The sequence below is a fragment of the Streptomyces sp. NPDC042102 genome (assembly GCF_055582305.1).
Genome location: NZ_JBVJDL010000001.1, coordinates 1,747,535 through 1,803,545, shown reverse-complemented (window position 1 = coordinate 1,803,545; position 56,011 = coordinate 1,747,535). Strand labels below are relative to the sequence as shown.

The following is a 56,011-nucleotide window of genomic DNA, read 5'->3' as shown; positions in this document are numbered from 1 at the left end:
GGGCGGCCGGCGGCGGGGGGGCCCCGGCCGGCCGGGGGGGGGGGGGGGGGGGTGGGGGGGTGTGTGGGGGGGGGGGGGGGGGCGCGGCGGGGCGGGGGGGGGCGCGGCCCCCCGGCGGCGGCCAGGACGGCCAGCGCCGTACCGGCCACCTGGCGGGTGCTGGTGGCGGGGCCGATCCGGGGGACGACCATCGCCGCGTCGACCGCTTCCAGCAGGGTGTCGCGGGCCGCGCCGGGATCGTGCCCGGCCAGCACGCGGGCGGCGTCGTGCAGGAGGCGGACCGCGCCCTCCCGGCCGAGCATCAGGTGGATCAGGCCGCGCAGGCGGTCGGCGTGGGCGCCCAGGACGGGCAGCCCGGGACCGGGGGCCAGCAGGGCGAGGAGTTCCTCGCCGCGTCGCGGCGCGCCGCCCATGAGGGCCGCCGCGCAGGCCTCCAGCAGTCGGCCGGCCCGGTCGGCCGGGTCCGGGGTGAGTTCGGCGGCGCGTTGCAGGAAGGCGGCCTGGGCGAGGTATCCGCCGTGCTCCCGGGCCCGTTCGGCGCAGGCGTGCAGCTCCGCGGCCACGTGTTCGTCGGGGCCGTCGACGGCCGCGGCGCGGTGCCAGGCCCGGCGGTCGGCGTCCGTCAGCGGATCGGTGACGGCGGCCAGGGCCGCGTGGACGGCCCGTCGGTCGGCCCGGGAGGCGCCCGCGTACACGGCGGAGCGGATGAGCGGGTGCCGGAAGGGGGAGGTGCCGGGCGCCGTGCGCAGGACGAGCAGTTCCTCGCGCTCGGCCTGTTCGAACGCGGCGGCGACCTCCTCGTGGGTGACGGGCAGCCGGTGGGTGAGGGCCTGCCGTACGAGACGCAGGTCGCCGGTGGCATCGGCCGCGGCGGCGAGCAGCACCGTCCGCGTCAGGCCGGGCAGGGCGCCGGTGCGCCGGAGGAACCGGTCCTCCAGACGCCGGCCGATGGGCAGCGGCCCGCCGAAGGCGATGTCGCCCGGGGCGGTGCTCCGCGCGAGTTCGCGGATGGCCAGCGGGTTGCCCGCGGCCTCGGCGAGGATGCGCGCCGCGACGACGTGGTCGACGGCGTCGTCGGTGTGGTCGGCGAGCAGGGCGCGCGCGTCGTCCGCCGGCAGCGCGGTGACGTGGAGCTCGGGCAGGCCGGGCGGTACGCGTCGGCCCTCGGCGTCGTCGCGCAGGGCGAACAGCATCACGATGCCGTCGGCGTGCAGGCGCCGTGCGACGAAGGCCAGGACGTCGAGGGACTCCTGGTCGATCCACTGGGCGTCGTCGCAGACCACGAGCAGGGGCTGCGCCCTGGCCGCGGTGGAGAGCAGGGTGAGTACGGCGAGGCCCACCAGGAACCGGTCGGGAGCCGTGCCCGAGATCATCCCGAACGCGGTTTCCAGTGCGGCGCGCTGGGGGTCGGGCAGTTCCCGGCGCCGGTCGAGGAACGGCAGCAGCACGCGGTGGACGGCCGCGAAACCCAGCTCCTGCTCGGCGTCGATCCCGGCGAGGCGGGCCACGCGCATACCGGAGGCGGCGGTGACGGCGTGGTCCAGGAGCGTCGTCTTCCCGATGCCGGCGTCGCCGTGCAGGACCAGGACGCCGCTCATCCCGGCGCGTGCGTCGTCGAGCAGCCGGTCGATCCGGGCGCGTTCGGCCTCCCGGCCCTTCAAGATCATGCAGGGACGATACCCGTTGCGCCGACCGACGGCGTGGGGTGCGTCCGGGCAGGTCCGACCGGCCCCGCGTGGGGACCGCCGCACGGTCCCCTGTGGATTCCACCGCACGGGACTGGGGGTTTTCCGGGATTCGAACGCGCCCGGGTGCCGGGCAGGCTGCGGCCATGGCACGAAAGACAGCAGACGAGCTCGGCGGGCCGTGCCGGGTCCGCCCGGCCCACAGCAGCGACGGGCCCGCCGCGGCCGCGCTCCCGCACCCCTCCGCCGCCGCGGAGCCCGACCCGGTGTCGTTCTGGGCCGACCGGGTCGGCAGCACGCTGGGGCCGGTGGTGGTACTGCCCCACGACACCGCGTCGTTCCGGGGGGCCATCTCGGTCGGCGACTGCGCGTACGTACGGGTGGCGACCCTCGACACCGCTCCGCACCGGATCCGCCGCACTCCCCCGCCCGCCGAGCGCGGCCACGCCTCGTACGTGGTGGCCGTCGTGCAGGCCGCGGGAACGGTCGTGGTGGCCCAGGAGGGCAGGACGGCCGAACTCGCCGAGGCGGACATGGGAGTGTTCGTGACGGGCCGTCCGGTCACCCTGGACTTTCCCGACCGCGGCCGGACACACATGATCCGGCTGCCCCGGTCGGCCCTCGCCGTTCCCGAACGGCACCTCAGCTCCGTGCTGGCCACGGCCATCCGGCCCGGGGACGGGGTGGGCGCTCTGGTGTCGCCCTTCCTCGCCGGCTTCACCGGGGCCGTGGCGGCGGGGCGCACCACGCTGGGGCACCGCGTGGCCGGTCACGTCACGGACCTGATGACCACCCTCGTCGCGGAAGCGGCCTCGGGAACGGCGGCCGGGGACGGACGCCCCGGCCACCTGCTGGCGCGGATCCGCGCGTACGTGGAGGGCAACCTGGGCGATCCGGAGCTCTCGCCCGCCTCGATCGCCGCCGCCCACCACATCTCGGTCCGCTACCTGTACCGGCTCTTCGCCGAGGAGGAACCGACCCTCGGCCGCTGGATCCAGCAGCGCCGGCTGGAGGAGGCGCGGCGGGAGCTCGCCCGGGCCGGCCGGGACGTTCCCACGGTCTCCTTCGTCGCGCACCGCTGGGGGTTCGCCAGCGCGAGCCACTTCAGCACGGTGTTCCGCAGAACGTACGGGATGACGCCCCGGAGCTGGGTCAACTGCCGCCGCCGGATGGACTCCGGACCACCGGCGCCGCCGCTCCGGTCCGCCACCCGTTCCCCCTCCGCCTGATCCCCCCTCACCCGGTCCACCGCCACCTGATCCCCCATCACCTTCGAGGAGCAACCCGTGTCGTCACCCGGAACCACCCCCTCCTACGCCCGTGACCTCGCGCAGGTCGAGGCGGCGAACGCCTGCGATCGCGTCCCCGTCGTGTTCATCCACGGTCTGTGGCTGCTGCCCACCAGCTGGGACCGCTGGGCGGCCGTCTTCGACGAGGCCGGCTTCGCGCCCGTCCTCGCCGGCTGGCCCGACGACCCCGAGACCGTCGAGGAGGCCCACGCCCACCCCGAGGTCTTCGCGGGAAAGAGCGTGGGACAGGTCGCCGACCACTTCTGCGACCTGATCGGCAGGCTCGACCGCGAGCCCGTCGTCATCGGCCACTCCTTCGGGGGCCTGATCACCCAGATCACCGCCGGCCGGGGCCTTTCCCGGGCTTCCGTCGCCATCGACCCGGCCCCCTTCCGCGGGGTGCTGCCACTCCCCCTGTCCTCCCTGCGCGCCGCGAGCGCGGTCCTCGGCAACCCGGCCAACTACCACCGGGCGGTGCCCCTGACGTACGAGCAGTTCCGCTACGCGTTCGCCAACGCGGTCGGCGAGGAGGAAGCACGCGAGCTGTACGGCACCTTCGCCGTCCCGGCCCCCGGCGAGCCGCTCTTCCAGGCGGCCGTGGCGAACCTCAACCCGTGGACCGAGGCCAAGGTCGACACCACGGCGGCCGGCCGCGGACCACTGCTGATCATTTCCGGGCAGCAGGACCACACCGTTCCCTGGGCCATCGCCCACGCCTCCTACAAGAAGCAGGCGCACAACGAGCACGCGGTCACCGAGATCACCGAGATCCCCGGCCGCGGCCACTCGCTGACCATCGATCACGGCTGGCGCGAGGTCGCCGACACCGCCCTCACCTTCGTACGCCGCTTCGTCGATCCCGCCGTGCGCTCCACGGCGTGACCGTCGCCCCGCCCGTCCTCGAGCGGCCGGGAGGCCGCCCGAGGACACGCCCGGCTCAGTCCCGCCGGGCGGTGGCGGGCGGGACGGCGGCCCTGCGCGCGTGCAGGACGTGCGCGTCCAGGGGCAGGGGGCTGTGGCCGACGAGTTCGAGGCCCGCGTCGGCGAGCAGGCGCGCGTAATGGCCGGTGCGGCGTTCGCGGCCTCCGACGTTGCACAGCATGTGCAGGTCCCAGGCGGTGGCCAGGGAGGGGGAACCGTCGGCGGGCAGCAGCCGTTCCACGACCAGCAGGTCCGCGTGGGCGGGCATCGCGCGGGCGCAATGACGCAGGATCTCCCGGCAGCGGTCGTCGTCCCAGTCGTGCAGGACGCGGGAGAGGACGTACACGTCGCCGCCGGGCGGCACGTCGGCGAAGTCGCCCGCGCGGTAGTCGCAGCGCGCGCCGCAGCCCGCGGCGTCGAGCAGGCGGCGGGCGGCCTCGACGGCGTGCGGGCGTTCGAGGAGGATCCCGCGCAGGCGCGGGTGCGCGGTGAGGAGACGGCCGAGGAGCTCTCCCGTCCCGCCGGCCACGTCGACGACGGTCGCGGGCGCGGACGCCCGGGCCGCGGCGGTGATGACCGGGTGGGCGGGCAGCGGCTGGAACATCCGTGAGCTCGCGGCCATGGACCGGTCGAAGAGGTCGGCGAGGTCGGGGTCGCGGGCGAAGTGGTCGAAGTGGTTCTCGCCGAAGAGGTGGTCGAACGCCGGCTCTCCGGTCCGCACGGCGTGGTCGAGGCCGCCGAAGGAACGGTAGAACGGGCCGCCGTACAGCAGGGCCAGCGGTCGCATCGACCCCGGCTCGTCCGTGCGCAGCAGGGCACCGAGTCCGGTCAGCCGGAAGCCGCCCGGCTCCTGGCCCTGGGTGACGGCGCCGAGCATGGCGAGGTAGCGCAGGAGCGTGGCGAGGGCCCGGGGGTGGGTGCCGGTCAGCCGCGCGAGGTCCTCGGCGCGGTACGTGGTGCGGGGGTCCATCGCGTCCGGCAGGCCCAGCCGGGCGAAGGCGGCGAGTGCCTGCGTCGTCCACGCGCCGGTCAGGAGGCGAAGGAGCGTTTCGGCGGGCGGCCGTGTGCCATCGCCGGGATGGTGCCGGTCGGGGTGGTCCAGGTGCGCGGCGAGGGCGTCGCGGTGGTCCCCGCGTACGTAGAGTTCCAGCCTCCGGTATCCGCAGGCCGGATCGGCGGGGGCGGTGAAGTACAGGACCGTGCCGTCCTCGTGCGGGTTGTAGCCGCCGCCGTCGGGGCGCGCGCCGTGGCGGACGAGGATCGCGCACAGGCCGCGCAGGGCCAGCTGGTCCGGGTGCTCGACCTCGAAGGCGAGGTGCGCCTCGTGGCGGCGGGCGCGTTCGTGGGCGGCGATCCGTTCCAGGCCGGAGTGCGGGGGCACGGTCAGGGCGAACACCTCGACCGCGCGGCGTTCCCCGGCGGATCCGTGGACCTGCGGGCGCAGGATGCGTACGTCCAGCTCCGCCGGATCGAGCCGGTGGCGCCGGGCGAGGCGGTCACGGACCACCACGCTGGGGTGGGAAGGGGTGTCCGGGGCCAGCCCGCACTCGGCGAGCCGGGCCCGCAGGCCCTCCTCGTCCGGCGGGAAGAGCAGCAGCCCGGCGTGGGCGAACCGGCAGTGCCCGGCCAGCGCCCTCAGGTCCGGGCCGTCGAGGCCGGGCAGGAGGAGGGGGAACAGGGCGGCGCTGTCGTGCCCGCGGACGAACTCGGCCGCCGCGCGCAGGCGTGCCGTGTCGTCCAGAAGCATCGTTTCGTCGGAGAGCGTCGTCGTCATCGTGGGGGGTGTCCTCGGGCAAGTACGGGTCTGGGCTGGGGTGGGGGCAGGGTGGCGGCCCCGCGGGCAGGGACGGGAGGCCGGGTGAGCGGTACGGGGCGGGGGCCGCCTCGGCCGTCACACGCCGACGTAGTTCTCGGCGAACCAGTCCTGTTGGACGCGCGAGGTGCGCAGCGAGTCGAGCCGGGAGCGCCGCAGAGCGGCGTGGAAGAGCGATTCGGGACCCTCGTCCCGGTCGGGAACCGCGTGCAGCAGCCGGGTCAGCCACCCGGTGAACTCCTGCGCCCGCCAGATGTGCGCGAGGCACTGGTCGGAGTACCGGTCGAGGGCCCTCATGTCGCCCCGGGCGAGGGCGTCGACGAGGGCTTCCGCCAGGAGCTCGGCCTCCAGCACCGCCAGGTTGGCGCCCTTCGCGGCGGCCGGGGCCGACAGGCTCGCCGCATCGCCCGCCAGGAAGAGCGAACCGTGCCGCAGCGGTTCGATGACGTCGCAGGTCAGGTCGACGATGCCGCGTTCCAGGAAGGTGCCCCGGCGCAGCGGGCCGTAGTCCGCGGCGCGCATCCGGACGTCGAGCTCGTCCCAGATCCGCTGCTCGGGCCAGGCGTCGGCCGGGACACCGCGCGGCCACTGGAGGTAGTAGCGGGTGATCTCCGCGGTACGCGCCATGTGTCCGGCGAAACCGCGGTCGTGGAGGGCGTAGCCGACGGCGTCGAGGCTCGGCGGTGTCCCGGCGAGCAGGCCGAGCCAGGTCACGCCGTGGTCGTGGTGGTGGCGTACGGCACCCGGCGGCAGGGAGCGGCGGGCCGCTCCGTGCCGTCCGTCGCAGCCGGCGACGTAGCGGGCGGCCCACCGGGCGGGGCGGCCGTCGGGCTCGCGCGTCGTGACGGACGGCCGGGGGGTGTCGGCGTCGTGCACGGCGAGCGCCTCGGTGTGGAAGCGGATGCGTCCACCGCGGTCGAGGTAGCGCGTCAGGAGGTCGGTGACCAGGTTCTGCTGCGGGTAGACGTGGTGCTGCTCGCCGTGGCCGCGGGTGCCGTAGTCGAGGCGGAACCGGCCGTCGGCCGTCCGGAACTCGCACGTGCCGTGGCGGCGGCCGTGCCGGTGCAGGCCGTCCGCGAGGCCGTGACGGTCCAGGATCCGCACGGTGTTCGGCACGAGGAACCCGGCCCGGGCCCGGGTCTGGACATGGGCGCGGGAGGCGCGTTCCAGGACGACGCAGTCGATCCCGGCGGCGTGCAGGAGGTTTGCGAGAACGAGCCCGGCGGGACCGGCGCCGAGGACGACCACGTCGGCTGCTTCGCATAAGGAGGGGGAGTTCTGACTTTCCGTCATAGCGGGTGAAGCATAAGCGCGCGAAGAACCGTGAAACCACGCAAGTCATCCCCAGGCGGGAATAGAGTGACAATCGACCTGGCCGTTCCCGGCCCATGACGGCGGGGCCGGGAGGGCCGCCCGCGGCGGGCCGGTCGTGCGCGCCGGGCGCGCGGAGCCGGACACACGCTCCCACAACGCTCCGCCGCGGACCGTCGTCGGTCAGAGGGGCTGGAGCCGGGTGCGCAGGAGGCAGAACTCGTTGCCTTCGGGGTCGGCCAGGACGTACCAGCTCTCGGTCCCGGTCTGTCCGATGTCGGCGGGCCTGGCACCGAGCGCGAGCAGCCGCTCCCGTTCGGCGTCCTGGTCGCGGTCGGTGGGGTTGACGTCGATGTGCAGGGGAAGCTTGCCCGACCGCGGGTCGGTGCTCGGGTTGAGGATGAGCGTGGGCTGCAGGCCGCCGAAGCCGGCGCCGGGCGGCCCGATCTCGATGCTTCCGTCGTCCTCCCGGCCGAGTTCGACGTAGCCCAGGACCTCGCTCCAGAACGCGGCGAGCCCCTCGGGGTCCGCGCAGTCGATGACCAGCTCACTGATACGGCATGCCATGCGCGTCAGTGTACGGAGACGGTGGCGAATTCTATGTCCTGCGCCGCGAGTCCGATCGCGCTACGGCGGGACCGTCCGCGCTCATGACACGGTCCTCGTCAGCGCCGCCGGGGGTGCCGGGGACGGGGACGGGGCCGAGGCCGCCAGGGACTGCCACTCGGTGGGGGACATGCCGTACGCGCCGCGGAAGGAGCGGCTGAAGTGCGAGGGGCTGGTGAAGCCCCAGCGGCGGGCCACCGCGGCCACGGTGAACCGGCGCCGGGACCGGCCCAGTTCGATCCGGCAGGACTCCAGCCTGCGCCGGCGCACCCACTGGCTCACCGTCATGCTGTCGTTCTGGAAGAGCCGGTGGAGGTAGCGGACGGAGATGTGGTGGGCGCGTGCGATCGATTCCGGGGAGAGGTCCGGGTCCCGTAGGTGCTCCTCGATGAAGGACCGGATCCGGGACAGCGTTTCGTCGCCTGCCCTCGGCGGGCCGGCCGGGGCCGACTCGCCGGCCGCGACCGGCTCCAGGAGCTCCATGACCAGCACGGACAGGAGGTGAACGGCCGTTCGGGCCGGCCCGTCCCCGATCGTGGACCGGCGGAACTCCGACTTCGCGGCGAAGGCCGTGAGGAAGTCCGACACCAGGGCGCCCAGGCCCTCGCCGCCGCGCACGGGGACGCCCACCACCCGCCGCAGCTCGGGCTCCGTGACGCCCACGTAGCAGCGCGGGATCCGGAAGAAGATCATCTGGCAGTCGTCGCCGAAGCGCAGCAGGTGGCGACGGGCCGGGTCGCAGAAGACGAGGTCGCCCGGCCGCAGAGGGCTCGTCGCCCCGTCGCGGACGACCGTGACCGGTCCGTGGACGTGCATGCCGAGGTAGAGGAACGTTCCGTCGCCGCCGCCGGGCATCGTGGAAAGGACCTGCACGAGCCGCGAGGGGGTCGGGGTCAGCGTCTGTTTCATGGGTACTCCCACCGAACGGTACGTGGCGGTGGCCGGGTCAGGACCGGGCGTCCGGGGACTCCTCGGCCAGGAACTCCTCCAGGAACTCCTCCACCACCGCGTTGAAGGCGGCCGGGTTCTCCAGGAAGGGGAAGTGCGAGTTCGCCTCGCCGGACGTGAAGACGTGCAGCCGCGCGCCGGGGATCCGCCGGGCGATGTAGCGCTGTGCGTCGGGGTGCACGTGGCTGCCCTCGCAGCCGATCACCAGGGTGGGTACGTCGATCCGGGGCAGGACGTCGCGCCAGTCCTGGGCACAGTGGTCGAAGAGCAGCGGTACGCCGGCGTACGCGGGGGTCGAGGTGATCTCCCGTGCGACGAAGGCGAGCAGCTCCGGGTCGGGATCGCCGGAGAACATGCCGCGCACGAAGTCGGCGCGCACCGTGTCGCCCTGCGGCCCGGCGAGCGCGGCGCACAGGGCGAGGAGTTCGGGCACGTCGAAGATGGCACCGGACTCCTGCTGCTCCTGCCGGGTCAGCCAGGGAGCGGCGGCGACGGCCGCCGGCTGGTCGACGGCGACGAAGCGCCGGATCCGGCCGGTGCCGTACTGGTCGATGAAGCTCCACCAGACCGATACGCCCATGGACCAGCCGAGCGCGTCGAAGCGCTCCAGCCGGAGGTGGTCGACGACTTCCCGTACGTCCGCGGCCAGGCGGGCGATGCGGTAGCCGTACCGCGGCTTGCCGGACAGACCGTGCCCGCGCAGGTCCAGGGTGACGATGCGACGGCCGGGGGCGAGGCCCGCGGTCTGGTGTCGGAACATCTCCTGCGTCTGGCCCCAGCCGTGCAGCAGGAGCAGGGGGACGCCCTCGCCGCCGGTGTCCCGGTAGGCGATCCGCGTGCCGTCGGTCGTGATCACTTCGTTCATCGTGTCTTTCCTGTTCACGGGCGGGCCGGCGGGCCCGCCCCGTCCCGGCCATCCTCGAACGCGGCGCGGCGCCGCCACCACCGCGTGCTGTAGGAATCGGGGCGTGGATCATTCTCGTTCTGTCGAAGCGGGGCGGGCCGGGGCGGTTCGGGTCGGGTCCGGGGCCGTTCCGTGACTGGTCCGGGGCCGGTCACGTGCGCGCGGGGGCGGCCGCGGTGAGGAGTTCCTCGGTCCTGAGGCCCAGGTGCAGGGTGAGCCGGTGGACGCCGTCGTCCAGGTCGAGTCCGGTGATCTCCTGGATCTGGCGCAGCCGGTAGTAGAGCGAGGTGCGGTGCAGGCCCAGCGCGTCCGCGGTCCTCGGGATCGACCCGGCGTTCTCGAGGAAACACCGCAGCGTGTCCCGCAGCCGGTCGCCGCCGTGGGCCCGGTCGAGCATCCGCAGCGGCTCCGGCACGAGGGACGGGTTCAGGATGTGCTCGGGGAGCTGAAGGAGCACCGCGAGCGCGCCGAGCCGTTCCCAGTCGCCCACGCCCTCCAGCGAGGGCAGCCGGCGGGCCGCGCGGGCCGCCACCAGCGACTGCTCGTACGAGGTCCAGGCGTGGGCCAGGCCCTGCTGCCGTCCGCCGACGCCGATGACGGGAACCGCCGACGGGTCCAGGAACGTGCGCAGCTCCTCCAGGATGCGCGCGCACTGGGCGGCGATCTCCTCCGGCGCGGGCGGCCGGTCGCGCAACTGGAGCAGGACCGCCCGCTCCTGGTAGACCGCCACGAGACCCTGTGCGGTACGCGTCCGGCGCAGACCTTCCAGCGCCGCCCACAGGGCCGTGTCGGCCTGCCGCCCGGGCTCGGTGCCGCGGCACAGCTGGACGGTGGTGACCAGGACGTGGCCCGACTCGCCGATCAGCCCGAGTTCCAGGGCCCGTCGGCGGGCGGCGGTGCGCGTGGCGAGGTCGGTGTCCAGCAGTTCCAGCACCATGGTGCGTTCGTCGGCCCTGCGGGTGTCGGAGGCCAGCTGTTCCCCGTACATCTGGGCGGCCATCGTCTCGGCGGCCCGCGCCACGGCGGCGGTCTCGTGTTCCGCGAGGGCCCGGTCCGGCGCGACGATCATCAGCAGCCCGAGGAGGTGCCCGCGCGCCCGGAGCGGCACGACGTAGCGGGGCAGCAGTCCGAGGTCCGGGCGGCCGTCGACGAATCCGGGGCGCGTCCACCGGGCCACGCCCACGGAGAGGACGTACCGGACCGCGGCGCTGTCGGCGCGGCCCTGCAGCAGGGTGCCGACGCGTACCGGGTCCTCGTCGCCGAAGTGGCGGCTCGTGCACACCATGCGGACCAGCGGGTCGTCGACGACGACGGAGCGGCCCAGGGTCTCCGCGAGGTCGTCGACGAGCGCCTGGAGCTCCGTACTGCCGGGTCGCGCTCGCTGGGGACTGACGGTCATGCCCTGTTCCTCTCTCGACCACCTGCGTTCCCGCGGAGCGCGCCGCCCTCCGGCGTGCCCGCGGCATTGATCATTTTTGAGGAACGGCCGGGATCGGCACATCGCACGAATCGTGCATTGACGGGGCACCGGCAGGGGATACGAAGTGATTACGCTCCGTCGTCACGGGTGGTCACCAGACGGGCCAGGTCCGCGCGCGAGGTGAGGTCGAGCTTGGTGAAGGCGCGGCGCAGGTGCGAGCCCACCGTGTGCGGCGAGAGGGAGAGGTGCTCGGCCACCTGCGCGTTGGTCAGTCCCTGGGCGACGAGGCGGGCCACCCGGAGCTCGGCGCCCGTCAGTTCGGGCCATTCCTTGTCGTGTCCGGCCGTCGAGGGCCGCCGCCGGATGCCTGCGGCCCGCAGGCGCCGGCGGACGCGTGCGACGTCCCGGTCGGCCCCGGCCCGGGTGTAGAGGGCGAGGGCCGATTCCAGGTACGGCACGGCTTCGGACAGCCGGGTGGCCGCGAGTTTGCGACCGGCGTCCTCCAGGGCGGATGCGCGGGCGATCGGCCGGGGGCAGTCCTCGTACAGCCGGACCGCGCGCACGAGGTGGCCGAGGTCGTTGTCGAGCAGTCCACGGGCGTGCGCGGCGCCGGCGGCCAGGAGCGGAACGCCGGGGTTGTGCGCGGCCCGTCGCTCGGCGGCGTGGACCGCGGGCACGGCCCGCTCGAGTGCGCCCGCACGCAGGGCGATACGGACGAGGACGGGGGTGTCGGCGGGGTCGAGCGGGGCAGCGTCGAGGAACGGGCCGGGGGCGGTGGGTGACGGCTCGTCCCGGTCGGGTGCGGGCCGCTGCGCGCCGGGCGCGGGCAGGACCTCGCCGAGGGCGGCCAGGGCCCGGTCGGACCGGCCTTCGGCGTCGGCCATCAAGGCGAGGAGCCAGGAGCCGACCGTGCGGACCAGGGGCGGGCCGCCGTCGCGCATGCGCCGTGCCTCGGCCGCGTACGTCCGGGCGGCCGCCCGGTCGCCGGTGTGGAGGGCGACGCGCGTCATCGCGTACCGGAGGGTGAGGTCGGCGAAGTCGCCGAGGCCCAGCTCGTCCGTCAGCGCGGCCGCGGCCGCCGCGTCGGCCCGGGCGTCCGCGAGCCGTCCGGCGTCCAGGAGCGCCCGGGTGCGGTTCATGAGCCACAGACATGTGGTGGCCGCCTGGCCCTGGTTCCGGCTGCCGCGGACACCGGAGTCGGCGACGGCGAGCGCCGCGCCGGAGCGGCCGGCGAGGTTCAGCAGGAAACCGTGCCAGAGGGCTTCGGGAACCCAGAAGGAATGGACGATGCCGAGGCCGGCGGCGAGGGCGGCGGCCCGGTCCGCCCGGCGCAGGGCGTCGGCCCAGTCCGACCGGGCGAAGCGGACGGCCGATTCGACCACCGTCAGCGTGGCTTCCGCCGTACGGTCCCCCGCTTCCCCGGTGGCCGCCAGCGCCGCGGGCAGGGCCCGCTCGGCCGCCTCGTTCTCGCCCGACATCGCCAGGCCCAGGCACGCCAGCGCCAGCAGCCGGGCCCGCAGGTCCGCCGGGATCCCGGGCAGCGCTGCGCCGGTCCGGGCCTGGCGGACCGTCTCGGTGAAGTCGAACTGGCTGGACAGGCGGGCCAGGGCGAGGCGTATCCGTGCCTCGTCCTCGGCCCCAGGGGCCGCCACCGGGGCACCGCCGCCGGGCCCGCCGCTCGCCAGGGCCGAGGCGCCGAGGTCGCGCGCGCGGGCCGGCCGCCCGGCCTGCCAGAGCAGCGGGATGGTCTCGGCGACGAGCCGCGGCCGCTCGGGAGCGTCCGCGGCGATGCCGTCCAGGGCCCGCAGCGCCAGTTCCGCGGCCGCCGCGGGAGCGGTGCTCGCGAGTTCCGCCGCGGCGGTGCGCAACCGGTCGGTCTCGCTGCGGTCATCGCCGGGGCGCCCCTGACCGGCCCGCGGGGCGGGCGGACCGTCGGCCGGCGCGGCGCTGCCGCCCGGCTCGTCCGCGGCGTGCCGGCGCAGGCTCTGGCGTACCGAGGGCGGCAGCCCGGCCGCGACCGCCCGGCGGACCAGATCGTGGCCGAAGGCCAGGAAGTCGCCCTGTTCCGCGAGCAGTTCGGCGTCCAGGGCTTCCCGTACCGCGGTGATCAGTGCGGCCGGCGACCTGCCGAGCAGCTCGGCGAGCCGCACGACGGTGACCGGGCCGCCCACGGCGGCGGCCGTTTCCACCAGCTCGCGCGCCGCCCCGGAGAGCCGGTCGAGGCGGCGGGCGACGGAGGGCAGCGGGGGCACCGGGAAGGCGCCGGCCGTCAGTCGCGCCGTACCGTTCCCGGTCGTCACCGCCTCCTCCTCCCGTACGGCGCCGAGCAGTTCGACCAGCAGCGCGGGCACGCCCCCGGCGCTGCGGACGACGCCGAGGACGTCCGGTCCGGGAACCGCGCCCAGGACGTCCTCGGCGATCCGCGCGCTCGCCCGGTCCGTGAGCGGCCCCAGGACGAGTTCGTGCGCGCCGGCCCGTCGCATCCGGTCCAGGGTCGTGCGCACGCCCGGCGGTACGACGGCACCCCGTACGGCCACCAGCCAGAGGATCGCGTGCGGGGCCAGTTCGGTCACGACGGTGCCGAGCGTGAGCAGGGTCAGGTCGTCGCACCACTGGAAGTCGTCGAGGACGATCAGCAGTGGCCGGTCACGGGCCGCCTCCCGCAGGCGGTCGGCCAGTTCCCGCAGCAGCCAGAACCGCTGACCGGGCACCGTCGCCAGGTTCCGGAGGCGGTCGGCGTCGGCGAGCGGCTCCGGACCCGCGAGCAGCCCCTCCAGCAGCGGGCCGAGCGGGACCGGCGGCGCGTCGGGGTCCACTCCCCCGTGGAACACCCGTATGCCGCGCCGTCGTGCGGACGCCGACGCGGCCACGAGCATCCTGGACGTGCCGATCCCCGCCGGGCCCTCGATCCGTACGATCCCGCCCTCGCCGCGGCCGAGCGCGTCGAGCCGTGCTTCGATGAACGACTGTTCCGCCTCCCGGCCGCGCAGCGGCGTCGGCCCGCCGGCGGGGTCCTCGGAAGAGGGGCCTGGCCCTGTCGTCATGCCGTTCACCCTTTTCCGCCGGCCGGGGGCCGCACGGGATGACGCCGGAGCTCCACGCGCGGTACGGCGGATCAGTATGAACGCCTCCCCGGGCTTCAGTCGAAGCGCAGGTCGGCGAGCTGCCGTTCGAGGGCGGAGCCCACGCCGGGCGTCACTTCGCGAGGAAGGCCAGGAGCGCGGCGTTGACCTCGGCCGCGTGGGTCCACAGCAGGCCGTGCGGGGCGCCTTCGATCTCGACGTAGTCGGCGGCGGGGAGCGCCTTGTGGAAGGGGCGCGCGCTGCCTTCCGCGGGCAGGATGCGGTCGGCGGTGCCGTGCAGGATCAGGGCGGGGACGTCCACGGCCGGTATGTCGGCGCGGAAGTCGGTGTACCAGGTCGACGGCGCGGCGGACGCGGCGAACGTGCCGCCGCCGGCCGCGGTGTTCCAGCTGTTGCGGACGGCATCCTCGCTGATGCGGGTGCCCAGGTTCTCGTCGAGGTTGTAGAAGTCGTGGAAGAAGGAGGTGTAGTAGGCGTACCGGTCGGCCTGCACGGCGGCGACCACACCGTCGAAGAACTCCTTCGGCGCGACCCCGTCCGGGTTGTCGTCGCTCTTGAGCAGGCAGGGCTCCAGCGAGGCCAGGAAGGCGGCCTTGGCGACGCGGGCGGAGCCGTACGCGGACAGGTAGCGGGCGACCTCGCCGGTGCCCATGGAGAAGCCGACGAGGACCGCGTCGCGCAGGTCGAGGGTCTCCATCACGGTGTTCAGGTCGGCGGCGAAGGTGTCGTAGTCGTAGCCGGTCGTCGGGTGGGAGGACTGCCCGAAACCGCGGCGGTCGTAGGTGATCACGCGGTAGCCGGCGTCGAGCAGCGCGGCGCTCTGGCGCTCCCAGGAGCGGCCGTCGAGGGGGAACCCGTGGATGAGGACGACCGGCTGGCCGGCTCCGTGGTCCTCGTAGTACAGGTTGATGGCGGTGGAGTTCTCCTGGCCCACGGTGATGTACGACACGGGTGGTTCCTCGATTCGTGGTGCGGCTGGTCCGCGCGTCGGCGCGGCCCTTGACGCCGTCACGTTAGGGCGGGAAAGGAGCCGTCTGTTGTCGGGCGATGCACTGGTTCTTGCCCACGGGTGCAGTGTCGGCGGGCGTGGCCGGGCCGGCCGCCCCGGTCTCCGCCCGCGCCAGGAGGAACCGGGTCAGGTCGACCCGGGAGCTGACGGAGAGTTTGCGGAAGACCGAGGCCAGGTGGGTGTTGACGGTGTGCGGGGAGACGACGAGGGCCGCCGCGGCCGAGCGGTTGGTGTGGCCCGCGGCGATCAGCCGGGCCACCTTGCGCTCGGAAGCGGTGAGCGCGTCCCAGCCCTGGCGGGGCCGCGGCCGGGTCGCGGCGCGCCGCCGGCCGGCGCGGGACGTGGCCCGGTCCAGGTCCGCCCGGACCCGGTCGGCCTCGGCGGCGGCCCCGGCCCGCACGTACATCTCGTGGGCCGTGGTCAGGGCGGGTACCGCGGCGGCGGCCGGCAGGGCGCGCCCGAGGTCGGCGCAGGCCGCCGCGAGGTGCAGGGGGCGGGGGCCGTCCCGGAGGATCCGTACGGCCCGCTCAAGCCGTCGCGTGTCGGCGGTCACCAGGGCGGCCGCGTGGTCCGCCATCCCCTGTGCGGTGGGCACGCCGGGGTTGCGGGAGGCGTACGCGGCGGCCTGGGCCGCGAGGTCCTCGGCCAGCGGGGTGTCCCCGGCGCGCAGGGCGATCGTCACGGCGTCGACGAACCGGGTGCGCAGGATCCGCCAGCGGCCGAACGGGTGGTCGCGCTGGGTGGACCGGATCTGACGGGCCGCTGCCGCGTGGTCGCCGTCGGCGTCGGCGCGGACGGCCTCGAGGTACTGGTGGGCTGCGTGGTTGCCGGCGTTCGGCCGGGCGGCCGTCGTCGCCCTGATGATGCCGAGGTGTTCGCGGGCGGCGTCGCGGTCGCCGCGCAGCATCGCCAGCAGGCCCCGGTGGACCCGGATGTTGACCAGGTTGCCGGGCACGCCGATGTCCGCTTCCAGCCGTTCGGCGGTGACGAGGTCGCTCTCCGCGTCGTCGAGGCGGCCGAGCCCGAGCCGGAGGCTGCCCTGCGCCCACATCAGCATGGCGGGGCGCAGGGGTTCGTCGCCGGCCTCCCTCAGCAGGCGGTCGGCGCCGTCGAAGTCGTCCATGTGGACGCGCGCGACGACCTCCTCGGGCAGGAAGGCCGGGTCGAAGGCGGCCAGCGCCGCGTGGTGGCCAACGGCCGTCTCGCACGCGCCGGCGTTGAGGGCGATCTCGCCGAGCCCCCACAGGGCGGCGACGCGGGCCTCGCGGTCGCCCGAGCGCCCGGCAGCGGCGAGGGCCCGCTCCCCGGTCCGGCGCGCGAGGCGCAGATCGCGGCCGCGAGACTGCGCCAGTGCCTGCCGGGCGGTCAGGCGGGCGGAGACGGCCGGGTCGGTGACCACGGCCAGTGCCGCCGACGTACGGCGGGTCAGCTCGTGGATGTCGTCGAGGTGCCACAGCGCGTCGCCGAGCGAGCACTGCAGACGGGCGAAGGTCTCCAGCGGCGGCTGCCGGGCGAGCAGCATGTCGCCGGTCTCCCGGGCCCGGGTGTACCGGCCGGCTCGGGTGAGGGCGGCGATGGCGCGTTCCCCGGCTCCGAACGCCTCGGGGTCGTGGGGCGGCAGCAGGTCCAGGGCGCGCGACTCCAGGTCCGCGGCGAGGTCGGGCATGACGGCGCGGACGTCCGCGGCCGCCCGGCCCAGCAGCCGGACCGCCTCGTGGTCCCCGGGGTCGGCGCTGTGGAGCAGGTGCGGCACGGCGTCGGCGGGGGTCCGGCCCGCCGCGACGAGCCGGCTCGCCGCCTCCCGGTGCAGCGCCCGCCGTACCGAGGGGGCGAGGTCGGCGTACACGGCCTGGCGCAGCAGGTCGTGGCGGAACACCAGGCGTTCGCCGTCGTCGTGGAGGAGGCCGGTGGTGACCGCCTCGTCGACGGCGCCGATGAGCTCGGTGGCGGGGCTGCCGCACAGCATCGCGGCGTCGGCGAGCCGGAACGCGCGTCCCAGGACGGAGCCGATCCGCAGGAAGTGCAGGGTGCCGGGCCGCAGGGCGGCCAGTCTGCCGCGTACGCCGGCCACCAGCCGCTCGGGCGGTGTGTTCGCGTCGGCGTCCGACGCGGCGATGCCCGCCAGCAGCTCCGAGGCGAGGAACGGGTTGCCCGCCGCGCCGTCCAGGAGGTGCGTGACCCGCTCGGGCACGTTCTCGCCGAGCGCGTCGCGCGCCAGCTCCGCGAGCGCCGCGCCGGACAGCGGCCGCAGCGCGACCGTCGTCGTGCGCGGCCTGTCCGCGCGCAGGCCGGGGTCCTCCCGGGTGGCGAGCAGCCACAGGACCGGGGAGGTGAACAGACGGGCCGGCAGGACGTTCAGGGCGAACCGGCTGAGCTGATCGGTCCACTGGACGTCGTCGATCGCGATGAGGACGGGGGCGCCCGCCGAGCGCTCCTCGATGAGCTGGGCCAGCCGTTCCACGAGCCAGATGCGCTGGTCGTGGTGGCCGGCGAGGTCCGCGAAGTCCACCGCGGACAGCAGCGGCGGGTCGCCGTGCAGGAGACCCGAGGCGAGGGAGGCGAGCGGCGCCAGCTCGTGCAGCTCCTCGGCGCGTCCCTGGCTGACGAGGAACCCGTGGGCGCGTGCGAAGGCGACCGTCTCCTCCAGGAGGACGGTCTTGCCGATCCCCGGCTCCCCCAGCAGTACGGCGATCTCCCCGCCGCCGCCGCGCACGGCCTCGACCAGGGCGCGCAGCCGGCCGATTTCGGCCTCGCGGCCCCGCAGTCCGGGCCGGCTCAGGTCGGGGCCGCTCACGTCGGGCCGGCTCACGTCGGGCCGGCTCACGTCAGGGCGGCTCACGTCGGGGCCGTCCGGGCCGGGGCTCCCGGTCTCCTCCCGCGCGGTCATCCCTTGACCGATCCCGCGAGGAGTCCCCGGGTGACGTACCGCTGGAGGGAGAGGAACACGATCACCGGGACGACGGCCGATACGAACGCTCCGGCGGTGAGCCGCTGCCACTCGTTGCCGCGGGTCCCGGCCATCGCCGCCAGGGCGGCCGGGACCGGCGCCGTCTCGGTCGCCGCGCCGGACAGCGTCAGCGCCACCAGCAGGTCGTTCCACACCCAGATGAACTGCAGGACCGCGAACGTGGCCAGAGCGGGCGCGGCCAGCGGCAGGACGATCCGGAGCAGTACCGTCCGGTGCGAGGCGCCGTCGACCCGGGCCGCTTCGATCAGTTCGCGCGGCAGTCCGGCCAGGCAGGTGTGGAGGAGGAACACGGCGAACGGCAGCGCGAAGGCGGTGTGGGCGAACCAGAGGTGACCGAACCGGGCCGGACCGTCCAGGTTCCAGGCGGGCAGGAACAGCCACCCCCGGGAGAAGAGCCTCAGCAGGGGCACGAGCGCCATCTGGAGGGGCACGACCTGGAGCGCGAAGACGGCGACCACGACGGCGTCCCGCCCCCTGAAGTCGGTCCACGCCAGCGCGTACGCCGCGAGGAAGGCCAGGACCAGCGGGAACAGCACCGAGGGGAGGGTGATGACGAGCGAGTTGACGAGGTGGTCGGCGAGCCGGCCCGACGCGTTCCGGGGGCCGAACAGGACCTCGCGGTAGTTGTCGAGCGTGAGGTGCGGCGCGCCGAACACGGTCCACCAGCCCGTCGTCTTGATCTCGTCCTCGGGGCGGAAGGAGGACAGGAGCAGGCCGAGGGTCGGCGTCGTCCACAGCAGCGCGATCACGACGGCGGCCCAGGCGAACGCGCGGGAGGTCAGCCGTTCCCGTACCCGGCTCATCGTGCGCTCCGCCGCGCCCGGACCTGGTGGGCCACCACCGGTGTCACGAGGACGAAGAGCAGGACGGCGAGGGCCGCGCCGCGGCCGGTCCGGCCGTAGCGGAACGCCTGGTCGTACATCTCGTGGGCGAGGACGCCCGTGCCGAAGCGGCCGGCGGTCATGGCCTTGACGATGTCGAACGCCTTCAGCGTACCGATCGCCTCGGCGAGGACCATGACGAGCAGCGCGGGTCGGATCACGGGCAGGGTCACGTACCGGAAGACCTGCCGGGGCCGGGCGCCGTCCAGCCGGGCCGCCTCCGTCAGCTCACCGGGAACGGCCCGGATCGCGGCCGTCAGCAGGACCGCCGCGAAGCCCGCCTGGGTCCACACCATCGCGACGACGAGGAACAGGACGTTCCAGGGCGCGTCCACGAGCCACTGGCGCGGCTCGCCGCCGAACGTCACCACGAGCTGGTTGAGCAGGCCGATCTGGTCCGCCCCGGCGGGGCGGTAGGCGTAGACGAACTTCCAGATGATGCCCGCACCGACGAACGACATCGCCATGGGCAGCAGCAGGAGGCACAGGGCGGGCGACCGCAGCCGCGACCGTGCGACGGCGACCGCGTAGAGCAGGCCGACCGCGGTCACCAGCAGGGGCACCAGCACCACCCAGATCAGGGTGTTGCGCAGCGCGAGCAGGGCCCCGGGGTCGGTGAGCGTCCACGCGTAGTTGTCGAATCCGACCCACGCGGTGCCCTCGTCGTCCGTGAACGACAGCATCAGGGTCCGCAGGGCGGGCAGGAACAGGCCGGCCGTCAGGAGCAGGAGCGCGGGGGCCAGCAGCAGGACGGCGGCGCCCCGGCCGCGCACCGTACCCCGGTGGAGCACGAGCAGGATGAGACAGACCACCGCCGCGAACACGCCGACGCCCTGGAGGAGGTACAGCAGTTTGGGCTGCTGGGCGAGCAGGTCGAACGACATCAGGGACTCGGCCAGGACCGTTCGATCGTGTCGGCCACCGGCCGGGTGGCCTGACCGCCGGCCCAGTCGACGGCACCCTTCCAGAACGTCCCCGCGCCGACGGTCGCCGGCATCAGGTCCGAGCCGTCGAACCGGAACCGCGTCCTGGGGTCCTGGAGCAGCTCGATCGAGAGCCGGTCGACCGGGTTGGCGGCGTCGGCCGGGTCCACGTCCTTGTGCGCCGAGACGAACGGGCCCTTCTTCATACGCGTCTCGGCGAAGTCCGCGCTCGCCAGGTACGCCCGGAAGGCCCGGACCTCCGGCCGGTCGGCGAACGCCGCCGCGAACACCCCGCCGCCGAGCACCGGCTGGTCGGCGGGCTCCCTTCCCGGCAGGAGGAAGGCGTACACGTCCTCGTCCGGTCCGATCCGGGTCCCCCGCGGCCACTGCTCGGCGTAGAACGAGGCCTGCCGGTGCATCGCGCACTCTCCGGAGAGGACCGGCAGGCCGGCCTCCTGGTAGGTGATCGAGGTCATCGAGCGGGCGGGTCCGAAACCGCCGTTGGCGTACCGGTCGTTCTTCAGGACCGACCCCACGGTGTCCATGGCCTCGATCACGCGCGGATCGTCGAAGGGGATCCGGTGGGTGACCCACTGGTCGTAGACGTCCGCTCCCTGCTGGCGCAGCAGGACGTCCTCGATCCAGTCCGTGACGGGCCAGCCGGTCGCCTCCCCGGACTCGACGCCCACGCACCACGGCGTGACGCCCGATGCCGCGACCTTCTCCGTCACGTCCATCAGTTCGGCCCAGGTACGGGGCACGCCCAGCCCCCGGTCCCGGAAGAACGCCGGCGCGTACCAGACGAACGACTTGACGTTGGCGACCAGTGGGGTGCCGTACAGCGTGCCGTCCACGGTGGCGTAGCGGTTCCAGTCCGCCGACCAGCCCTGCCGCGCCAGCGAGGCGAGCTCGGGGTCGGCGGGCTTGAGCCGGCCGCTGCGCGCGAAGCGCTCCAGGAGCCCCGGCTGAGCGAAGAACGCCACGTCGGGGGCGTTCCCGCCGTCGGCCCGGAGCTGGATCCGGGCCTCGAACTCCCCGTCTCCCTCGTACTGGACGTCGATGCCCGTGCAGGCCGCGAAGTCCGCCCACGTCTCCTCGAACAGGTCGGCTTCCCGGTCCCGGTTCGACGCGTGGACGGTGACCTCGGTGCCGGGGTGCTCGCCGTAGCGCGCGTACGGGCCGCAGTCGGCGGCCGCGCGGTTCCGCGGGCCGCTGCCGCCGGGCGCACCGCAGGCGGTGACCGTGGCGACGAGGGTGATGACGGCGAGCGCGAGCCTCGCGCCGGACCTCATGGGTGTGCTTCCTCCGATCGCCCCCAGGCGTTCTCGGGGGACGGCCCGAAGCTATCAGCGCTCGAACGGCATCGACCAATCGTTCGAGGTCAGCGGCGTGCGGAGACGATGCCGGGCGGCTGTCGCGGGCCCGTGGTTCACAAGCCGAAGCGGGCGCGGTGCGCCTCGGGCACCAGGTCCGCGTACTCGGGGTGCTTGCCGATCCAGCCCCGGATGAAGGGGCAGTACGGCAGGACGTGCAACCCGCGGGCCCGGGCGTCGTCCAGGGCGCCCCGGGCGAGCAGACCGCCCAGGCCCTGGCCGGCGAACCGGGGATCGATCTCGGTGTGGATGAAGGCGATCTCGCCCTCGGAGAGGAAGTACTCGGCGAATCCGGCGATCTCGACGCCGTCGTCACCGGCGAGGACCTCATGGCGCGATCGCTCGGGCCGGTCCTTCACCTGCGGTTGCATGCATGCTCCTGTTGCGGTCGCTGTGTTCGGGGGCGGGGCGGTGGTTCAGAGCGTGCGGCGCACACCCGCCTGGCGTTCCAGGTTACGCAGTTGCACCGCGAGGTCGCCCTCGACGGCGGCGTGGGCCGGGCCGCTGCGGCCGATGGGCAGGACCTCCTCGCTGCGCATGTCCTCCAGCATCAGCGCGAAGGCCGCGTACATCGCGACCAGCGCCACCAGCAGGCCGAGGGCGCCGGAGGTACGCGTGAGCCACTCGGCGCCGGTCAGCCCGGACAGGCCGGTGGCCGCCCAGCGGGGCAGGGAGACCACCAGGACGAGCCACAGGGCGCGCTTGGGCCGTGTCACGGCCGCCATCAGCGCCCCGAAGCAGAGCAGCGCCAGGTTGAAGGCGCCCAGCACCGGCAGGCCGTCGGGCGCGCCGGTGAACATGACGAGTGCGTACGCCAGCCAGCTGCCGGCGAAGACGGCCATGAGCGTCGCCGCGATGACGTCACGGGCGCCGAAGGCCAGGACGCTCACCAGGAACTGCAGGGCGAAGGCGGGCAGCACGCACAGGGCGACGGCGGCGCGGGCCCCGGCTTCGAAGAGCCCGAGCTGCAGGCACCCGGTCATCACGGAGGCGATCGCCACCGTGAAGAAGCCCAGCGGCATGGGTGAGGCGATGGGGCGCAGGTTGATGCGGGTCATCGACCGGAGGTCCGGTTCGAAGCGGCGTCCGGGCGGCGCGTCGGGCCGGGGCCGCGGCGGGTCGTCGGCGCCTTCGGCGCCGGGTGCGGAGGGGGTTGTGCTCATCGTGGGGAACTCTCGTTTCGCTCGGTGCTGGAACGCTCAGTGCTCGAAGCAGGGGTCGAGGAACGGCTGGGGTGTCCGGGGGGCGGAGCCCCGGGCCGCGCGCCACTGCCGGTGCAGCTCGGATTCGGCGGCGGCCTCGGTCACCAGCTCGGCCTGGCGGGCACCGCTCTGGTAGCCGCCGAAATGGGCCACGGGGCTCCACTGCGGGCTGATGGGCGGGACGGCCTCGTCGAGTCCCTCGTACTCCGCGCTCGCGTAGACGATGCGGCCGCCGACGACCGTGAGCACGGCTTCGATGTCGGGGATGGCGTCCTCGGGCACGGTCAGGAAGTCCTCGGAGAGGATCGCGAGATCGCCGTAACAACCCTCCCGCAGCACGCCCTTGACGTCCTGCTCGCCGGTGAGGCGGGCCCCGCCGCGGGTGTAGAGGCCGAGCGCGGTCTCCCTGCTGACCGGGTTCCCGGCCGGGTTCAGCCGCGTGCCGCCGACCGTGCGCCCGGTCACCAGCCAGTGCAGCGCGACCCACGGGTTGTACGAGGAGACGCGGGTGGCGTCGGTGCCGGCGGCGACGGTCAGGCCCCGGTCGAGCATGGCCCGGACCGGCGGGGCGTGGGCGGCGGCCTCCGCGCCGTAGCGGTCGAGGAAGGCGGTGCCCTGGAAGGACATGCGGTTCTGGACGGACACGGCGCCTCCGAGGGCCGCGATCCGGTCCAGGCTGGCGGGCGAGACGGTCTCCGCGTGGTCGAACAGCCAGCGGTTGTCGCCGGGGAAGAGTCCCTCCGCGGCGAGCTTCTCGAACACGGCCAGGTCGCGGCGGATCGTCTCGTCGTACGTGGCGTGGAGCCGGAAGCCCCAGCCGTTCTCCAGCAGGAGCCGGACGGCCTTCTCGAACTCGCCCTCGTAGTCCGCGGCGAGCTCGGGACGGGGTTCGGAGAAGTTCTCGAAGTCGGCGGCGGCCCAGGTGAGGTTCTCACCGGCACCGTTCAGCCGCAGCCACTCGTCGCCGTCCCCGGGCCGGACCGTCTCGGTCCAGCGGGTGAGGTCGGCGAGCTCCTGACCGGCCGTCTGCGGGAACAGGTGGTAGGCGATCCGCAGCGACAGCTCGCCCGAGCGGGCCAGGTCGATGACGGTCGCGTAGTTGTCGGGGAAGTTCTGGAAGCCGCCGGCGGCGTCGACCGCCGAGGTCAGCCCGAACCGGTTCAGCTCCCGCAGGAAGTGCCGCGTCGATGTCCTCCTGGCGGCCTCGTCGAGGGCGGGCGCCTTGGCCAGCGTCGAGTACAGGACGAGGGCGCTCGGCGCCGCGAGGAGGACCCCGGTGGGTTCGCCGTCGCGGCCCCGTACGATCTGGCCGCCCCGCGGATCGGGGGTGTCCCGGGTGAATCCCGCGGCCCGTACGGCGGCCCGGTTCATCAGGGCCGACTGGTACAGGTGCAGGACGAAGACCGGCGTGTCCGGGGCGGCGGCGTTCAGCTCGGCGACGGTCGGCATCCTGCGCTCGGCGAACTGTTCGGCGGTCCAGCCGCCGACGACCCGGATCCACTGGCCCGCGGGGGTGCGGCCGGCCTGCTCGCGCAGCATGGCGAGCGCGCGGCGCAGGCTGCGGACCCCGTCCCAGCGCAGCTCCAGGACGTAGTTCAGGCCGCCCCTGATGACGTGCAGGTGCGAGTCGTTCAGGCCGGGGACGACCCGGCGGCCGAGCGCGTCGACGACCCGGGTGCCCGGCCCGACGAGGGGGGCGAGGTCGTGGTCGTCGCCGAGGGCCACGATCCGGCCGTCGCGGATCGCGACGGCGCGGGCGTGGGGGCGGCCGGGGTCGCCGGTGAAGACCTTCGCGTTGCGGACGAGGAGGTCGGCCCGGGCCGCTTCCGCTCCCGCTCCGGCTCCCGCTTGCGCTCCCGTTTCCCGGGCCGTGGCGGGGCCCACGCCCGCCACGGGCATGCTCGCGGCGGGGATCTCCGGCATGTCCGGCATCGGTGTGCTCGTCGTCGGCCCGCTCATGCCAGGGCCTCGCGCAGGGTAGCAACGGCGAGGAACGGGGGCGCGGCGGTGGTGTCGGCGAAGGCCTGGGCAGCGCCTTCGAGGGTCGGGCGGTTCGGCATGCGGGTTCTCCTCGGGAGGTCGGGTGTGCGGGTGGGGCGGGACGGGATCGCTTCAGAGGCCGTACGCCTCCAGCAGCCGCAGCCAGACTTCGCTCACGGTCGGGAAGGCGGGCACGGCGTGCCACAGCCGGTCGAGCGGGACCTCCCCGACGACGGCGACGGTGGCCGTGTGGATGAGCTCGGTCGCCATGGGGCCGGTGAACGTGCAGCCGACGACGACCCGGCGGGTGTCGTCGACGACGAGTGTGGCGTGGCCGCGGTAGTCGTCGGCGTGCAGCGCGGCGCCGGCGACGTCGTCGATGCGGTACTCCACCACACGGACCGCGAGGCCGGCTTCGCGTGCCGCGCGTTCCGTGAGCCCGACGCTCGCGACCTCGGGGCGGGTGAAGACGGCCTGCGCCACGGCGGCGTGGCCGGCCCGGGTGCTCCAGGGCTGCCCGTCACCGGTGGCGACCGGACGGCCCGCGGCCCGCTCGGCGATCGCCGCGGCGCAGGCGCGCGCCTGGTACTTGGCCATGTGGGTCAGCGGCGCCCGGTGGTTCACGTCGCCGACGGCGTAGAGCCAGACCCGGTCGTGGGAGGCGTCGTCGAGGGCGGTGACACGGCAGGTGTCGTCGACCGTGAGCGGGCCCCCGGCCCGCAGGCCGACGCTCTCCAGGCCGAGGTCCGCGGTGCGCGGGCGGCGGCCGACGGCGACCAGCACCTCGTCGCAGCCGAGGGCGGCGCCGTCGTCGGTCTCCACGGTCACGCGGCGGGTGGTGGCGTCGCGGGCGACCCGGGTGGCCGAGACCCCGAACCGGATCGTCACTCCCCTACCGGTCAGGCCCCGGGTGACCTCTTCGCCGGCGCACGGCTCCCAGCCGGTCAGCAGGGCCTGGTCGCGTACGAGCAGGGTCACGGCGCAGCCGAGCGCGCTCCACGCGGTGGCCATCTCGCAGGCCACCACTCCCCCGCCGATGACGACGAGCCGGCCCGGCACCGTACTGGCCGTCGTGGCCTCCCGGTTGGTCCACACGCCGATCCGGTCGAGCCCTTCGACCGGCGGCAGCACGGGATCCGTACCGGGGCTGAGCACGACCGCGAGCCGGGCCCGCAGGGTGCGGACCGTGCCGTCGGCGCCCGTCACGGCCACCCGGCGCTCGCCGGCGAGCCGTCCGTGTCCCCGTACGAGGGCGATGCCGGCGCCGGTCAGCCAGTCGGTCTGGCCGGTGTCGTCGCCGCGGCCGGTGAAGCGGTCGCGGCGGGCCAGGACGCGCTCCGGGTCGAGTGCCGCCGTGACCGCCTGCCGGGCCCCGTCGACCGCGAGGGCGTCGTCGCGGGCCGCCCCGGGACGCAGCAGGGCCTTGCTCGGCACGCACGCGCGGTAGGAGCACTCGCCCCCGACCGCCTCGGCCTCGACGACGACGGCGGTCAGTCCCGACCGGACGATCCGGTCGGCGACGACCTCGCCGCCCGGCCCGCCGCCGACCACGACGACGTCGTACGTGTCCTCCATCAGCCGCGCACCAGAGGGGTGTCCACCAGGTGCTCGGCCAGGAACCACACCTGTGCCTCACCGGTGCGGATGACCTCGGAGACGAGCAGGTCGGTGCTGCCCTCGTCGCCCTCCGCCGAGATCCGGGCGGCAGCGTCACGCGCGTCGATCAGGATCCGCTCGTGTGCGTCGAGGAGCCTCGACAGCATGACGGGAACCGGCTCCACGCCGTCGGGCGGCCGGGGAACGGCGGTCAGTTCCGCGACGTGGCGCGGGTCCGCGACGGCGACGCCGCCCAGGCTCATGATCCGCTCGGCCAGCGAGTCCACCACGGCGAGCTGGGCGTCCGCGTGCTCGTCGAGCATGAGGTGGAGCGAGTAGAAGGTCGCTCCGCGCATGAGCCAGTGGTGCTTCTTGTAGAGGGAGTAGAGGATCTGCGTGTCGGCGAGTACGCGGTTGAGCCGCTGGCAGGCGTACATGCGGCTGTCGTGGCCGAGGCCGATCGGCAGCTGCTTGAGGGTGCCGAACCTCTGGGTCTCGGCGCCCTTCTGGTGCAGCAGCGGCTGACCGCCGCCCGGGGCCGCGGTCACAGGCGCGGTCGTGGCTGCTGGTGAAGCGGTGGTGGGTGGGGTTGCGGTGTCCATCGGGTACTCCTGCGGTACGGCTGGTGCGTGAGGGGGCGTCATGGGACGCGAGGCCCGGCGAGGGGTCGCCGGGGTGGGAGGGGTGGAAAGGGTGGGAAGGGTGGGAGGGCCCGGCCGCCGGTCGGGGGTCCAGGGCGGCCGGACCCGGTCTGTACGGCTCGTGCTCAGCGCCCGCCGGGGGCGGCCGTGCGCCGCGCTCGTGGGGCGGGCCGGTGCAGGACGAGCCGGGTGAGCAGCCCGCTGCCGACCCCGGCCGCGAGCGCGAGGGCCGCCCACCACAGCGGGTACGGCGTCAGGCCGAGGGCCGCGTCGAGGGACCAGGCGCCGGGGCCGGTTGCGGCGAGAGCGGCGGCGGTGCCGATGAGGACGAGCGGGTACTCGTAGCCGTCGTTCTGCACCCAGAGGCCGTTGTGCCACTTCACGGTCAGGGCGACCGTCATGACCCCGACGGCCCCGGTCACGGCGAGCGGGGTGAGGGCGCCGGCGGCGAGCAGCAGGCCGGATCCGATCTGGCCGCCGCCCGCCGCCAGGGCGGTGAGGACCCCGCCGCGGAAACCGTCGGCGCGGAACTCCTCCGTACCGCCGTCGAGCCCCCTGCCCCCCAGGTACGGACTGACCTTCTGCACCCCGTGGCCGGCGATGAGCAGACCCACCAGCAGACGCAGGATCAGAATGCCGGTATCCAAGGGAGTCAGCCGGCCGCGTGCTCGCCGATGACGGCCTGCGCGTAGACGACACCCAGGCCGTACGCGCCGGCATGGGCCTTGACGATCTCCATGACCGCGCCGTACGTCTCCTGCCGCGCCCAGTCGCGCTGGAGCTCCAGGAGCACCTGCACCCAGGTGACGGGCACGGCGCCGGCGGCCAGCATCCGCTGCAGCGCGTGCTCATGGGCGGCCGGGCTGACGCCGCCGGAGGCGTCGGAGACCACGTACACCTCGTATCCCTGCTCCAGCGCGGAGAGGGCGGGCAGCACCAGGCAGACCTCGGTCCACAGACCGGACAGGATGATCTTCTTGCGCCCGGTCGCCTTGACGGCGGCCACCAGCGCCTCGTCCTCCCACGCGTTCATGGACGTACGGTCGACGACGTCCTGCTCGGGGAACACCTCGGCGAGCTGCGGCAGCAGGGGCCCGGAGAAGGACTCGGCGGCGACCGTGGTCAGCACGACCGGCACGTCGAACGCCCGGGCCGCCTTGGCGAGACCCACGGTGCTGTTGATGATGGCGGCGCGATCGCCGCTCCCCGTGCCGAAGAACATCTGGGGCTGGTGGTCCACGAAGAGCATGACCGAGTTGTCGGGAGTGAGCAGATCGGCGCTCGGGGCGGCCTGCACCTTGGTGACGTCGAACACGGGAGGTCCTTTCGGAACGATCGGTATCGGGCCCGCCGCGTCCTCCGCGGCGGGCACACCCCGAAACTACGATCGGATCCGCCGCCCGGCTTTTCCTTCCGTGCCCCGGAGTTGGCACGACAGTGCACTGATCCCCGCGCCGACCGGCCCGGTCCTTCGCCGGGTCAGCGGGCGGCCACGCCCCCCACCGGTGCGCGGGCTCACCCGGCCGGCGTCGCCGACGGCCGCACCCCGAACCACTGCTCGGCGCCGAACTCCTCGAACCGCTCCACCTCGGCGAAACCGAGCTTCACCGCCAGCCGCATCGCGCGGTCGTTGGCAGTCTGCGTGCAGAGCACCACCGGCTCGCCGGGGCGCGCGGCCCCGAGCCAGTCGAGCACCGCCGTGCAGGCCTCGGCGGCGTACCCGCGTCCCCATGCCGCCGGCAGGAACATGTAGCCGAGCTCGGTCTCCGCGCCGCCCGGACGGATGTGACCCGGACGCTGCGGGTCGCGCGGGTCGAGCGTGACCATGCCGATCATCGCGCCGTCGAGATCGATCACGAAGAACCCGGGGCGCCGGCCGGGCACTTCGGGCACCGCGCGCTCGAGTTCGTCGCGCGGCCGGGCACCGCCGACGTAGGCACCCACCTCCGGCGAGGCGAACAACTCGATGAACGCCGCACGGTCCCGGGCCTCGGATGCGCGGAGCACGAGGCGGTCGGTCGTGATCGGGGCGGGTGGCCAGGCGACGGGTCCGAGAACAGTCATGGCGGGCAAGCTACCGCACGCCGCGAACGGGACCCCCTTTCCTACGGGGTGGCGCCGTGCGCGTGACGGTGGTCCCGGGGCGTGCGGTCGAAGGCGGCGCGGAAGCTCCGGCTGAACGACGCGGGGTCCCTGAACCCCCAGCGTGCGCCCACGGCATGGACCGGCAGGTCCGCGTAGTGCGGGTCGACGAGATCGGCCGAGCAGCGTTCGAGCCGGCACCGGCGGATCGTCGCGGACACCGTCTCCCCCCGCCCCTCGAAGAGCCGGTGGAGCAGCCGGACGGAGATGTGGTGGCGGGCCGCGACGACCTGCGGGGACAGGGCCGGGTCGGCGAGGTTGTCGCCGATGAAGGCGTCGATGCGGCCGAGCAGCATACGGTGCCGGGTCGGCGGCGGCAGGCTGTCCGCGGCGTCGATGTGGTGCGCGAGGAAGGCCGTCGCCAGGTCCGCCGTGATGGCGCCGAGGCGGCGGCCGTCCATGTCGCCGAGGTGCTCGGCCTCCTGGACCACCGAGGTCAGGTGCCGGGCCAGGACGGCCCCGACGCCCTGGTGCGACAGCGACCCGCCGGCCAGGAGCCGGTCCACCCTGGCCTCCGGGAGGGCGACCCGGGAGCGGGGCAGGTGCAGCACGATCGCGTCGGACGGCGCGGTCCTCGGTCCGCCGACCGGGGCCCTGCTGCGGGAGGGGAGGGACGAGCTCCAGAGGTTGAACTCCCCCGCCGACAGCGCCGCTTCCCGGTCGGCCTGGGCCACCTGGAGCGACCCTTGGCACTGCGCGCACCGGCCGGCGACGCCCGGAGCTCGTCGAGGCGGCCGTCCGGCGGGCGGCACCCGGGCGTCGTCCTTCGCCCCCCCGCCGACGACCTCACATCACGTCACATCACCTCAGGCGACGGCGGTTCCCTCGAGCTCGACCATCTGGCCGGGGATCGCCAGTCGCGTCACCCCGAGCATCGTGGTGGTCGGCGCCACCCCGGCGGCGCCCAACCGCCCCGCCAGCCCGCCGTAGTGCTGGAACAGCAGATCCACATCCGTGTAGACGTTGAGCCGGACGAGGTTGGCGAGGGTCATGCCGGCCTCGGCGAGCACGGCCTCCAGGTTGTCGGCGCTCAGCGCCAACTGCGCCGCCATGTCGCCCTCGTGCCGGGGCTTGCCGTCCTCGCTCATCGCGGTCTGTCCCGAGATGTACAGGGTCCGGGTGTGCCCGGAGACGACCTCGCCCTGGTTGAACCCCAACTCCACCGACCAGGTCACCGGGTTGACCGCCGTGCGTGCCATTGCCATGTCAGCTCCATTCGATTCCATGCGGGGGAAGTGCGTACGTCCATCGGCTGCGACGTCGCGATCCCGAGCCTGCCAAGAAATCACGACATCCTCGGTCGTGTATTTCGTTAGAGTTCCCGCATGCGCGCCGACCGGCTGGTCTCCCTGGTACTCCTGCTGCGCCAGCGCGGCCGGCTGACCGCGGACACGCTCGCCCGCGAGCTGGGCGTATCGACCCGCACCGTGCTGCGTGACATCGAGGCACTGTCGGCGGCCGGCGTCCCGGTCTACGCCGAACGCGGCCGGCACGGCGGCTTCGCGTTGCTGCCCGGCTTCCGCACCGAGCTCACCGGCCTGAACCATGACGAGGCCCTGGCCCTGCTGACCGCCGGATCGGGGCGCGGCGAGCAGGTCTTCGGCCTCGGCTCGGCGCTCGCTTCGGCCATGCGGAAGGTGGTCGACGCACTGCCCGAGGGCCCCCGGACCACCGCGAGCGACGCGGTCCAGCGCTTTCTCGTCGACCCGGAGACCGACCTGCTCTCGCGCCGGCCGGTCACGGACGAGGTGTCCGGCACCACCATGATCGAGGTACGGCGCGCGGTGCTCGCCGGACACAAACTGCGCATCCACTACGCGGCCACGGGCCAGGCACCGCGGTGGCGCACGGTGGACCCGATCGGCCTGGTCACCGTGCGCGACCGCGGCTACCTGCTGGCCACGAGATCCGGCTCGGACCGCACCTACCGGCTGTCGCGGGTGCTGGCGGCCGAGGAACTCCCCGAAACCGCAGAGCGGCCGGACCGGGTCGATCTGGACCGGATCTGGCGGGAGCGATCCGCGCGGTTCCTCGCCGACGGCGAGCACCTCACCGTGCGGCTACGGGTGGCCCCGGCGCGGCGGGAGGAGCTGCTCGACACCGCGCTGGCCGTCCGCGCGGAGGAACCCGACGCGGACGGCCGGCTGCGCCTGGAGGTGACCTTCCAGGACGTACGGCATGCCGAATGGGCGCTGTGGCAGCTCGGCCTGGACGCGGAAGCCCTGACCCCGCGGTCGCTGCGCGCCGCCTTGCGCGAGCGGGCCAGCGCGCTCGCCGCCCGCTACCAGGACGCGTCCTGAGCGCGGCGGGCGCCGGCGAACCGCACGAGGGCGGCGCCGAAGTGCGCGCGTGGTGGCCGCGGTTCGAGGTCGAGGCGGGCGGGGGCCGCGGGGGAGGCGGTCACTGCACGGGAGAGCCGGGATCCGGCAACTCGTAGCCGCGCTCCCGCTCCACGTCCTCAACGCCGTGGGCCGCGCTCAGGGCGGCCAGCGCGTCCTCGGGCACGGTCCCCACGACCGTACCGATCGCCCGCTGCTCGGACTCGACGATCAGTCCGGCGCCCCGGGCGGCCTCGATCGCCGCGTCGAACTGGTCCGGGTCGAGCGCGACGACGACCCTGACGCGGGGCGTCCCCTCACGCGGGGTGTGCCCGTCGCCGGTCACGTGGTCCATGTCGCCTCCAGGTGGTTCGTCATGTCCTGACCAGCCTAGGGTGCCTGCACCAGCCCTCGGCCCGCGTCGGACGCCGGAAGGCCGAGGTCGCGCGTGCCCGCGCGCAGCAGCGTCATGATCTGTGCGGCGGTCGCGTTCGGGTTCTGCTCCCAGAGCAGCGCGGTGACACCGGCGACGTGCGGGGTGGCCATGCTGGTGCCCGCCAGCCGGCGGTATCCGCCGTTGGGCCAGGTGGACAGCACGTCGACGCCCGGGCCCACCAGGTCGACCCCGCCGCCGTTCGGGTTGAGGCCGGCGCACGAGAACGGGGCGATGGTGAAGTCCGGCGCGATCGCTCCCACCGCGAGCACCGACGGGCAGTTCGCGGGCGATCCCACCGGTCGCAGGTCGAGAGGGCGCCGGCTCTCGTTCCCGGCGGCCGCGATGATCAGCTTGCCGCGCTTGAGGCACTGGCGGGCGGCGCGCTCGTAGATGCGCGAGAAACCGGCGCCGAGGGCCACCGCACCGCCCAGGGACATCGAGATGACCCGGACCCCGGCCTGGTCCATCGCCCAGTTGATGCCGTCGAGGATCTGCCCGTCGCTTCCACGGCCCTGGTTGCTCAGCACCTTGGCGACGTAGATGTCGGCCTCGCACGCGACGCCGAAGCGCGGCCCGGTGGCCGGGTTCCTGGGGCCGCAGGCGGTCCCGGCGCAGTGGGTGCCGTGGCCGTGGCCGTCGTCGACGGCCTGTCCCGGCACGAAGGACGCCGACTGCCGCAGCCGTGCCGCCAGGTCCGGGTGGTCCTCATCGATGCCGGTGTCGAGGATCGCCACCCCGACGCCCCTGCCCGTGAGGGCCGTCTCGGTCGCCAGGATGGCCTGGAGGCCCCAGGTCGCCTGCGCCTCGCTCCACTGGGGAACGGCCGCGGCCCGCGCCGGCGGCTGCTTGACCTGGCCGTTGCCCCGGACCCGCTCGACGAGGTCGGCCACACCGTGCAGGTAGCCCTCGTAGTACTCGACCGGGTGGTCCGCCGTGCTCTCCCGGTAGGCGTGCAGCACCCGTTCCGGTTCCGCGCCGACCAGGCTCCGCGTCGTGGCGATCGTGGCTTCCAGGGCCAGGCGCTGGTCGCCGTCGACGGCCTCGACGATGGCGATGCCCAGCTCGTCGAGGACCACGGTCCCGCCCTGCTGGAGGGCGCGCGTGGCGGAGTCACCCGCCTGGACGTGCTCGGCCACCGACACTCCGGCCCCCGAGGACAGGGCGTCGAGCCCGGCCTGGGGGTCGTCCTGATCGAGCAGAACCAGGTATCTGCCCGTGTACTCGACGTTCTTGGCCACTCCGTCGTCGGCCATCGCGGTCACGTTGTACTGGTCGCCCATGGTCGTCTTCCTCTGCTCGGGGAGGGCGGGCTGCGCCCTGCGGATGGAGGGAAGGCGGGAACGCCGGCCGCTCGCGGAGCAGGCCCCTTTCCCTCGCTCTTCCATCGTTTCGACCATAGGAAGGAGAGATCCGTGGCGCGCGGGCTGGCGGACCATTCGGCCCAGCACTTCAGACCCTTCGGTCGGCGCGGAGCCGGCCTGCGCTAGGTTCGCCTCCATGAACTCATTGGCACAGGCGTACGACAGGGAATTCCGGGTGCGCGGCCTGCGCGAGCAGGGGTGGGGCCGGGGACTGATGGCCGCGGCCGCCCTCATCTGGCTCTGGGTGGCCTACCTGCTCGTCTTCCCGTTCACCATCGACCGCGGCGTGACCAAGAAGCCCATCGAGTGCGAGTCCCGTGCCTTCCACCAGGACGGCGACGTCAAGGTGTCGTACGTGGACGACGTGGGCGAGCTCTGCGACGCCGAGCGCGACGTGGGCCCGATGCTCGCCGCGCTGCTCCTCTCCCTCCCCCTGGCCACGGTCGGCGCCGGCCTGTACGCCGCGGGCACGTCGGCGGTCCGCACCGCCGCGTACGCCACGGAGATCACCCGCCTCGAGGCCACCAAGGAGATCTGAGCGCAGGGGGCACCTCGGGGGGAGCCACCTCCCGTCCGATGCCCAGCGCGTAGACCCATGAGGGGGATTGTCCCGGCACGCCGGGCCACGGAAGGAAGCACAGCGGGGCCACATCCGCTAGACACCGGGCCGTGATCATCGACTGCAGCAGGACCATGACGGCCCGTTGGCGATCCGCAGGCGACGCCGGACTCCCGAAGCGGCAGGCAGGGAGGAGGCCATGTCTGTGAGACGGTTCCCCGGAGTGAGCCCGAGGGGGACCCTCCCGGCACGCGGCCGGCCGCACGCGGTGCTCCTCGCGCTCGCCGTCACCCTCACGGCGGTGGCGCCGGCGGCCGGAGCGGCAGCGGAGCCGCGTCCCGGCATCCCCGCCACGAGCGCCTCCCCCTCGCAGGCGGAGGGCGAGGTGGCGCTGACCCGGATTTCACCCAAGCGGCGCGTCGACGTCCGGTCACTGCCACGGCCTCGGCGCACCGCCCCGCCACAGGCACTGCCCGACCTCGCCCCTGCGAAGCCTCGGGCGGCCGAGGGACCGCGGCGGGAGGCGAGCCTGCCGGTCACCGGCGCGGCCCTCACCCCGACCACTGCCAAGGCCGCGAAGGCGGCGAAGACCGGTGCGTCCCCGAAGGCGGCGCCGGCCACGGCCGTCATCGAGCGGCTCAAGACGTTCCGCTCGCTGGGGAACGCGGACAACGACACGGCCGCCCGGACCACCCCCTCCGACACGCAGCTCGCGGTCGGGCCCACGCACGTCGTGCAGTTCATCAACCGGTCGGGGCAGATCTACGACAAAGCGGGCAACCCGGTGGGCGCGCCGTTCGACCTGGGCACGCTCTTCGGTTTCGCCGCGAACACGGGCGGCGATCCGCGGGTGCACTACGACGCGGGGTCGGGCCGGTTCTTCGCCGCGTACGAGGGGCTCCTCACCGGCGGTGACGAGGTCGACGTCGCGGTCAGTGACACGTCCGACCCCCGCGGGGACTGGACCGTCTACGTCGCCGGCAGCAACACCGGCAACGTGCAGCACGACCGCCCCAAGCTCGGCTACACCAACGACAAGGTCACGCTGAGCTGGAACAACTACAACATGCTCACCACCCCCCGGGCTTTCCTGGGCGAGGTGACCGTGGTCGTCAACAAGGCCGACCTGCTGGCCGGCGGCACGGTCAACCTCACCACGTTCGGCCAGGACAACACCAGGAGCGAGGTCGTCCCGGCCACTTCCCTGTCCGCGATCGACGACCAGCTCGCGATGGAGCACGACCGCACCGACGTCGTGGTGACCACCATCACGGGCGTGCCCGGCGTCAGCACGGTCAACCGGACCGAGAACATCGTCGCCATCGGAACCGCCGACGCACCGCCCGACGCCGCCCAGCCGGCCGGGGGCGATGACTTCATCGAGACCAACGACGACCGGATGCTGTCGACCGCCTGGCAGAACAACCGCCTCTGGGGCGTCTTCAACGTCAGCTGCACCCCGGTCGGCGACACCGCGGTCCACGTCTGCCAGCGGTACATCCAGATCTCCACCGCCGGCACCCAGACCCTGGCGACCAACCTCGACCTCGGCTGGGTGGGCGGCGACATCTACTACGGCTCGCTGGCCCTGAACGACGAGGACGACCTGTTCTCCGGATTCACCGCGTCCTCCTCCACCGCGTTCCCCACCGCGGTCGCGATCGCGGTACCCGGCGGCAACTTCCCGGCCAGGACCTTCGGCGACTTCTACGCCGCGGGCACCCAGGCCTACGTGTGCAACTGCGCCCCGGGGCGACTGCGCTGGGGCGACTACTCGGGCACGGCCCGCGACCCCAGCAACCCCAAGGACGTCTGGACGGTCCAGCAGATCGGCCCCACCGCCAGCACCGGGATCTTCGGCGGTGACTGGGGCACCGCCATGGACCGTGTCACGCTGTCCCCGCCCACGGTCACCGGCGTCGCCCCGGACCACGCGCCCGAACTCGCCCAGTGCGTGAACCGCGTGACCGTACGCGGCACGGAGTTCCCCACGCACGGCGCCACCGTCATGTTCGGCTCCGTGCCGGCCACGAACGTGAACGTCATCGGGCCCGAGGAACTGACCGCGGACGCGCCCCGGCAGGCGCGGGGCACCGTGGACGTCACCGTGACCAACGTCAACGGCACCAGTCCGGTCACCGCCGCCGGCCGGTTCACCTACGACCCGGACACCGCCGCTCCGGCCGCCTTCGCGACCGTCTCACCGCCGCCGAACGGTGCCGGCTGGAACACCACCAGCCCCGCCCTCGTCAACATCGGCGCGCTGGACGGCTCCTGCGGATCCGGCGTCCTGAAGATCACCTACAGTGCGAGCGGCGCCCAGCCGATCGGGTCCACCGACGTCTCCGGCGCATCCGCCGCGGTGGCCATCACCGCCCAGGGCGTCACCACCGTGACGTACACCGCCACCGACGCCGCCGGCAACACCTCCGCACCGCAGACGATCACGGTACGGCTGGACACCGCGGGACCCGTGATCACCATCGTGCGCCCGGTGGCCGGCACCTACCTGTACCGCCAGCCGGTCACCGCGTCCTACTCGTGCACGGACGCGACCTCCGGGCCGGCCGGCTGCGTGGGCACGGTTCCCGACGGCAGCCCCGTCAACACCTCGACGCTCGGCTCGCACACGTTCACGGTCAACGCCACGGACGTCGCCACGAACCCCTCCACGAAGAGCGTCACCTACAACGTGGCGTACCGGATCTGCCTGCTCTACGACCCGAACCGCCCGATCCGGCTGCTCGGCCAGGTCGTGATCAGCCTCCGGATCTGCGACGCGAACGGCAACAACCTCTCCAGCCCGAACATCACGCTGACCGCCCGCCGTGTCACCGGCCCCGTCACCAGGCCTGTCACGGGCCGGTTCACCTACACCCCCTTCCTCTCCGCCTACAGCCTCCCCGTCAGCACGGGCGGGCTGCCGAACGGCACCTACAACCTGGAGTTCACCATCAGCGGAGCGGACACCACGACCCACGTCGCACCGTTCACCCTGCGCTGAGCCACCGGCTCCCGTCACTGCGCCCCGGCCCCGGCCCCCTTCTCGAGGGGGGCCGGGGCCGGCCCGTCAGCGGCGGCGGGTGTTGAGGCGGGCGGCCTGGCGTGTCAGGTGGTCGCGCTCGGCGAGGTCGGGGGCCCGGCGGGCCGCCTCGGCGTACAGCCGTGCCGCCGCCTCCAGGTCGCCGTTGCGCTCGTGGAGGTACGCCGCCGCCGCGGCATGGCGGGGCAGTGAGGCGTCCAGTTCCGCGAGCGCCGCGAGGCCGGCCTGGGGTCCGTCGGCCTCGCCGACGGCGACCGCGCGGCCGAGCCGGACGACGGGGCTGTCGGTCAGGCGCGCGAGCTCGTCGTACCACTCGACGATCTGCGGCCAGTCCGTCTCCTCGGCGGTGCGCGCGTCGGCGTGGAGTGCCGCGATGGCGGCCTGGGCCTGGAACTCCCCCAGCCGGTCGCGGGCGAGGGCCGCCTGGAGGATCCCGACGCCCTCGGAGATCAGCGCGGTGTCCCACCGGCCGCGGTCCTGTTCGGCGAGCGGCACCAGAGCGCCGTCGGCCGCGGTCCGGGCGGCCCGCCGGGCGTGGTGGAGCAGCATCAGGGCGAGCAGCCCCGCCACCTCGGGGTGGTCGATCACGGCCGCGAGCTGCCGGGTGAGCCGGATGGCCTCGGCGGCGAGATCGACGTCTCCGGAGTACCCCTCGTTGAAGACCAGGTAGAGGACGCGCAGCACGGTGGCGACATCGCCGGGCCGGTCGAAGCGTGCGGCGGAGACGGTGCGCTTGGCCCGGCTGATGCGCTGGGCCATGGTCGCCTCGGGCACCAGGTAGGCCTGGGCGATCTGGCGGGTGGTCAGTCCGCCGACGGCGCGCAGGGTGAGCGCGACCGCCGACGCCTGGGTCAGCGAGGGGTGGGCGCACAGGAAGTAGAGCTGGAGCGTGTCGTCCACCGCGGCCGCGGGCCCGGGCACCGGCTCCTCCTCGACGCGGTCCTCGCGCCGGCGGCGGGCGGCGTCCGCGCGGGTCGCGTCGAGGAACTTGCGCCAGGCCACGGTGACCAGCCAGCCCTTCGCGTCCCGCGGAGGGTCGGCCGGCCAGACGCGGACCGCTTCGACGAGGGCGTCCTGCACGGCGTCCTCGGCCGCCGCGAAGTCGGCTCCACGGCGGACGAGGACGGTGAGCACGCTCGGGGTGAGGCTCCTGAGCAGGGCCTCGTCCATCGGTGCCGTCATGTGGCGGTCACTCCGTGATGGTGGGCGGCGCGGCCAGGAACGGGCGCACCTCCAGCCACTCGTGGATCGGCTTGCCGCCCGCCCCGGGAGCGGCCGACAGTTCCCCGGCCAGCTCGACGGCGCGTTCGTAGCCGTCGACGTCGATGATCATCCATCCGGCGATCAGGTCCTTGGTCTCGGCGAACGGACCGTCGGTGACCGGCGGGCGTCCCTCGCCGTCGTAGCGGACCCACGCCCCCTCGGGGGCGAGTGCCTGACCGTCGACGAACTCGCCGGTCTTCTCCAGCCGGGCGGCGAAATCGTTCATGTACTGCACGTGCGCCGAGATCTCCTGCGGCGTCCACTGGTCCATCGGTACGTCGTTGACCGCGGCCGGTGCGCCGCGGTAGTGCTTGAGCAGCAGGTACTTGGCCATGGTGGTTCTCCTCGGTGCTGGTGCGCCCCATTGTGGTCGCGTTCACCCCGGGGACGGAGCCGGCCACGGCTTCTCGACATCGTCGTCCGAAGTTTTTTCCGGACGTCGGCGGGCGTCAGTCGTGGTCCGCCCCGGACAGGGCTTCGGCGATCATGCGGGTGGCGAAGTCCGGGTCGTCGGTGATCCGGTTGATGTGCTCCGCGAGGAGGAAGGCGGTGGCCTCCAGCGGCCTCATCTCCGCCTCGGTCCACTTGCCGTACTGGCCCCGCCACAGGTTGGGACTCAGGCCCGTACCCGCCGCGATGACCATGCCGGCCATGGTGGGGATGGCCTCCGGGCCCACGCTCCTGGGCATCATCCGCAGTGAGGCGACGAGGTTGGGCACGACGTACTCGATCACGTCCTTGCCGTGCTGCTCGTGCGCCAGCCGCAGCCATCGCACCATCATGTACATGATCGTGCAGACCCCGTCGAGCACCTCCTTCGCCTCCTGGGGGCCCAGGGAGGCGGTGAACCGGTCGGCCAGCAGCTGGTTCTCCGGGGCGGCCTCGCCCCTGTCGTCGTGGACGGCCTTGAGGCGGGAATCGATCAGCATCAGGGCCGCGCCCACATCACCGGCGGGAGCGAACTCGGGGTCACAGGGCGACGGCACACAAACCTCCCGGAAGCGGGCCGCGGCAGGAAGCCCGGCACGACGCCACGGTAGACCGCCCGTCACGCGCCGGTCCGGCGAATCCGAAGGGTGCACGCTCCCGTGCGAACGGCACTGGGGCGGCGCGGACGGTCAGCCAGGGTTGCGCAGCGTCAGGACGTACGCCGCGGTGAACGCGACGGCGGGGTCGTCGTCGTGCGCGAGGGTCCCGAGGGCCCGTGAGGCCGTGTCACCCGGGATGTCCACGAGTGCCTGCGCCAGCCGACGCCGTGCGGGCGCCCCGGCGGGGTCCCGTGGGAGCCGGCCGACGAGCGTGCTGGCGATCGGCTCGGCCGCCCCGGGACGGCCGGCCAGCGCGCTCAGCGCGTCGGCCGCCTCGACGTCGTTCCTGCCCTCGACGACGAGGTCGACGAGCGCCGGGACCGCGTCCGCCACGCCCCGGGCGCCCAGCGCCAGGGCCGCGAGCCCGCGGACCGTGGTGTCGGTGTGCGCGAGGGCGTCCCGCAGCAGAGCGGTCGCCCGCTCGCCGGTGATCTCGGCGATGCCGCGTACGGCGCGTTCCCGTACGTCGGCCACCGGTGAGGCCAGGCCCGCCGCCAGCGGTTCCAGCGCGCCGTCGCCCGATTGCGCCACCGCCCACCGAAGGGCTCCCGCGACGCTCGCATCGCTCTCGCCCAACGCCGCCTCGACCAGTGCCTCCACCGGTACGGGCGCCTCGTCGGCCGAGGCCCCCGCGGACCCTGACGACACCGAGGCCAACGCCGCGCGCTGGCGCCGGCCGGCGCTCTCCGAGCCCAGCGCGTGCAGGAGCGCGACGGTCTGGAGCACGTCCTCCCAGTCCGCCGGTTCCGCGGCACCGATCCGGCGCAGCCGCGTGAGCAGCGCCGTCTCGGCTTCGATGCGTTCCTGCGTCTGGCGGACGAGGTCGTCGACGAGTTCCGAGGGCCGGAAGCCCGGGTCGTCGAGGGCGCGCGCGACGTCGCGCAGCGACAGGCCCAGTGAGCGCAGGCTCTCGACGTGGAAGATCCGCCGGATGTCGTCACCGGAGTACTCCCGGTACCCGGACACGGTACGTCCCGTCGGCCGCACCAGGCCGAGGGATTCGTAGTGCCGGAGCATGCGGGCACTGACCCCGGACCGCCGGGCCACCTCACCGATCAGCACTGCCTACGCTCCTCCTCCTGGCTGGTCCCGCAGGGCCACCACGCGCTTCGCCTCCTCGATCGCGTCGTCGAATCCGGCGTCCGGGTCGTGCAGCAGCCGCTCGGTGGCGGCCGCGTGGTGACGCACCCGGGGGTCGGGATCCGCCGTCGCGGCCCGCAGGGCCGGGACGGCGCTCTCGCCGAGGGCGATCAGCGCGCGGCTGAGGCTCCGTCGCATCTCACGCCCGCCCCGGCCCAGCTGCGCCGCCAGCGCCCGGGCCAGCTCGGCTTCCTCCCCGTCGGGTACGAGCGCGACCGCCGCCCGCCAGGCAGTGCGCGCGACCTCGTCATCGGCGTCGGACAGGAGCGCCCGGGTGATGGCCGACCACGCCTGCCGGTCACCGATCTTGGACAGAGTATGCAGTGCCTGGCTGCGTGCCTGCGACCGCCCGGAACCGAGCTCGGCGACGAGTCGCGGAACCGTCACGTGCGGTGCGTGACGGGTGAGCGCCCACGTCAGCATCTCGCGGACGGAGAAGTCGGGCTCGACCGCGCACCGCTCGATGAGCTTCTCGACGTTCCGCGGGTCCGGGTCCGGGACCGAACCGATCGCCAGCGCGGCCCGCAGCCGCACCGACGCACGGCCGTCCTCCAGCCCCCACGGGGCCTTCCCCGTCTCCGCCTTCGCATCCGCGTCCGCGCCCTGCTCCGCGCTCACCTGCGCGTCCTGTTTCGCCGTGGTCATCGGGACACCACCTCCTGGACCGCAGTGAAGACCTTGTCACCGTGTCAAGGTCAAGCGCGCACTCCTCCTGGGGCGCGCTCCGCTAGGCCGTCCCGGCCGGGGTGGGGTCCTCGCAGGGCGTGTGGCGCCCGCCGGGGGCGGGCTCGCTGCCACGCTCGTCGTCCATGGATGTCAACACCTTCTACGCCCTCTTCTCCGCCACCTGCTTCACCCTGGTCGGCCTCTGGTGGAACGTCGTCCAGAGCCACGCCGACTGGATGCGCGAGCCCGCCCTGCGGCGCGTCGTCGGCGGGATCTACCTGTCCTTCCTGCTGCCCGCCCTGATGGGCCTCTTCGCCCAGGTAGGCGGCATCGAGCAGCCCCAGATCTGGCGGGGGGCCTTCGTCGTCCTCGCCCTGATCGGCTGTGTGTGCACCCTGCAGTTGCTGGCCCGCTCCCGCGGCGACCGCTTCGTCTCCCGGCAGCAGGCCGGTGCCACACTGCTCTACGCCCTGATCGCCGTCGTCGGCGCCTTCCCCGAACTCGCCGGGCACATCGGGCTGCGCCCCATCCAGGCCGAAGCGCTGTTGCTCATCGGACTGATCATCCTGGGACACGCCCTGGTCTGGCGGTTCATGGCGGGCGAGGGCCGCGCCGCCGGCTAGGCCGCCGGCGCCGATCGCGATCGGCGTGCCTAGAGTCCGCCGAGGTCCGCCGACAGCCAGTGCTCGGGGCGCATCCGGATCGTCAGCTGGGCGCCGTGTTCGCGGGCGGCCATCTCCAGGAAGGGTGCCACCGCCTCGGGCGGGAGGTAGCGGGTGGCGATGTTCCGCTTCTCCTCCTCTGTGGTCGGCTCGGTCGACACCACCGGGCCCTCGACGCTGACGTAGCGCACGGTCGGCGACACCCGGTCGGCCAGGAGGGAGAACCGGCCCGCCCTCGCGAGGGCCTCCGCCTTGGCGGAGTCGCGGCCGGTGGTGATCCACAGGTCGCCGCCGGGCTCGTAGCCGTACCAGATCGGTACGGCCAGGGGCGCGCGCCCGGGGTCGGGGCGGGCGACGGCCAGGGCTCCGATGTGGGGTTCGGCGAGGAAGGACTGCCGCTCGGCTTCGGAAAGGGGCACGGGGTCTCCAGGGCTGCCGGGGTCGGGACGGGGCCGTTCGATCCTCGCCCCCGACCCGCCCGACGACTTCCCACCACCGGCCTCGACACGCCCGCATCGCGCCGAAGACCACGCCTTCTGGCCCAACGGGCGGGCGGCCGGCGGCGAGCGGCGCTCCTCGGTGGGACCGGCACGGACCCGGCCCCCGGGCGGGGCCGGGCCGTGGCGCGAATCCGTGACTTCGGCTCAGCCGGTCAGGGCCTCCAGGGCGGGGACCGTTTCCGCCGGGGTCGGGAGGGCGGCGTTCTCCGCCTGGACGCGGACGGCCGCCTCGCGCAGGGCCGCGTCGGTGATGAGGCGGGTCAGGAGCGGGGCGTCCACGTCGTCGGACGCGGAGCGCAGGGCGGCGCCGGTCGCGGTGAGGGCGTCGGCGTTGGTGAAGTGGTCGGCGCCCTGGGGCAGCAGGAGCTGGGGCAGACCGGCGTGCACGGCGGTGAGGAGGGTACCGGAGCCGCCGTGGTGGACCAGCGCGTCGGAGGCGGTCAGCAGCTCGGCGAGCGGGACCCAGGGCAGCGGGCGGACGTTGTCGGGGAGGGTACCGAGCGCGGTGAGGTCCGCGTCGCCGACGGCGAGCAGGAACTCGGCGTCCACGGAGGCGGCGGCCTCGATCAGGCGGACGATGGCGCGGACACCGTCCAGCTCGGTGAGCACGGTGCCCAGCGTGATGGCGACGCGCGGGCGGCTGCCGCGGCGCAGGAGCGCGGCAGGGACGATCCCGCCGCCGTTGTACGGCAGGTAGCGCATCCGCAGGCCGCCCGGGTCACCGCCGAGCGAGGCGGGGACGATGTTCAAGGCCGTGGGTACGGCGGGCCCCTCCACTTCGTACGTCTCGTACGCCTCGGTGAAGTGGGCGGCGAGCCGCGTGACCATGCCGAGGCCGGGGGTGATGCCGAAGTTCTGGATCACCGAGGGGATCTTGCGCTTCGCCGCGACCAGCGGGGCCGCGGCCTGGAAGGAGTCGTAGACCAGCAGGTCCGGCCCCCAGGTCTCGGCGACTTCCAGCAGGTCGTGCACGGTGGGGCGGGAGATGAACGCGAAGCCGTGGGCCGCCCGTTCGAGGATCTGCTCCTGGGTGAGGTCGGGGGCGACGTAGCGCGGCCCGTCGTCGGTGGACTGCTCCATCAGGTCCCGGATGGTGCGGCCGTCGCCGATCTCGACGATCGGGAACCCCGCCTCGCGGATCCGGTTCAGTGGCTGCGAGCAGGCGAACAACACGTCGTGGCCCGCGGCGCGCAGGGCCTGAGCCGTCGGGATCATCGGGAACAGGTGGCCGGCCGCGGCCGGTCCGGTGAAGAGAATGCGCACGGTACTCCTTGCCAAGGTCTGCCGGTCCGGAACGAGCGGTGAGGGGCCCGGCCCATCCCGGTTACCTTTCTGAACTGGCATGAATGCGCGCTGTGTTCCCCCCAGGACCATCGATATTCGGACATTCTGGCGCGGCGGTTCCCCAGGGTCTGTCCGGCACATCAGGGTGGGGCGGCGGCCGCCGACGGACGGATCAGCGGCCTCCGAACATCAGGGTGAAGGTCGCGGCGCGGTTGCCGAAACGATCGGTGTAGCGGCCGACACCGGGACCTGCGTCATGGAATCGAGGGTCGAGGATGGCTCGGCGATGCCCGTTGCCGGCGTAGTTGTTCTGGGGGTCGTGATTCATCCACCAATAGACGGCGGCCTTGGGGGTGCCCCAGGTCCACCCTGCAGGCACGACATTCGTGCCGGTGCTCTGCCCTCCGCCGTTCTGGGTGTTCTCGGTCATCGCCCTATGCGGGCCGTAGCCCGACTTGGCGATGCGGTCTTCTGGCCAGGCGTATCCCGCTCGGGAGTCCCAGTGACCGCATACAGACCACCTCGGGTTGGACGGGCAGCCTCGATCCGGGGCGGTCGCCCAGTTCTCGGAGTGCGCCCGCGCAGCGGGGGCGAGGCGGTCGTTGAAGCAGAGGGGCGGCAGACCACGCTGCGAGCGCTCCACGTTCACGAGGTAGAGCAGCGCGTGCTCGGCGTTGACGACGTCGGCGTCGGTCTGGGGAACCTTGTCGACATAGCCGGCGTACCGCTCTTCCGCCCTCTGGCAATCTCCAGGCGCAGACGTGTCGCCGTTGGCCCAGGATGCGGCGATGTCACTCTTCCCATCGCTGTTGAAATCCCCGGCGGCCCACTTGGTCGTATCCATCCAGCCACCTGCATTCGTGGCCCAATGACTACGCCTGAAACCCGAACCGGTCGACAGACTCACCGTTATCGTATTCGAACCACCGTTGTTCCAGACGGTGGCAAGATCGGCCCTCCGGTCACCATTGAAGTCCCCGGCAACCCACGGAGTTCCATCAATCCAACCACCATCCCGGTCACTCCACTGCGACCACCCCGGGAACCGAGAGCCATCAGACAGATAGACCGCAGTGGACAGGTTGCCGCCATTGTTCCAGGAAGCGGCGATGTCACTCCTCCCATCGCCGTTGAAATCCCCAGCAGCCCACTTGGTCGTCCCCACCCAGCCACCCGCATTCGTGGCCCAATGACTACGCCTAAAACCCGAACCGGTCGACAGACTCACCGTTATCGTATTCGAACCACCGTTGTTCCAGACGGTGGCAAGATCGGCCCTCCGGTCACCATTGAAGTCCCCGGCAACCCACGGAGTTCCATCAATCCAGCCACCATCCCGGTCACTCCACTGCGACCACCCCGGGAACCGGGAACCATCAGACAGATAGACCGCAGTGGACAGGTTGCCGCCATTGTTCCAAGAAGCGGCGATGTCACTCCTCCCATCGCCGTTGAAATCCCCAGCAGCCCACTTGGTCGTCCCCACCCAGCCACCCGCATTCGTGGCCCAATGACTACGCCTAAAACCCGAACCGGTCGACAGACTCACCGTTATCGTATTCGAACCACCGTTGTTCCAGACAGTGGCAAGATCGGCCCTCCGGTCACCATTGAAGTCCCCAGCAACCCACGGAGTTCCATCAATCCAGCCACCATCCCGGTCACTCCACTGCGACCACCCCGGAAACCGAGAGCCATCAGACAGATAGACCGCAGTGGACAGGTTGGCCTTTGAAGTGGCAGCCAGCGTGCGGTCTGGAGCGAGGGTCAGGGCGACTACCGATAGCACGAGCATGGCCGTGCCCCATGTTCGAAGCTTCAGCATAAGCTCACCTTCCGCGGTCATGCGGATCTGGGCCATCCGGTAGAAGCCGGGGTGGCCGATGTGCTCACAGAGCTGACGCATCTGATGGAGGAAGTACTGGATCGGAACACCAGTGGGGATGAGTGGGCGCTCGCGCCCAGGCCCGGCGCTGGCCACTCTCTGTATGTCTACAAGTAAAAGGCAGACCGGTCCACCACGCCACAGCAACAACAGGGAGAGCGGCGACACCAGGCACCGTGGTCAACGACGTACGGGATGGCGTTGTGCGCGTAGCGCGCACCTGACGGTGCCCAGTCCGGCCGCCGAGGTCGCGGAGGCGAGGACGGCCAGCACCGGGTTCACGTAGCCGGGGACCAGGTCGATTTCCGCGTTGCACGTCTTCGACAGCGGGAGCAGTGTCTCCGTGTGCTCGTCGGGGTCGAAGCGGGCGTGCAAGGTGAGTTCGCACATCTCGCCAATGTCCAGGACCAGAAGGTGAGTCAGGCCCCACAGGTACAGCCCGCAGGTCAGGGCGGACAGCAGCAGGGTCCAGCGCGCCCACCGGTCACCGCCGGCCGCGCGCCTGACAGTCGCCACGAGGCACCAGAGTCCGGCCACGAAGACGCCCACCTGCAGGAATTCACTCAGCATGTCGGCACCATATGCGGGCCGCTGGGGCATTATTCCGGCATACCATCAGTGTGCGTCTGGCGTCGTGCCATCGGTTACCGAATCAGTGCATGGCTGGGGCGCACGGCACAGGCACCGCAGGACAACCCTCAGGGGCAGAGCACTCCCTTCGCCGGCGGCGCCCCGGCCGCGCCGTACAGGTAGGTCATCGGGTCGGGGGTGTACCCGACGGTGTCCTTGCCGAGGACGCCCATGGAGCGGAACGGGCCCACGCTCTGCCGGTAGACACGGCCGGCGTGGGCGTAGTCCACGATCAGGCCCCATTCGTAGTTGCCCTCGCAGGCCGACACGTCGACACGCACGATGGCCGGATCGGTGGCGCTGACGGTGAAGGCCGGTCCCAGTGGGTTGGCGTTGGCCTTCTTCATGCCGGGCTCGGGCTTTCCGTCGATTCCCCGGTCCGTCAGGACGGCCCGGTCCAGGTCGTAGGAGAAGACACGGTTGTAGGTGTCGCCGCAGCCCCCCTGCGTCACCGCGATCCACGCGGGCGGGCCGATCCGGATGGGCCGTGGGGTGGAGGGGCGGATGTCCTGGACGACGACGGTCTTGCCCTCCTCCGCGCTGAGCGTGAGGTACAGGTGCCCAGCTCCCCAGGTCGCGCCGCCCTTGGCAGTGACGTCCTTGCGGAAGTCGATGTCCTGGGGCTGGAACGAGGACAGCGGGGGGCCGCCGGCCGGCATCGCGACGGACGTGGCTCCGTCGCAGTCCTCGTACGTGGGCCAGGAGGAGGTGAGGAACAGCGGGCCCTTGTCCGCCGGGCCGGTCGACGGGCCGCTGACCGAACCGGTTGCCGGGCCGGTTGCCGGGCCGGTCGTCGGGCCGGTCGCCGTAGCCCTGGGGTGCGCCGTGTCGGGCGGTGACGACGCGGGGGGTTTGCCGTCCGTGCCCTCGGCGCCCGTTGCGCCGACGATGCCCCGGATGCCCAGGCCCGTCCCGGCCAGGGCGAGCACGACGAGGGCCGTGAGCACGGCGGACCGCACCCGCCGGGAGGGCGTGCGCGATGCGGGCACCGCCGCGCGGGGGACGGGGAAGCGCGGGCCGGGGTCGCCTCCGCACCGGTGGTAGGCCGCGGCCCAGTCGGCGACGACCGCCGTGACGTCGGGCTCGCCCTGGTACTCGGCACAGATCCGGACCAGGAGTTCGACCTGGTCCCACTTGGGCTTCCGGCTCGAGTCCGTGTTCACGAGTGCGTTGTACGTCGCGACCCCGGTGTACGCCTGGAGGCCCGGGATACCGCGGCCGGCCATCTCCTCGCTGAGGGCGGGCAGGCTCCTGAACGCGGGACCGCCCTCGCGCAGGGCGTGCAGCGCCCCCCGGTACTCCTGCCAGGTCCGCGCTTCGGACAACCGCGCCCGCCACATGCTCATGTGCGCCACTCCCTCGACACTCGGCCGGCGCCCAGGATCCCGCAGATCCGCGCGTCAGGTGGCGTGTTGGACGGACATCAGAACCGTTCAGGAACGGACTTGGTATGGAGCGAACGGTGTCCGGCGCGGTGTCCTCGGGCCATGCCGCCCACCGGACGGCGGCCCGCCCCCACCGGGGCGGGCAGGAACGAGCGGGGAGGGACCGCCTGCCATGGCAGCCAGCACGCCCACGACCGATCGCCCGACGAAGACCGAGAGGGTCATGGCGCTCACCATCGCGCTCCTGTGCGGGCTCGCCGCCGCGCTGATCGCCTTCATCCTCACCCGCCACGGGGGCGGCACCACCCTCATGGGCACCGGTGCGTCCGCGAGCACCTTCATCACCGTTTCCGGGTTCGTCGCGTGGCTCGAGGAGAAACTCGACCTGCTGTAGGGGCGGGAGCGCAGGACGCGGCCGCCGACTCCCGGGAGTCGGCGGCCGCGTTCGGCTGCGTCCGGTCGCGTTCGGCCGCGTCACGGATCCGGGCGGATGGTGACGCAGCCGGTCAGCGGGCGGCGAGCAGATAGGCGTTCGTGATCGTCTCCCGTACGGTGTTGCCGCCCTTGTCCTTCAGGTCCACCTGGAAGGACACGGCCCCGGCCGTCACCGGGTGCTTCACGCTCACCGAGCGCGCCCCCTTCGCGTCGGTCCGCACCGCGAGCGGCTTCCAGGTCGCGCCCCCGTCGAAGGAGACCCTGACGGCCAGTTCGGCCACCCGACCGGCCGCCCCGGCCGCCCCGCCCAGCAGCAGCGGCACCTTGAGGGTGCTGCCCGCCGGAGCCGTACCGTCCAGGGCGAGGTCCGGCGCGAGCCGTACCGTCGACAGCGGCAGCCGGACCGACTCCTCCCCGGGCGGGCGGGCCGAGGTGAACGTCCAGACGGCCGCGACCTTGGTACTGGTGGCGGTGTCCTCCGGTGCGCGGCTCGCCTCCATGCTCAGGCGGTACGCCGCGGAGCCGGCCGGGACCTCGGCGCTCAGCCAGTCCGTGGCGGACCCCTCGGCGATGACCCGGCCGCCCGATTCCAGCCGGGCGAAGCCGTCGGTGACGACGGACGAGCCGGAGTGGCCGGCGCCGTCGTTGAACAGCTGGACCTTGGTGTCGAGGTAGTCGCCGGTCCGGTGGGCGCCCTGGTCGGCGTCGGCGGCGCCCGCGTCCAGATCGGGGCCGACGACACCGGTGTTGAACTTCAGCGTGTGGCGCGAGCCCGGCCGGTAGGCCACCGGGCCCTCGTGGTAGGCGATCCGCCCTTCGCCCTCGGCGTCGACCTGCGTCGCGGACCAGGACCAGCGGACGCCGGCGGCGCTGACGTACGTGGTGGCGGCCAGCGGCAGGCTCTGGTCGGCCGGCTCCCACACCCCGGTGCCGAAACCGCCCGGGTCGGTCGGTGTCACCCAGATCCGGGCCCTGGCCCCGGTGACCGACGCGCCGAAGCCGAGCTTCACCTCCGCGACGTCGGCCCTGGTGACGGTGCACCGCAGACCGGTGAACCAGCTGCCCGTCCGGTGGAAGGCGAGCCGGTAGTCGGTGTTCGCGCCGGCCGCGCCGGGCTTCTTCCACACGCCGTTGTACTGGGCGCGCAGGTCGGCGCCGGCCGGGCCGAGCGCGGCCGTGAGGATCTGCGTACTGCCGTCGGTGTACCAGGTGTTGCCCACGCCCGCGGTCATGTCGTGGTATCCGACGGTGGCGTTGACCAGGGTCGCGGCCGGGTCCGGGGCGGTGACGGCGAACGGCTTGGCCTTGCGGAGGTCGAGGGTGACCGTGCTGTCGGCCGTCAGCTTCAGTACCGGCTGGACGAAGACGGCCAGCCGCTCGTCCGGGCTGTAGTCGTGGACGAAGCTCTCCATCTGGTAGTCGCCCTTGGGCAGCCGCCGGGTGACGACGCCCGTCGGGTCGTACGGGAAGTCGACGGGCACCGGCCTCCCGGCGTCGTTCCCGGTGACCGTGGCGTAGTAGACCAGCGGGTCGGAACCGCTGCCCCCGGTGTGCCGCAGGGTGAGGTCGTACGACTCCACCTCGCGTTCGACCACGAGGCCGGTGCGCACCGACTGGCCGTCGCCGGCGGCCAGGACGGTGCCGCCGAAGGTGCCGTCGACCGTGCCCTTGCGGGTGTCGGCGGTGACGGTGGTCCGCGCGGTGCCGCCGGCGGGCACGGTGAGCTCGGCGTCCTCGACGGTGAACATCCCGGCCGGGGCGGGGTTGCCCGCCGGGTCGGTCCCGGACGCGCTCAGCCGCAGGGTGACCGGCCGGGTGCCGACGTTGCGGTAGGTGAGGGTCTTCACGACGGGCTCGTCGTCGGCGTGCGGCCAGGACTGCTTGCCGAAGGCGAGGGTGCCGGGCTCGGAGACGACCACGGCGCTCGCGGCGCGGTCCAGGTCGACCCGGCCCGCGCCCTGCTGGTGGGCGTTGAGCGCCGGGTGGGGGCGGGCCGATCCGGTCAGCAGGGCCTTGATCTGGGCTCCGCCGAAGGCGGGGTGCTGCTGGAGGAGCAGGGCGGCGGCGCCCGCGACGTGCGGGGCGGCCATCGAGGTGCCGCTCATCGCGATGTAGCCGGTGTCCGAGGGGAAGGCGGTGTGCGTGCTCTGGGCGGCGGTGATCTCGACGCCGGGGGCGGTGAGGTCCGGCTTGGCCGTCCCGTCGGCCGTGGGGCCGCGGCCGGAGAAGTCGGCGAGCTGGTCCTGCTTGTCGACCGCGCCGACGGTGAGCGCCTCGGGGGCGCTGCCGGGCGAGCCGATCGTGCCGGGGTCGGGGCCGTCGTTGCCCGCGGACACCACGAAGAGGGCCCGGTCCGAGAGCCGGGCGACGGCTTCCTCCAGCGGGTCGGCCTCCGGGGAGTCGGAGAACCCGAGGCTCATGTTGACGACCTTCGCGCCCTGCTCCACGGCCCATTGCATGCCGCTGACGACGCTCGACTCGGAGCAGGTGCCGTCGTCGCCCACGACCTTGCCGTCCAGGATCCGTACGTCGGGTGCCACGCCCTTGTAACCGCCGCCCGATCGCGCGCCCGAGCCGCCGATGATGGAGGCCACGTGCGTGCCGTGCCCGTAGACGTCGGTGATCTCGGGCGAGTGGGAGAAGTTCGCCTGCGCCGTCTCGACGCCCCGCAGGTCGGGGTGGGTCTCGTCCACGCCGGTGTCCAGAACCGCCACGGTGACGCCCTTGCCGGTGTGGCCGGCGTTCCACAGGGTGGGCGCACCGATCTGCGGCACGCTCCGGTCGAGGGCGACGCGGCCCTTGGCGTCCAGCCACAGGCGGGCGATGGGCGTGGCGGGGGCGGCCCCCGCGGTGCGGGCGGGCGTGCGGCCGGTGACCGTCGACCACAGGGCCGCCGTATCGGCCTTGGACGCGTGGAAGGCCTCGCCGTCGACGGCGGGCAGCGGGCGGCGCTCGCGCGCGAGCCCGGCGAACGCGTCGGGGGTGGTGGCGAAGGCTCCGGGCCCGCCCTTCCCCGGTGCGGCGGCGTCGCGCCGGTAGCTGACGATGAGCGGCAGCGTGCTGCGGTGCGCGTCGTCGTACCCGTCCCTGACGAGCTGGGCGACGTCGAACAGCCGCCGGTCGAGGACGCCGCCGGTGACCAGGCGGTGGGCGTCCTGCGGGATGGCGTACGTGTGCCCGGCCTCGCGGCGTACCGAGAAGGCGATCCCCTCCCGGCCCTTGCCGCGGACGAGCCGGCTGACGCTGCCGTCGGCGCCGACGACGACCCGGTCGCCGGTGATGAGCGTCACGGTCGCCGGCTTCTTCGCCGACGTCCCGGCCGACGGCCTGACGGATGCCGTCGTACCGTCCCGTGCGGTGGAGCCGGCGGCCAGCGCCCGCCCGCCGTCGGCCAGCACCGCCCCCGCGATCAGCGCAGCGGCCAGCGCCGCCGTCGCGGCCCTTGAGGCTGTTCCCACCCGTGTTCCCCCAACTTCGCGTGCGTGCAGGCTTGTTGGTCGTATTACGCCCGCGCGCCGGCCCGTGGTTCTCGCCCGCGCGAGATCGCCGGAGAGTTACACCCCTGGGTTTAGGCGGGCGCTCACCGTGGTGGGCGGAACGGGTGCCTCCGAGTGGGGCCGGGGGTGGTTCCGGAACGCGCGTGGAGGGTCTCGCGGGCCCGGGTTCGCCGGGATACAGATGCGCGTGCACGACGAGCGGGGCGAGTGGGCCGGCAGCGCCGGCGTACGCGAACTCGGGCTGGCAGGACCTGGGTCCGGACGGCGGCACCGTCTACCACCACAACGGCGGGGCTCCCGGCGGCTACGGGGCGCTGATGTACAGCACGCCCGACGGCGGGCGGACGCTGACCGCCGGACTGACCACCGGGGACGCGGCGATGGACCCGGCGCAGGTGTTCCCCGCGGCGCTGGACGGGCTCGTCAGGAAGGTGTTCGGCACCGGGCGCGCCGCGAGCTGACGGCGCGGGCCGCTACCGGCCCCGGCCCGGTTCGCCGTCGCCGTCGGCGCCGGGGCCGGGGCCGAGGCCGGCGCCGGGGCCGGGGCCCGGCGCGGGCTGCGCGGAGAGGATCTCGCGGGCCTGGTCCGCGGCGCGGGCGATGCTCTCGCCGACGAACTCCACGAAGCGGGCGATGTTCTCCAGGCGGACCGCGGCCGGGGTGTCCCGGCCGAGGATGGCCACGCCCTGCCGGGCGGTCTCGGCGAGCATGATGTTGGCGCGGGCACCGGCCATCGTCGACTGGTACCAGACGTCGTTGTCGGCGACGTAGCGGTCGCGGCGGCGTTCGTCGCGTTCCCGCCGGACGAGGCCCTGGCCCTCGAGGAACGTGATCGCCTTGGAGACGGACGCCGGGCTGACCTGGAGGTGCCCGGCGAGTTCGGACGCGGTGAGGCTGCCCGCGTCGGCGGTCAGGAGGCAGGTCAGCACCCGGGCCATCATCTTGGGCAGGCCCGACTGCATGAGCAGGGTCGTGAACGTCTCCTCGTACTCGCGTACGGCCTCGGCGTCGCGCCCGGGGGCGTGCGCGGGCGCCTGCGGCCCCGGGGCCGCGGTCTTCTTGCGCCGGTGGGCTCGGCGTTCGGTGGCGCGGTGGGCCAGATCGGCGCGATAGGCGGTCGGCCCGCCGTTGCGCAGCACCTCGCGCGTGACCGTCGAGGTCGGGCGGTCGAGACGTCTGGCGATCTCCGCGTAGGCGAGCCCGTCGGCCACGCCCTGCGCGATCTGCTGACGCTCCTGCTGAGTGAGCCTGCCTCCCGGCATCGGCATCTCCTTCGTGTTCCGTGAGGGCGCCAGCATAGCGTTCACCCTTCACCCAATGCAACGATCCCTTCGGTTGACGTTGCGTTAAATCGATACCCGTTGCAATGAATTCTCGCCTCTGACCTGCATCAATAGATTTTTTACGCAACGAATATGTTGCGTGATTCGTGAATGCTACGTAGCGTTTCTGGTGTCAGAAACAACGAGCGCAAGAACCGCGAAGGAGCGCACCATGCAGCAGCAGTACGACACCCCCGCCCCGATCGCCGTCGTCCTCGGCATCCCGGCGGGCCGCATCCGGCTGATCGCCGGCGACCGCACCGCCACCGCCGTCGAGGTCCGGCCCGCGGATCCCTCGAAGAGCCGCGACGCGAAGGCCGCCGAGCGGACCACCGTCGGGTACGACCACGGCTCCGGTGTCCTGCGGATCACGGCCCCGGCCGCGGAGCAGCAGATCCTCGGGTCCACCGGCTCCGTCGAGGTGACCGTCCAGCTCCCCGCCGGCTCCCGCGTCGAGGCGACGGCGGCCGCCGCCGAACTGCGGACCGCGGGGCGGCTCGGCGACCTCGCCTTCGACGGCGCGCACGGCACGGCCGAGATCGAGGAGGCCGCGAGCGTCCGCCTCACCGCACTCGCCTGCGACGTCCTCGTCGGCCGCCTCACCGGCCCCGCGGAGATCAGCACCCAGAAGGGCGGCATCCGCGTCGACGAGGCCGTGCGCGGCACGGTCGTCCTCGGCACCCAGGCCGGTGACGTGACCATCACCGCCGCCCACGGCGTCAGCGCCCGCCTCGACGCCGGCACCGGCTACGGCCGGATCAACAACGCGCTCCGGAACGCCGACGCCACCGCCGAGCTCGACATCCGCGCCACCACCGGCCACGGCGACATCACCGCCCGCAGCCTCTGACCACCAGCCCGCCCGACCGTCCGCCCGGCCCGTCCGCCCACCCGCAGCCACCGAAGGAGCACCACCATGACGCAGCACGGCTCGCCCTCGACCGACGCGCACTGGACCGGCATGGTGCCGGTCGACGACACGGCCCTGGCCGTCACCGACACCGGCGGTCCCGGCGTCCCGGTGGTCTACCTCAACGGCCAGTTCGCCACCCAGGGTTACTGGCGGCGGGTCCTCGCCGACCTGGGGACGGGCCCGGCATCCGGGTGGCGGCACATCACGTACGACGAGCGGGCCCGCGGCAGGAGGTCCGGGCGCTCCGCGGACTACTCCTTCGAGGCCGCCGTCCGGGACGTCGATGCCGTTCTCGCGGCCAGGGGCGTGGAGCGGGCGCTGGTGGTGGGCTGGTCCTACGGGGCGTACGTCGCCACGCACTGGGCCCGCCGCAATCCCGGCCGCGCCCTGGGCGCGGTGCTGGTCGACGGCGCGGCGCCGTACGACTGGCTGGACGAGGCCATGGAGCAGCGGATCCGGAAGATGTTCCGGCGGATGGGCTGGTTCATGCCGCTGCTGCGCCCGACGGGCCTGGTCCCGCGGATGACCGCCGACGAGCAGGCCGACAGCAACATCGAGCTCGGCCGGCTCGGCAGCACGGCCGAGCTGGGCCCCGTACTGGACGCCATCACCGTCCCGGTGCGGTACGTGCTCGCGTCGGGAACGTCCCTCGGCAGCAAGGGGGACGAGCAGGAGCGTATTCGCGCCGGGCTCGGCGAGGTCTTCGAGCGCAACCCGAACATCCGGCTCAGCGCGAAGGTGCCCAGCAACCACGGGGCGATCCTGCGCAAGGACTTCCGGGCCGTCGCCGACGCGGTACGGGAGGTCGCCGCCCTCGAACACGCGGGGAAGTGAGGACGCGCCCCGCACCGGTACTCCACCCCTGCCCCGCGTCAGAGGGCGCAGGGGCTCGGCAGGCTCACTTCTTCATGCAGAACTCGCGGTACGCCTCGTCGTAGGCGACGTCGTAGCCGACGCGGTAGCCGTTCTGGTAGGCGAGGATCAGCGCGTCCGGCTTGGCCGGCGGCGTCAGCGTCGCGTGCTCCCGCGAACACGTCAGCCGGGCGTCCTCCTTGCCCCAGTTCGCTCCCGCCACCTGGCCCGCGGCGGCCATGCTCTCCGGGGTCTGCGTCTGCTGCGGCCGCTGGGCGGGCGGGAGCTGGGGCAGGTCGCAGTTCCTCTCGTACGTGTGCTTGAAGGCCTGGTTGTAACCCTCCACGTAGCCCTGCCGCTTACCCCGCTCGAACGGGTTGGGGTTGACCGGCGCCAGCGGGGGCGGGATCCGCTGGCACTGCAGGCCGGTCTCGTTACCGGCGGCGATCCCCAGGTCGAAGCCCTCGCGGCAGCCCAGGTGGTACTGGTCGGCGGGCATGCTCCGCAGGTGACAAGTGGCCGGGAGGGCCGCCGGAGCGGGAACCACGGCCGCGGCGGCCGGAGCGAGCGCGAGCAGGGCGGCGAGCGGGACCGCGCCGAGGACGGCGCGGCGCGCCGGTCCCCCGGTGGTGCGGTGTGGACGGCGGGTTCGGACGAGGCGGTTCATGGCGCTCCTGGCGGGCAGGCGCTCGGGCCGGACGTCCGCCGGCCCGGGACGGACGGCCGGATGGAGGACGTGGGGCGGGCCCGGTGGCCCGGTGGTGCGGTGGTGCGGTGGTGCGGTGGTGCGGTGGTGCGGGGGCACGGCGCGCCGCCTCCCTCCGTTCCCATCGTCCCGCCGCGGTGGTGCGGTGTCGACCGGGAGGCCACGGGGCCGCCGGGGCGCCGGGCCGCCGGACCCCGGCCTGCTGTGAGTCAGGGGTCATGACAACCGATCGCCCCGGAACCGCGTCCTCCTCGCGGGGGGCGATCTCCGCCCCGCACCGACCCTGGAGGGGCATCATCGACGCGCAGACGCCTGACCGTTCCGGCCGGAGCGCACGGCCCGGACGGAGGTACGGGATCCGCGGGGTACTGCTGGGCGGTGCGGCGGGTGTCGTCCTGACCGCCGCCCTCCTGACCGTGGCGTGGTGGCCGCGGACCGAGGTGACGTACCGCAGCAGTGCCCCGGCGACGGTGGTCTACGACGACCCGTTCCCCCACTCCCTGGCGCTGGTGCACGAGCACACGCTGTCCGGACGGCACTCCTACCGGATGGTGATCGGCAGGGGTTCCAGCCCGTCCTACGGGCACTGGGTGGACGTCGACAGCGTCCTGGGGGCGGAGGGGATCGAATCCACCACCTGGACCGAGTCCGGCGTACGGGTACGCTTCCCGACCGGTCACGAAGTCTTCGTCCCGGCCCGCTTCTTCCTGTTCGGCAGGTGACCGGGCCACGGCTCGGGACCGCTTCCCCCCACGTACCCCCACCCCCCACCGCACGTCCTGAGAGGTCCGCTTCCCCATGACCGTGGCCGAACCCCCCTTCAGCGTCCTGTCCGAGGACTTCGCCACCGACCCCTACCGCTGCTTCGCGCGGCTGAGGGAGCGGGCTCCCGTGCACTACGAGCCGGCGGTCGACAGCTACTTCCTCTCGCGCCACGAGGACGTCAGGCGGGTGCTGACCGACCACGATGCCTTCACCACCGAGACGCTCCAGGTGCGTGCCGAGCCCGTGATGCGCGGGCCGGTGCTCGCGCAGATGACCGGCGCCGAGCACACCGCCAAGCGGCGGATCGTCGTACGGGGGTTCACCGGTCCGGCGCTCCAGGAACACATCCGTGCCGTCCGCGGCCACGCCGCCGAGCTGCTCGCCCCGTTCCTCGCGACGGGCCGGATCGACCTGGTCAACGACTTCGGCAAACCCTTCGCCGTCCAGGTGACGCTCGACGTCCTCGGTCTGGACCGGAAGGACTGGCGGCAGGTGGCCGACTGGCACAGCGGGGTCGCCGAGTTCATCACGAGCGTCACCCTCACCCCGGAGCGCCGCCGGCACTGCCTGGACCGCGCCGAGCGGTTGGAGGCGTACCTCCTCCCC

The 56,011-nt window shown here is 73.5% G+C and carries 50 protein-coding genes (1 of these 50 only partly in view); 12 read left to right on the top strand and 38 right to left on the bottom strand.

Features of this window, described 5'->3' with window-relative positions; genetic code table 11:
* A partial coding sequence (locus ACZ6KO_RS07480) for an ATP-binding protein (RefSeq protein ID WP_469301168.1) occupies positions 1-1,667 on the bottom strand: 1,667 nt, incomplete at its 3' end.
* A 164-nt stretch (positions 1,668-1,831) separates the two neighbouring features.
* On the opposite strand from ACZ6KO_RS07480, the gene ACZ6KO_RS07475 reads away from it, so the two are divergent.
* Together ACZ6KO_RS07475 and ACZ6KO_RS07470 are read left to right on the top strand one after the other, a co-directional pair.
* A complete protein-coding gene (locus tag ACZ6KO_RS07475; protein WP_469301166.1) occupies positions 1,832-2,914 on the top strand; it encodes a helix-turn-helix domain-containing protein in 1,083 nt (360 codons plus the stop codon).
* A gap of 57 nt (positions 2,915-2,971) precedes the next feature.
* On the top strand, positions 2,972-3,856 hold the full coding sequence (locus ACZ6KO_RS07470) for an alpha/beta hydrolase (RefSeq protein WP_469301164.1): 885 nt from the start codon (positions 2,972-2,974) through the stop codon (positions 3,854-3,856).
* A 55-nt stretch (positions 3,857-3,911) separates the two neighbouring features.
* Here the strand turns inward: ACZ6KO_RS07470 and ACZ6KO_RS07465 are convergent, their stop codons facing one another.
* The 22 genes from ACZ6KO_RS07465 to ACZ6KO_RS07360 all read right to left on the bottom strand — a co-directional run bounded on the left by ACZ6KO_RS07465 (position 3,912) and on the right by ACZ6KO_RS07360 (position 29,894).
* A complete protein-coding gene (locus tag ACZ6KO_RS07465) occupies positions 3,912-5,669 on the bottom strand; it encodes a methyltransferase (protein ID WP_469301162.1) in 1,758 nt (585 codons plus the stop codon).
* 117 nt (positions 5,670-5,786) lie between these two features.
* Positions 5,787-7,001, bottom strand: a complete 1,215-nt coding sequence (locus tag ACZ6KO_RS07460) for a 4-hydroxybenzoate 3-monooxygenase (RefSeq protein ID WP_469301159.1) — start codon at positions 6,999-7,001, stop codon at positions 5,787-5,789.
* A gap of 201 nt (positions 7,002-7,202) precedes the next feature.
* On the bottom strand, positions 7,203-7,586 hold the full coding sequence (locus ACZ6KO_RS07455; protein WP_469301157.1) for a VOC family protein: 384 nt from the start codon (positions 7,584-7,586) through the stop codon (positions 7,203-7,205).
* A gap of 81 nt (positions 7,587-7,667) precedes the next feature.
* Positions 7,668-8,534 (bottom strand): helix-turn-helix domain-containing protein, encoded by an 867-nt coding sequence (locus ACZ6KO_RS07450; protein ID WP_469301155.1) that lies wholly within the window; start codon positions 8,532-8,534, stop codon positions 7,668-7,670.
* Between the two features lie 37 nt (positions 8,535-8,571).
* Positions 8,572-9,438 (bottom strand): alpha/beta fold hydrolase, encoded by an 867-nt coding sequence (locus ACZ6KO_RS07445; protein WP_469301153.1) that lies wholly within the window; start codon positions 9,436-9,438, stop codon positions 8,572-8,574.
* A gap of 190 nt (positions 9,439-9,628) precedes the next feature.
* On the bottom strand, positions 9,629-10,876 hold the full coding sequence (locus ACZ6KO_RS07440; RefSeq protein WP_469301151.1) for a PucR family transcriptional regulator: 1,248 nt from the start codon (positions 10,874-10,876) through the stop codon (positions 9,629-9,631).
* A gap of 149 nt (positions 10,877-11,025) precedes the next feature.
* Positions 11,026-13,941: a helix-turn-helix transcriptional regulator gene (locus ACZ6KO_RS07435; RefSeq protein WP_469301149.1), complete on the bottom strand. Its 2,916-nt coding sequence runs from the start codon at positions 13,939-13,941 to the stop codon at positions 11,026-11,028.
* A gap of 151 nt (positions 13,942-14,092) precedes the next feature.
* A complete protein-coding gene (locus tag ACZ6KO_RS07430; RefSeq protein WP_469301147.1) occupies positions 14,093-14,929 on the bottom strand; it encodes an alpha/beta fold hydrolase in 837 nt (278 codons plus the stop codon).
* A gap of 64 nt (positions 14,930-14,993) precedes the next feature.
* Positions 14,994-17,876 (bottom strand): helix-turn-helix transcriptional regulator, encoded by a 2,883-nt coding sequence (locus ACZ6KO_RS07425; RefSeq protein WP_469301145.1) that lies wholly within the window; start codon positions 17,874-17,876, stop codon positions 14,994-14,996.
* Positions 17,873-18,760 (bottom strand): carbohydrate ABC transporter permease, encoded by an 888-nt coding sequence (locus tag ACZ6KO_RS07420; protein ID WP_469301143.1) that lies wholly within the window; start codon positions 18,758-18,760, stop codon positions 17,873-17,875. The genes ACZ6KO_RS07425 and ACZ6KO_RS07420 overlap by 4 nt, the downstream gene beginning before the upstream one ends.
* Positions 18,757-19,722 (bottom strand): carbohydrate ABC transporter permease, encoded by a 966-nt coding sequence (locus ACZ6KO_RS07415; RefSeq protein WP_469301141.1) that lies wholly within the window; start codon positions 19,720-19,722, stop codon positions 18,757-18,759. The genes ACZ6KO_RS07420 and ACZ6KO_RS07415 overlap by 4 nt, the downstream gene beginning before the upstream one ends.
* Positions 19,722-21,053, bottom strand: a complete 1,332-nt coding sequence (locus ACZ6KO_RS07410; RefSeq protein WP_469301139.1) for an ABC transporter substrate-binding protein — start codon at positions 21,051-21,053, stop codon at positions 19,722-19,724. Before ACZ6KO_RS07410 ends, ACZ6KO_RS07415 begins: the two co-directional genes overlap by 1 nt.
* Positions 21,054-21,190: 137 nt before the next feature.
* Positions 21,191-21,505, bottom strand: a complete 315-nt coding sequence (locus ACZ6KO_RS07405) for a GNAT family N-acetyltransferase (protein WP_469301137.1) — start codon at positions 21,503-21,505, stop codon at positions 21,191-21,193.
* Positions 21,506-21,550: 45 nt separating this feature from the next.
* Positions 21,551-22,297 (bottom strand): GPR1/FUN34/YaaH family transporter, encoded by a 747-nt coding sequence (locus ACZ6KO_RS07400; RefSeq protein WP_469301135.1) that lies wholly within the window; start codon positions 22,295-22,297, stop codon positions 21,551-21,553.
* A 36-nt stretch (positions 22,298-22,333) separates the two neighbouring features.
* On the bottom strand, positions 22,334-24,295 hold the full coding sequence (locus ACZ6KO_RS07395) for an amidohydrolase (RefSeq protein ID WP_469301133.1): 1,962 nt from the start codon (positions 24,293-24,295) through the stop codon (positions 22,334-22,336).
* A gap of 153 nt (positions 24,296-24,448) precedes the next feature.
* A complete protein-coding gene (locus ACZ6KO_RS07390; RefSeq protein ID WP_469301131.1) occupies positions 24,449-25,891 on the bottom strand; it encodes a dihydrolipoyl dehydrogenase family protein in 1,443 nt (480 codons plus the stop codon).
* Positions 25,891-26,514 carry a Dps family protein gene (locus tag ACZ6KO_RS07385; protein WP_469301129.1) on the bottom strand — a complete coding sequence of 208 codons (624 nt, stop codon included), beginning with the start codon at positions 26,512-26,514 and terminating at the stop codon, positions 25,891-25,893. The genes ACZ6KO_RS07390 and ACZ6KO_RS07385 overlap by 1 nt, the downstream gene beginning before the upstream one ends.
* A gap of 164 nt (positions 26,515-26,678) precedes the next feature.
* Positions 26,679-27,200, bottom strand: coding sequence for a DoxX family protein (locus ACZ6KO_RS07380; protein ID WP_469301127.1), 522 nt, complete (start codon positions 27,198-27,200; stop codon positions 26,679-26,681).
* Between the two features lie 5 nt (positions 27,201-27,205).
* Positions 27,206-27,868, bottom strand: a complete 663-nt coding sequence (locus tag ACZ6KO_RS07375; RefSeq protein ID WP_469301125.1) for a hydrolase — start codon at positions 27,866-27,868, stop codon at positions 27,206-27,208.
* A gap of 200 nt (positions 27,869-28,068) precedes the next feature.
* Positions 28,069-28,617, bottom strand: coding sequence for a GNAT family N-acetyltransferase (locus ACZ6KO_RS07370; RefSeq protein ID WP_469301122.1), 549 nt, complete (start codon positions 28,615-28,617; stop codon positions 28,069-28,071).
* A gap of 41 nt (positions 28,618-28,658) precedes the next feature.
* Positions 28,659-29,447: a helix-turn-helix domain-containing protein gene (locus tag ACZ6KO_RS07365; RefSeq protein ID WP_469301120.1), complete on the bottom strand. Its 789-nt coding sequence runs from the start codon at positions 29,445-29,447 to the stop codon at positions 28,659-28,661.
* A gap of 54 nt (positions 29,448-29,501) precedes the next feature.
* Positions 29,502-29,894, bottom strand: a complete 393-nt coding sequence (locus ACZ6KO_RS07360; RefSeq protein ID WP_469301596.1) for a RidA family protein — start codon at positions 29,892-29,894, stop codon at positions 29,502-29,504.
* A 126-nt stretch (positions 29,895-30,020) separates the two neighbouring features.
* On the opposite strand from ACZ6KO_RS07360, the gene ACZ6KO_RS07355 reads away from it, so the two are divergent.
* Positions 30,021-30,995 (top strand): helix-turn-helix transcriptional regulator, encoded by a 975-nt coding sequence (locus ACZ6KO_RS07355; RefSeq protein WP_469301118.1) that lies wholly within the window; start codon positions 30,021-30,023, stop codon positions 30,993-30,995.
* A 100-nt stretch (positions 30,996-31,095) separates the two neighbouring features.
* Here the strand turns inward: ACZ6KO_RS07355 and ACZ6KO_RS07350 are convergent, their stop codons facing one another.
* Both ACZ6KO_RS07350 and ACZ6KO_RS07345 read right to left on the bottom strand, forming a co-directional pair.
* Positions 31,096-31,368, bottom strand: a complete 273-nt coding sequence (locus ACZ6KO_RS07350; RefSeq protein WP_469301116.1) for a hypothetical protein — start codon at positions 31,366-31,368, stop codon at positions 31,096-31,098.
* Between the two features lie 35 nt (positions 31,369-31,403).
* Positions 31,404-32,729, bottom strand: coding sequence for a S8 family serine peptidase (locus ACZ6KO_RS07345; protein ID WP_469301114.1), 1,326 nt, complete (start codon positions 32,727-32,729; stop codon positions 31,404-31,406).
* Between the two features lie 217 nt (positions 32,730-32,946).
* On the opposite strand from ACZ6KO_RS07345, the gene ACZ6KO_RS07340 reads away from it, so the two are divergent.
* Positions 32,947-33,348, top strand: coding sequence for a hypothetical protein (locus ACZ6KO_RS07340; RefSeq protein ID WP_469301111.1), 402 nt, complete (start codon positions 32,947-32,949; stop codon positions 33,346-33,348).
* 220 nt (positions 33,349-33,568) lie between these two features.
* A complete protein-coding gene (locus ACZ6KO_RS07335) occupies positions 33,569-36,373 on the top strand; it encodes an OmpL47-type beta-barrel domain-containing protein (RefSeq protein ID WP_469301109.1) in 2,805 nt (934 codons plus the stop codon).
* 66 nt (positions 36,374-36,439) lie between these two features.
* Here ACZ6KO_RS07335 and ACZ6KO_RS07330 read toward each other — a convergent pair whose 3' ends face one another.
* The 5 genes from ACZ6KO_RS07330 to ACZ6KO_RS07310 all read right to left on the bottom strand — a co-directional run bounded on the left by ACZ6KO_RS07330 (position 36,440) and on the right by ACZ6KO_RS07310 (position 40,548).
* Positions 36,440-37,582 carry an RNA polymerase sigma factor gene (locus tag ACZ6KO_RS07330; RefSeq protein ID WP_469301594.1) on the bottom strand — a complete coding sequence of 381 codons (1,143 nt, stop codon included), beginning with the start codon at positions 37,580-37,582 and terminating at the stop codon, positions 36,440-36,442.
* Between the two features lie 19 nt (positions 37,583-37,601).
* On the bottom strand, positions 37,602-38,009 hold the full coding sequence (locus tag ACZ6KO_RS07325; RefSeq protein ID WP_469301107.1) for a YciI family protein: 408 nt from the start codon (positions 38,007-38,009) through the stop codon (positions 37,602-37,604).
* A 115-nt stretch (positions 38,010-38,124) separates the two neighbouring features.
* Positions 38,125-38,661: a hypothetical protein gene (locus ACZ6KO_RS07320; RefSeq protein ID WP_469301105.1), complete on the bottom strand. Its 537-nt coding sequence runs from the start codon at positions 38,659-38,661 to the stop codon at positions 38,125-38,127.
* Positions 38,662-38,793: 132 nt separating this feature from the next.
* Positions 38,794-39,825, bottom strand: coding sequence for a MerR family transcriptional regulator (locus ACZ6KO_RS07315; RefSeq protein ID WP_469301103.1), 1,032 nt, complete (start codon positions 39,823-39,825; stop codon positions 38,794-38,796).
* A gap of 3 nt (positions 39,826-39,828) precedes the next feature.
* Positions 39,829-40,548: a HEAT repeat domain-containing protein gene (locus ACZ6KO_RS07310; protein WP_469301101.1), complete on the bottom strand. Its 720-nt coding sequence runs from the start codon at positions 40,546-40,548 to the stop codon at positions 39,829-39,831.
* 164 nt (positions 40,549-40,712) lie between these two features.
* On the opposite strand from ACZ6KO_RS07310, the gene ACZ6KO_RS07305 reads away from it, so the two are divergent.
* The gene (locus tag ACZ6KO_RS07305) at positions 40,713-41,192 is read left to right on the top strand and encodes a hypothetical protein (protein ID WP_469301098.1); all 480 of its coding nucleotides are present in this window, start codon (positions 40,713-40,715) and stop codon (positions 41,190-41,192) included.
* 29 nt (positions 41,193-41,221) lie between these two features.
* Here ACZ6KO_RS07305 and ACZ6KO_RS07300 read toward each other — a convergent pair whose 3' ends face one another.
* The 5 genes from ACZ6KO_RS07300 to ACZ6KO_RS07280 all read right to left on the bottom strand — a co-directional run bounded on the left by ACZ6KO_RS07300 (position 41,222) and on the right by ACZ6KO_RS07280 (position 46,876).
* Positions 41,222-41,650 carry a pyridoxamine 5'-phosphate oxidase family protein gene (locus tag ACZ6KO_RS07300; RefSeq protein WP_469301096.1) on the bottom strand — a complete coding sequence of 143 codons (429 nt, stop codon included), beginning with the start codon at positions 41,648-41,650 and terminating at the stop codon, positions 41,222-41,224.
* A 225-nt stretch (positions 41,651-41,875) separates the two neighbouring features.
* The gene (locus ACZ6KO_RS07295) at positions 41,876-42,994 is read right to left on the bottom strand and encodes a nucleotide disphospho-sugar-binding domain-containing protein (protein WP_469301093.1); all 1,119 of its coding nucleotides are present in this window, start codon (positions 42,992-42,994) and stop codon (positions 41,876-41,878) included.
* A 193-nt stretch (positions 42,995-43,187) separates the two neighbouring features.
* Positions 43,188-44,996, bottom strand: coding sequence for an FG-GAP-like repeat-containing protein (locus tag ACZ6KO_RS07290; RefSeq protein ID WP_469301089.1), 1,809 nt, complete (start codon positions 44,994-44,996; stop codon positions 43,188-43,190).
* 84 nt (positions 44,997-45,080) lie between these two features.
* A complete protein-coding gene (locus ACZ6KO_RS07285) occupies positions 45,081-45,470 on the bottom strand; it encodes a hypothetical protein (RefSeq protein ID WP_469301087.1) in 390 nt (129 codons plus the stop codon).
* Positions 45,471-45,598: 128 nt separating this feature from the next.
* Positions 45,599-46,876, bottom strand: coding sequence for a hypothetical protein (locus tag ACZ6KO_RS07280; RefSeq protein ID WP_469301084.1), 1,278 nt, complete (start codon positions 46,874-46,876; stop codon positions 45,599-45,601).
* A 211-nt stretch (positions 46,877-47,087) separates the two neighbouring features.
* Between ACZ6KO_RS07280 and ACZ6KO_RS07275 the strand changes: the two genes are divergently transcribed.
* Positions 47,088-47,309: a hypothetical protein gene (locus ACZ6KO_RS07275; protein WP_469301082.1), complete on the top strand. Its 222-nt coding sequence runs from the start codon at positions 47,088-47,090 to the stop codon at positions 47,307-47,309.
* A 112-nt stretch (positions 47,310-47,421) separates the two neighbouring features.
* Here the strand turns inward: ACZ6KO_RS07275 and ACZ6KO_RS07270 are convergent, their stop codons facing one another.
* On the bottom strand, positions 47,422-50,808 hold the full coding sequence (locus tag ACZ6KO_RS07270) for a S8 family serine peptidase (RefSeq protein ID WP_469301080.1): 3,387 nt from the start codon (positions 50,806-50,808) through the stop codon (positions 47,422-47,424).
* A gap of 182 nt (positions 50,809-50,990) precedes the next feature.
* Between ACZ6KO_RS07270 and ACZ6KO_RS07265 the strand changes: the two genes are divergently transcribed.
* Positions 50,991-51,308, top strand: a complete 318-nt coding sequence (locus ACZ6KO_RS07265; RefSeq protein WP_469301078.1) for a hypothetical protein — start codon at positions 50,991-50,993, stop codon at positions 51,306-51,308.
* A gap of 12 nt (positions 51,309-51,320) precedes the next feature.
* Here ACZ6KO_RS07265 and ACZ6KO_RS07260 read toward each other — a convergent pair whose 3' ends face one another.
* Complete coding sequence (locus ACZ6KO_RS07260) at positions 51,321-52,109, bottom strand: helix-turn-helix domain-containing protein (protein WP_469301076.1); 789 nt, start codon at positions 52,107-52,109, stop codon at positions 51,321-51,323.
* Positions 52,110-52,341: 232 nt separating this feature from the next.
* On the opposite strand from ACZ6KO_RS07260, the gene ACZ6KO_RS07255 reads away from it, so the two are divergent.
* Both ACZ6KO_RS07255 and ACZ6KO_RS07250 read left to right on the top strand, forming a co-directional pair.
* Positions 52,342-53,019, top strand: a complete 678-nt coding sequence (locus tag ACZ6KO_RS07255; protein ID WP_469301074.1) for a DUF4097 family beta strand repeat-containing protein — start codon at positions 52,342-52,344, stop codon at positions 53,017-53,019.
* A gap of 66 nt (positions 53,020-53,085) precedes the next feature.
* Complete coding sequence (locus tag ACZ6KO_RS07250) at positions 53,086-53,916, top strand: alpha/beta fold hydrolase (RefSeq protein WP_469301071.1); 831 nt, start codon at positions 53,086-53,088, stop codon at positions 53,914-53,916.
* A gap of 64 nt (positions 53,917-53,980) precedes the next feature.
* Here the strand turns inward: ACZ6KO_RS07250 and ACZ6KO_RS07245 are convergent, their stop codons facing one another.
* Entirely contained in the window at positions 53,981-54,601 is a 621-nt protein-coding gene (locus tag ACZ6KO_RS07245; protein ID WP_469301069.1) for a hypothetical protein, read from the bottom strand.
* 257 nt (positions 54,602-54,858) lie between these two features.
* Between ACZ6KO_RS07245 and ACZ6KO_RS07240 the strand changes: the two genes are divergently transcribed.
* Complete coding sequence (locus ACZ6KO_RS07240) at positions 54,859-55,362, top strand: hypothetical protein (RefSeq protein WP_469301067.1); 504 nt, start codon at positions 54,859-54,861, stop codon at positions 55,360-55,362.
* Between the two features lie 76 nt (positions 55,363-55,438).
* Positions 55,439-56,011: the 5' end (the start) of a cytochrome P450, cyclodipeptide synthase-associated gene (locus ACZ6KO_RS07235; RefSeq protein WP_469301065.1), read on the top strand. Its footprint extends 648 nt past the window's final position; only the first 573 of its 1,221 coding nucleotides appear in the window; the start codon lies at positions 55,439-55,441; the stop codon falls past the right edge of the window.

Coding starts and splice junctions, on each gene's coding strand:
- ACZ6KO_RS07435 (WP_469301149.1), bottom strand. CDS start 13,941: ATGACGACAGGGCCAGGCCCCTCTTCCGAGGACCCCGCCGGCGGGCCG.
- ACZ6KO_RS07425 (WP_469301145.1), bottom strand. CDS start 17,876: ATGACCGCGCGGGAGGAGACCGGGAGCCCCGGCCCGGACGGCCCCGAC.
- ACZ6KO_RS07350 (WP_469301116.1), bottom strand. CDS start 31,368: ATGGACCACGTGACCGGCGACGGGCACACCCCGCGTGAGGGGACGCCC.
- ACZ6KO_RS07245 (WP_469301069.1), bottom strand. CDS start 54,601: ATGAACCGCCTCGTCCGAACCCGCCGTCCACACCGCACCACCGGGGGA.
- ACZ6KO_RS07395 (WP_469301133.1), bottom strand. CDS start 24,295: ATGAGCGGGCCGACGACGAGCACACCGATGCCGGACATGCCGGAGATC.
- ACZ6KO_RS07370 (WP_469301122.1), bottom strand. CDS start 28,617: ATGACTGTTCTCGGACCCGTCGCCTGGCCACCCGCCCCGATCACGACC.
- ACZ6KO_RS07455 (WP_469301157.1), bottom strand. CDS start 7,586: ATGGCATGCCGTATCAGTGAGCTGGTCATCGACTGCGCGGACCCCGAG.
- ACZ6KO_RS07460 (WP_469301159.1), bottom strand. CDS start 7,001: ATGACGGAAAGTCAGAACTCCCCCTCCTTATGCGAAGCAGCCGACGTG.
- ACZ6KO_RS07445 (WP_469301153.1), bottom strand. CDS start 9,438: ATGAACGAAGTGATCACGACCGACGGCACGCGGATCGCCTACCGGGAC.
- ACZ6KO_RS07310 (WP_469301101.1), bottom strand. CDS start 40,548: ATGACCACGGCGAAACAGGACGCGCAGGTGAGCGCGGAGCAGGGCGCG.
- ACZ6KO_RS07280 (WP_469301084.1), bottom strand. CDS start 46,876: ATGAGCATGTGGCGGGCGCGGTTGTCCGAAGCGCGGACCTGGCAGGAG.
- ACZ6KO_RS07360 (WP_469301596.1), bottom strand. CDS start 29,894: ATGGCACGCACGGCGGTCAACCCGGTGACCTGGTCGGTGGAGTTGGGG.
- ACZ6KO_RS07355 (WP_469301118.1), top strand. CDS start 30,021: ATGCGCGCCGACCGGCTGGTCTCCCTGGTACTCCTGCTGCGCCAGCGC.
- ACZ6KO_RS07465 (WP_469301162.1), bottom strand. CDS start 5,669: ATGACGACGACGCTCTCCGACGAAACGATGCTTCTGGACGACACGGCA.
- ACZ6KO_RS07255 (WP_469301074.1), top strand. CDS start 52,342: ATGCAGCAGCAGTACGACACCCCCGCCCCGATCGCCGTCGTCCTCGGC.
- ACZ6KO_RS07330 (WP_469301594.1), bottom strand. CDS start 37,582: ATGGACGAGGCCCTGCTCAGGAGCCTCACCCCGAGCGTGCTCACCGTC.
- ACZ6KO_RS07305 (WP_469301098.1), top strand. CDS start 40,713: ATGGATGTCAACACCTTCTACGCCCTCTTCTCCGCCACCTGCTTCACC.
- ACZ6KO_RS07410 (WP_469301139.1), bottom strand. CDS start 21,053: ATGAGGTCCGGCGCGAGGCTCGCGCTCGCCGTCATCACCCTCGTCGCC.
- ACZ6KO_RS07335 (WP_469301109.1), top strand. CDS start 33,569: ATGTCTGTGAGACGGTTCCCCGGAGTGAGCCCGAGGGGGACCCTCCCG.
- ACZ6KO_RS07405 (WP_469301137.1), bottom strand. CDS start 21,505: ATGCAACCGCAGGTGAAGGACCGGCCCGAGCGATCGCGCCATGAGGTC.
- ACZ6KO_RS07340 (WP_469301111.1), top strand. CDS start 32,947: ATGAACTCATTGGCACAGGCGTACGACAGGGAATTCCGGGTGCGCGGC.
- ACZ6KO_RS07450 (WP_469301155.1), bottom strand. CDS start 8,534: ATGAAACAGACGCTGACCCCGACCCCCTCGCGGCTCGTGCAGGTCCTT.
- ACZ6KO_RS07385 (WP_469301129.1), bottom strand. CDS start 26,514: ATGGACACCGCAACCCCACCCACCACCGCTTCACCAGCAGCCACGACC.
- ACZ6KO_RS07440 (WP_469301151.1), bottom strand. CDS start 10,876: ATGACCGTCAGTCCCCAGCGAGCGCGACCCGGCAGTACGGAGCTCCAG.
- ACZ6KO_RS07325 (WP_469301107.1), bottom strand. CDS start 38,009: ATGGCCAAGTACCTGCTGCTCAAGCACTACCGCGGCGCACCGGCCGCG.
- ACZ6KO_RS07345 (WP_469301114.1), bottom strand. CDS start 32,729: ATGGGCGACCAGTACAACGTGACCGCGATGGCCGACGACGGAGTGGCC.
- ACZ6KO_RS07415 (WP_469301141.1), bottom strand. CDS start 19,722: ATGTCGTTCGACCTGCTCGCCCAGCAGCCCAAACTGCTGTACCTCCTC.
- ACZ6KO_RS07250 (WP_469301071.1), top strand. CDS start 53,086: ATGACGCAGCACGGCTCGCCCTCGACCGACGCGCACTGGACCGGCATG.
- ACZ6KO_RS07420 (WP_469301143.1), bottom strand. CDS start 18,760: ATGAGCCGGGTACGGGAACGGCTGACCTCCCGCGCGTTCGCCTGGGCC.
- ACZ6KO_RS07285 (WP_469301087.1), bottom strand. CDS start 45,470: ATGCTGAGTGAATTCCTGCAGGTGGGCGTCTTCGTGGCCGGACTCTGG.
- ACZ6KO_RS07400 (WP_469301135.1), bottom strand. CDS start 22,297: ATGAGCACAACCCCCTCCGCACCCGGCGCCGAAGGCGCCGACGACCCG.
- ACZ6KO_RS07260 (WP_469301076.1), bottom strand. CDS start 52,109: ATGCCGGGAGGCAGGCTCACTCAGCAGGAGCGTCAGCAGATCGCGCAG.
- ACZ6KO_RS07390 (WP_469301131.1), bottom strand. CDS start 25,891: ATGGAGGACACGTACGACGTCGTCGTGGTCGGCGGCGGGCCGGGCGGC.
- ACZ6KO_RS07240 (WP_469301067.1), top strand. CDS start 54,859: ATGACAACCGATCGCCCCGGAACCGCGTCCTCCTCGCGGGGGGCGATC.
- ACZ6KO_RS07275 (WP_469301082.1), top strand. CDS start 47,088: ATGGCAGCCAGCACGCCCACGACCGATCGCCCGACGAAGACCGAGAGG.
- ACZ6KO_RS07475 (WP_469301166.1), top strand. CDS start 1,832: ATGGCACGAAAGACAGCAGACGAGCTCGGCGGGCCGTGCCGGGTCCGC.